Consider the following 52,402-nt stretch of genomic DNA (forward strand, 5'->3'; position numbering starts at 1 on the left):
AGTCGATGGGCAAGGCGGTGAAGAAGCCCTGGATGCCTTGGGGGGCAGACCGCCCACCAAGCGGGGTGGCAAGGCTGGCCGACCTCGGCCTGAAGTGAAGTGGCCCGCGAAGTGATGCTCGATCAACTCCCAGTCCATCAGCCCGGCAAGGCGGATCAGCGGATGCTTCATGTTGAGCTGCTCATCCAAGCGCGGACGGAACATCTCGGCGGTCTGGGCGGTGCGGGTGTGGGGCTTCATGGGCTGCCAAATTTGCAAGAAAGCGCGGGGCCGGTATTTGTTTCCTTGCAAATATCGCACCACACTTCAACCAAAATAGCATTGCAGATCAATGGCTTGCGAGTTGTTCAGGGCGGACTAAGGACGCAGCCCGGGTTCACCTTCGCGCACCTTTTGCAGCATCGCCTGCCACAACTCCCGGCGAATCACCTCCTTGCCCGCCAGCAACTTCTTGGCCGCGATCGCGCAGCGCACGCGGTTGACCAGGCTGTGGCTGCCGTAGACCAGGCTTTGCATGGTCCAGTGGATCTGGCCGATGATGGCCAGGTCATCGAGCCGGCCCTCGGGGTGAACGGGCAAGACCACGAAGGCATGGAAGGGGAAGTTGCAGCGCACCGCGTGCTCGATGCGTTGGCCCAGCGCCCAGCAAATCTGGTTCTGCGGCAGCTTGTCGCCTTGGGCGTTCTTGCCGATGAGCGTCAAAGCTGACTTGATGCGTGCCCCGCTTTGCGACAGCAGGTGCTTGAGGGCAGCGGATGGCATCGCTTGTTTTGCAAGTGCCGCCTTCCGGATCATCTCGCCTCAGCCCTCAGGGAAGGGGGGCTGCCGCCGGCTTGGCCCCCGTGCCCGGCACAGCCGCCCCCGTCACGCTCGCCGCCACCGCATCGGCAGGCCGCAAGCTGGACAGCACCCGTCGGAAGTAGGCCAAGCCCTGATCGAACGGTGGCGGCTGGAGGCCTCTGATGCCAGGGCGCGCAGGCTTGAAGGGCACCATCTCGAAGCGCTGCTTGGACGGGTTCCATTGCCTGGTTGGCTTGGGATACGGCTCCTTGTCCGGCAGCATGGCGGCCATGCGGATGGTCATGGCGGGCATGTCGGGCCGGCCTTGAACGCCCAGCACATCGGCCTGCATTTCGTAGGCGGCGCCCGGGCCGCCGCCGTTAGGGTCCAGCCCACCGTCGTGGTGGTACTCGCGCGCCAGCAGGCGACCGGGTTGGCCGGCGATGGCCACAGGCTCAGGTCCCACGGTTTGCTTGATGCCCATCAGGTTGGCCAACAACAAGATGCCCTCCATGCCCTTGAGCGATTTGATGTCGTCCATGGTCACGTGGTTGGGGTCGGGCAGGTCTTTGATGTCCTTGGGGGCGTTGACGTCGGGCGTCTTCACGCGCACGAAGAACACCAGGCTAGGGTACTTCAGGCTGCGCAGCGGCACCTCGACATCGAAGTCGGGTAGGGGCTGACCCGCTTGTTGGCGGAACAGGCCGAAGGGGGTGCACACGCCAGGCTCGGTGGGTAACTCTTCGGGGGCGCGGGCGCGGTAGAGGTTGGTGCGCAGGTGTTTGTAAAACGCTTGGTGCTCGGCGACGGTGTATTCCTCTTTGGGTTTGTCGCCAGGCAAGCCGCTGTAGAACATGCGGATGCGCTGATCCGCGGAGTCCAAGTAACCGATGTCGAACGTGTCGTACATCCTGAAGGCGTAGGCCTGTGGGTCATTTAAGGGCACTTCGCTGGAGTGCGCTTTGAACTTCTCAAAGTTTGGATCGGTATCCCTATCCTGCCAGCCGATGATGGTCGAATCGAACAGTCTGAATCTGGCCGTGCCTTTGATGGATTGCAGGTCTTTGAGCGTCCCAATGGATGTTTCCTGATATTCGATGTTGTTTACGCGCTGGTTGCCAGACGCTGCCCCAAGAAACTTGTGGTCGAACCCGTAGCCGCTGCGGTGCTCCATGCCCGAGTCAGCCACTTCAATCTTCTCGGGCAAGTCCACAAGGATGGTGCCCAGGCACACACTGCTCCAACCTGACTGCTTTGCGTAAGGGGGCGCCTTGTTGGCGTTGCTTTGGCCGCATGCAGTCATGCTGATCAACAGCAGCGTGGCTAATACCCATCGTGCAGTGGGGCGAAGGTAGGGCGGCGCTTTGATCATCATCCGGTTTGCTCCTGCTTGTCGTTGCGCGATGCTTGCGCATGGTAGGTGCCTTCGGCGGGCACCTGAGTGAGCAGGACCTTGTTCATGTCGGGGTGGTTGTTCTCACCATCGGTCCATTCGATGGGCAAGGCAGTGAAAAATCCCTGAATCCCTTGGGGTGCGGCCTTCGGGGCAGCGGCCTTCCAAAATGCTTCCGAGAAAGGCATTTGACGGGTGTAGCTTTGGATGTTCAGCAAGGTTTCCTCTGACTTCTTGGGGTCTCTGTCCACCATGGGCCAGATTGATGCCTTGCGACCCGGATCGCCTACTTGCTTGTTTCTCGGCACATGCGCAAACGTCCGCTCATACGCCGCCTGATTGGCCTTGGCAATCTGCTGGATGAGCTTGACTGTCTGCGGCGTGGCAGGCTGCTCCATCAAGCCAGCCAGGGCTGAAGCAGGCTTGACCACCGCATTGTCATTGCCCGCCAGGGCCAGGTGCTTGCGCCACAAGTCGGTGCGCAACTGGTGCCCAAACGTGCACACCTTGGTGGCGCAGCCGTGCGTCATCGACTCGCGCAGGGCCGTGTCGTTGACGAACACGGCCAGCTCGCTGTCGCGGTCGCCGTTGAGGCTGCGGTCGTTGATGTTGGCGCTGCCGATCACCACCTCGGCGTCGTCCACGATCAGCAGTTTGCTGTGCACATAAATCTGCTCGGTGCGCAGCTTGCCGCCAACCACCTCGCAGTTGCGCAGGTTCAGCAGCGTGAGGTAAGGCGCCCATTCGGCGGGCGTGACTTTTTCGTACGGGCGCTCACCAGGCTTGCCTTCGCGCACCTTTTGCAGCATCGCCTGCCACAACTCACGGCGAATCACCTCCTTGCCCGCCAGCAACTTCTTGGCCGCTATCGCGCAACGCACACGGTTGACCAGGCTGTGGCTGCCGTAGACCAGGCTTTGCATGGTCCAGTGGATCTGGCCGATGATGGCCAGGTCATCGAGCCGGCCCTCGGGGTGAACGGGCAAGACCACGAAGGCATGGAAGGGGAAGTTGCAGCGCACCGCGTGCTCGATGCGCTGGCCCAGCGCCCAGCAGATCTGGTTCTGCGGCAGCTTATCGCCTTGGGCGTTCTTGCCGATGAGCGTCAAAGCTGACTTGATGCGCGCCCCGCTTTGCGACAGCAGGTGCTTGAGGGCGGCGGATTGCATCGCTTGTTTTGCAAATGCCGCCTTCCGGATCATCTCGCCTCAGCCCTCAGGGAAGGGGGCCTGCCGCCGGCTTGGCCCCCGTGCCCGGCACAGCCACCCCCGTCACGCTCGCCGCCACCGCATCGGCAGGCCGCAAGCTGGACAGCACCAGTCGGAAATAGGCCAAGCCCTGATCGAACGGCGGCGGCTGGATGCCCCGGATGCCGGGGCGCGCAGGCTTGAAGGGCACCATCTCGAAGCGCTGCTTGGACGGGTTCCATTGCCTGGTTGGCTTGGGATAGGGCTCCTTGTCCGGCAGCATCGCGGCCATGCGGATGGTCATGGCGGGCATGTCGGGGCGGCCTTGAACGCCCAATACGTCGGCCTGCATTTCGTAGGCGGCGCCCGGGCCACCGCCGTTGGGGTCCAGCCCACCGTCGTGGTGGTACTCGCGCGCCAGCACGCGGCCGGGTTGGCCGGCGATGGCCACAGGCTCAGGTCCCACGGTTTGCTTGATGCCCATCAGGTTGGCCAACAACAAGATGCCCTCCATGCCCTTGAGCGACTTGATGTCGTCCATGGAGACGTGATTGGGGTCGGGCAGGTCTTTGATGTCCTTGGGGGCGTTGTCGTCGGGTGTCTTCACGCGCACGAAGAACACCAGGCTGGGGTACTTCAGGCTGCGAAGTGGCACCTCGACATCGAAGTCGGGCAGGGGCTGACCCGCTTGCTGGCGGAACAGGCCGAAGGGGGTGCACACGCCGGGTTCGGTGGGAAGCTCTTCGGGGGCGCGGGCGCGGTAGAGGTTGGTGCGCAGGTGTTGGTAAAACGCTTGATGATCAGCGATTGTGACGTCATCTTCGTGCCTGTTGCCTCGCACACCCCCCGAGAACAGCCGGATACGCTGATCAGTCGAATCGAGATAGCCGATGTCGTACGTGCCGTACATCCTGAAGGCGTAGGCCTGTGGGTCATTTAAGGGCACTTCGCTGGAGTGCGCTTTGAACTTCTGAATTTCCTGGTCTGTTCTGCGGCCCGTCCAGCCGATGATGCGCTCATCAATCAGCCTGAAATTGGCTATGCCTTTGATGGATTGAAACTCCTTGAGGGTGGCGGGAGCCGTTTCTTGATATCCAATGTTGCCGACGCGCTGGTTGCCAGTTGCAGCGCCTCTGAGCGTCTCGCCAAGACCATAGCCCGTGTTGTGCCGCACGGGCGACGCGCCCATGTGAACCTCACCCGGCAAATCCACCATGACGGTACCCAGGCACACACTGCTCCAACCTGACTGCTTTGCGTAGGGGGCCGCTTTGTTGGCGTTGCTTTGGCCGCATGCAGTCATGCTGATCAACATCAGCGTGGTCAATGCCCATCGTGCCGTGGGGCGAAGGTAGGGCGGCGCTTTGGTCATCATCCGGGTTGCTCCTGCTTGTCGTTGCGCGATGCTTGCGCATGGTAGGTGCCTTCGGGGGACACCTGGGTGAGCAGGACCTTGTTCATGTCGGGGTGGTTGTTCTCGCCAGCAGTCCAGTCGATGGGCAAGGCCGTGAAGAAGCCCTGGATGCCTTGGGGTGCGGCCTTTGGGGCGGCAGTCTTCCAGAAGGCTTCCGAGAACGGCATTTGACGGGCGTAGCTTTGGATGTTCCTCAAGGTTTCCTTCGCCCGGTCTGGGTCTCTGTCCACCATGGGCCAGATCGACGCTTTGTATTTTGAATTGCCCACCTGCGCATCTCTAGGCACATGCGCAAACGTTTGCTCATACGCCGCCTGATTGGCCGTGGCGATCTGCTGGATGAGCTTGATTGCTTGCGGCGTGGCAGGCTGCTCCATCAGGGCGGCCAGGGCTGAAGCCGGCTTGACCACCGCGTTGCCGTTGCCCGCCAGGGCCAGGTGCTTGCGCCACAGGTCAACCCGCAACTGGTGCCCAAACGTGCACACCTTGGTGGCGCAGCCGTGCGTCATCGAGTCGCGCAGGGCGGTGTCGTTGACGAACACGGCCAGCTCGCTGTCGCGGTCGCCGTTGAGGCTGCGGTCGTTGATGTTGGCGCTGCCGATCACCACCTCGGCGTCGTCCACGATCAGCAGCTTGCTGTGCACGTAGATCTGTTCGGTGCGCAGCTTGCCGCCCACCACCTCGCAGTTGCGCAGGTTCAGCAGCGTGAGGTAGGGCGCCCATTCGGCGGGCGTGACTTTTTCGTACGGGCGCTCACCAGGCTTGCCTTCGCGCACCTTTTCCAGCATCGCCTGCCACAACTCACGGCGAATCACCTCCTTGCCCGCCAGCAACTTCTTGGCCGCGATCGCGCAGCGCACACGGTTGACCAGGCTGTGGCTGCCGTAGACCAGGCTTTGCATGGTCCAGTGGATCTGGCCGATGATGGCCAGGTCATCGAGCCGGCCCTCGGGGTGAACGGGCAAGACCACGAAGGCATGGAAGGGGAAGTTGCAGCGCACCGCGTGCTCGATGCGCTGGCCCAGCGCCCAGCAGATCTGGTTTTGCGGCAGCTTGTCGCCTTGGGCGTTCTTGCCGATGAGCGTCAAGGCTGACTTGATGCGCGCCCCGCTTTGCGACAGCAGGTGCTTGAGGGCGGCGGATTGCTGCTTTTGTGCGTCTTCATCATCTGGCGATGGGTTGATCGACGGCTCCCCAAACCGACTCTGAAAAAACTGACTCTCGATGTAGACAAAGTGCGTGGCGCCCAAGATGAGCCGCACCATCACGTCGTGGATGTCGTGCTGAACGACCTGCGGGGCGGGCAATTGCGGCATGGCTGCGCGTTCTTGTTGTTGCAGCTTCAAGGAGGCGCTGCGCAGCACGCGCACCTTGGCCGTGCCGGGCCCCTTTGCGGTGTAGACCGGCTCTTGGGGCACCAGGCTGTCAGGCACGCGCACCTTGCTGCGCAAATCGGCGTCGCCCGCCAGGTAGCTGTGCTGCAGGCTGTTCCAGCGGCGGATGAAGTTCATGGCCGCGTCATAGACGGCAGGGCCCTCCATGCGCATGTGCACGTCCTGCCAGGGCTGGCGCGGCTGGTCGTCGGCCAGCACGGCTCCGGACAAGGGCATCGATTGCTGACTGGGCTTGAGCAGGTCAGGGTGAGGTGCCTGGTTGAGCCACGCCGCTTTGAGCAAGTTGCTGTACGCGGCCTTCATCAGCTTGGCCACCACTTGCAGCGGCTTTTGAACGTCCGCAGCCGTCAAGGTGCCCTGCTGCAACCTGCGCAGCACCTCTTGCTCGGTCAGCGTCCTGGCCTCGTCAAGCAACTGCCCGATGGTGGGCTTGATCGCTTCCATCGGCTTGGTCAGCCAATCAGGCAGGGGCTCTTGCCACCACGTGTAGAGGCGGTCCACCATTTGGCCAGCCAGACCGTCAGCACTGGCCCGACGGGTGCTCAGCAGCATCTCTTGAAGCGGCGCTGACAACCCGAAGGACAGTGCGCCCTTGAGGGTGGATTGCAGCAACTCCGCCTCGGTCACGAACTGCATCATCTCTGATGGCGTCAACGCGCGCATGGGCGGGATGCCCGGGTTGTATCGCTCTGCGCCTTTGCGCCATTCATGGTTGAGGCTGCTGCGAGCGTCGTCGCGCCGGCCGTAGGCCAGATCCATGCCTCCGATGTAGGCGATTTCGTTGTCGATGACGACTTGCTTTTGGTGGTGGCTGAAGAAGGTTTCTTCGACGCCCGTGAAGTCGTTTTGCAGGCCTGCTGGGCAACAGAACGCCCGCATGGTGTTGCGCCCAGCGTTGAGTTGAAACACGGCCAGCATGGTGCCGAAGTCGCCCGTGTTCAGCGGCATCTTGGGCGACATCCATGGCATCACGTAGATGCGCAAGTCGGGGCTGGCGTCCAGCGCCTGCCTGAGCACGTCTATGAGGCGTTTGCCCGGCACCAGCTCCACATCCCAGTTCACCTGCCAGCCGGCGATGAAGATGCTGCGCTTGGCTGCGGCCATGGCAGCGGCCACATCGGCGAAATAGTCCTGTCCGTTGATGAAGGATTTGGTGTGGTGACCCAGGCGAGACGGCGCAAAGCGCTCGGGGTGGGTGATGTCTTGCTGGTGGGCTGCGGCCTGGCTGGCGCTGACGGTGCGCCACGACTGGCCGGTTTCGTCGATGAAGATGTTGACCTGCCGGTCATCGTGGTGTTTGCAAAATGCGGTCTCGCTCATGGCTCAGCCCTTTGCTCGGGGGTGGATGGGGCTGCTGGAGGGCTGCCCCAGTTCTCGGGCGGCTTGCAAGCGAGCCTGGCGAGCCGATGGGTCATGTGGGCTCGATTCAGGCTGGGGTGCAAAGTCCAGTGCAGCCATGGCGGACAGATCGGGTTGGCTCGGATCGACTGAGGCTTTGCCACCCAATGACTCAGATGACAGGGCCCTCTGGCCTTGCGGGCTGAGCAGCCAGATGTCGTTGGGCCAACGCGAGAGGGCGACGGACAGGCGCTTTTGTTGCATGTCGCTCAAGGCTATCTGGCCTTGGGCATCTGTCTGGCCTTGTGCGATGAGTCGGTCGGACTGGGCGCCGCCGTCGCGCACGATCCGCCAGGGGTTGTTTGCCAACGATCGACCCTCAGCGCCTGGCTCACCCATGAGGTTCAATTGCAACTGCATCTGTCGGGGCGTGATGCTGGACTTGGGCAGGCTGGGCAGTTGCAGCGCCAGGGTGCCTGGCCCGACCATGCTCTTGATGTTGGCCCGGATGGTCAGCTTGCCTGGGCAGACAACCTGCACACCGTCTCCTGCGATGTTGATGGATGCGCCGCCGGACACGCCCATCACCACGCGCTTGGCCGCCTTGATCTGCACTTCGCCGCTGGCCGTCTTGAGCTCCAGCGTCTGCTTGGCCGCGACCTGCGCGGGCCCAGCTTGCGCCTGCAGGTCGATCGGCCCTTGCGCGGCGATCAGCGTGATGCCCTTGCCGGCTGCTTCCGTGCCCGGCTGAATCGCCCCAGCCAGCACACCGATGCCTTGCGCGGTTTGAACGCGCACCTGCCCACCCACGGCCCAGTGGCTGTCTTGCCCGCTGGCGATCTGGCTGGTGTCCTGGCTGCTGAGGTGCAGGTCTTGCCCTGCCGTGATGCCGATGCCGGCCTTGCCCACCAGCGCGATGTTGGGGGCGGCCATGTGGGGCAGCTTGTTGGTTGCTGCGCCGGTGGCCTTGTCTGCCGCATCGGCGATCGCGTTGGGCAGGCTCGTGGTGCTGACGGTGCCCATCAGGCTCTTGGTGAGGGCGGCCGCCGGTGCGAGGGTGTCGTCGAGCGTGCTTTGTTTTGCCGCGCGGCTGCCCGCGGCCGTGGCCACGCCCACTGTCTGGTGGGTGGTGGCCGCCTGGTTGAACGTCTCGGCCAACTGCTGCATCTGGCGCGCGAGCGCGATGCCGGCAGCGTTGTCTCCTGCGGGCTCGGCGGTCTGACCCAAGCCATTGCGCAGGCTGAAGGTGCTGAGCATCACGCCCCGTGCAGCTCGCACACCGCCCCAGGCATCCGATCGCAACTCAAAGCCCAGGCCCCGGAAGCTGCCCCGGTGGTTGTCAGCCTGGTGCAGCAGGTGGCCCATCTGCAGCCAGGTCTGGGCCTGGGTGGTGTGCAGCTGGGTGCGCAGCTGCTCAGGCGTGTCGTCCCACACAAGCTGGTTGTGGCCGCTGCCGCCGAACTCTTTGCTCTTGATGCCGCTCAGCGCGGCTGCGTTGGCCTGGCCTTGCGCGCCGGGCGTGGCCGCTGCACTGGCCGCGCCGTGCCAGGCGGGGCTGTGACCGCCTGCGCCCGAGCCGATCAGGTTGCCCTGCGACGATGGCGTGTGGTCGGTGGACTGCGCCAAGGCATTGAGCGAGGCTTCAGCAGCCCTGCCGCCCGGCGTGGGCGCGATGCCCGACTCGCCCTGGCCGTTGTAGAGCGCGGCCATGACCACGGGGCGGTCGATGTCCCTGCCCAGGAAGGTGACCAGCACCTCTTGCCCGATGCGCGGGATGAACTGGTGGCCCATGCCGGGGCCCGACAGGCGCTGGACCACGCGCAGCCAGCAGCTGTGGTCGCTGGCGCGTCTTTGCGGCGAGTCGATGCTTTGCCAGTGGAAACGCACCTTCACGCGGCCCATCTTGTCGGTGTGCAGCTCGTGGGCACCGCTGGGGTGTTCGCTGCCATCGGGGCCCACGACGATGGCCGTTTGAGGGCCCAGCGCGGTCGGGCGTGGGCGGGGTCGCAGGCCGGTGTCGTCCATGAGCACGGGGCGCCAGGGCACGTCGCGGCGAACGGCCTGGAACTGGCAGGCAAAGCCGGTGCGCTCGGCGTGGGTGTGCAGGGGCTCGGTGTTGAGTTCTTTGTGGATCGAGTTGCCGCCCTCTGGGTCAAATCCGCGTGGGCGCTCGAGCATGGGCCAGCGCGGGCGGGCAAAGCGGCCCTTGGGGTGGGGCAGGCTGGCGTCGATCAGGGCTTGGATGTCTTTGGGCAGGTTGTTGACCCCGACGGCGTGCACCTGGGTGAAGAAGAGCTCGTGGGGCTCGCCTGCGTGGTCTGCAAATCCGGCGGAGGACATCCAACCCACGGTGGACTGCGTGACGCCGGCCCAGGTGCCCGCGCGCAAGGTGCGCACGCTGCCTCGGCCAAACCAGGTCTTGTGGCGCGCTTCGTGGGCTTGCTGCAGCAAGGTGGCCAGGAAGGTGGCCTCGGCGTGGTTGCCGCACACGAAGTCGCCCGTGGGGTCGTAGCTGTGCAGCCAGTCGTTGAGGGTCAAGGCTTCGTCGGGGCCCCACTGGGCGGCGGTGGGCACCTCGGCCACGATGGCCTGGTTGGCCTTGTGGTCCCAGCCTTGCAGCACCAGTTGGGTGGGGCGCAGCTCGCGCCTCGCAGCCAGGGCGATGATGCTGTCTTGCTCCTCCTGGCTGGTGTGGCCATGGAAGCGGATGCCCTGGCCTTGCCGGTTTGCGCCCAGGCTGTGCACGCTGGTCGGGTCTTCGGGCTGCTGGGCGCTTTGCACGAAGAACACCACGCGGTGGCCCATGGGCGCATCGGCGTGTTCTTCCACGCGCCAGGCGATGCCTTCTTCTGTGAGCAGCCGCTGGACGAAATCGAGGTCGCTCTCGCGGTGCTGGACGCAATACGAGCGCTGGCCGCCGTTGCGGGCAAACAGCCCTTGGGCGACGTGTTCCGCCACGCCCGTGTCCCAGTGCCAGGCGGCCAGCTGCGGGTGGTCGGCGAAGACGTCTTCGACGATTTGCACAACGCTGGCGTCCTGCCAAACCCGGCTGCACAGGGCGTGCTCGAGCAGGGCAATCCAGGGCTGCAGCAGCAGGGCCTTGCGGGCAAAGCCGCCGTCGGACTGCAGCGAGCGGGCCTCGGTGACCACGCCGGTGCGCGAGACCTCGCTGCCATCGGACAGGCGCGTGGTCAGCGTGACGGGGCGCGCGTAGAGGTCTTTGAGGGCAACGTGGGTGTCAAGCGTGAGGACGTGGATGCACAGCTCGAAGGGCTGGGAGACGGCTTCGTGCAGCTCGAAGCGCTCGACCATCAAGTCAGCGGGCAAGGGCTGCTCGGCATGCGTGGCCGCCAGCGCGTGCAGCCGGGTGTCTTGCGCCCACGCAGACAGCAGCCCGGCCAGGTCCGACAGGCTTGGCAGATTCATGGTCCCTGATTTGATTGATTTGTGTGGCGGCCAGTCTATGGGTGTTCGGCCAAACGTCTTCACCCCCAGAAGAAGTGACCTTGAAAGTAAACGTAAGGTGCGGGACGGTGCCGAGCGGCCTTTCCCGCGGTTGCAGAAACCCGTGTGAGCGGCCCTTCACATCCGCCGCATACAATCTGAGCCACTTTCGGCCGGTGTGCCGGGCGCCTGGGCATTTCGCCCTGGGGCTCCGGCGCCTCGGCCCTTTGTTCGAGAAGGACCCTGAACCGTGTTGATTTCCGACGCCTACGCCCAAGCCGCCGCCCCCGCTGCCAGCGCCTCTGGTGGCCTGATGAGCATGCTGCCCCTGCTGCTCATGTTCGTCGTGCTGTACTTCGTGATGATCCGCCCGCAAATGAAGCGGCAAAAGGAAGTCAAGGCCATGCTCGAGGCGCTCTCCAAGGGCGATGAAGTGGTCACCCAAGGCGGCTTGATCGGCAAGATCAGCAAGCTGGGCGACACCTACGCGCACATCGAAGTGGCCAATGGCGTCGAGCTGCAGATCCAGCGCGTGGCCATCGTCCAGGTGCTGCCCAAGGGCACCGTCAGCAAGTAAACAAGAAAAAGCGCACCGAAAAAGCGCAGCCGAGGACCGCATGAACCGCTACCCCTGGTGGAAGTACCTGATCATCGCCGTGGCCCTGCTGGTCGGCCTGGTCTACACCCTGCCCAACTTCTTTGGCGAGGCACCGGCGGTGCAGCTCTCCAGCGGCAAGGCCACGATCAAGCTGTCCAGCGATGACGTCGCCCGCGTCGAGACCGTGCTCAAGGAAGCGGGCGTGACGTCCGACTTCGTCGAGCTCGACGGCACCTCGGTGCGCGCGCGCTTCAAGGACACCGACACGCAGATCAAGGCCCGTGATGCCATCGCGCGCGCCTACAACCCCGATGCGTCCGACCCGCGCTACATCGTCGCGCTGAACCTGGTCTCGCGCTCGCCGCACTGGCTGCGCAGCATGGGCGCACACCCGATGTTCCTGGGCCTGGACCTGCGCGGTGGCGTGCACTTCCTGATGCAGGTCGACATGAAGGCCGCGCTGACGCAAAAGGCCGAGAGCATCTCGGGCGACATCCGCACCCTGCTGCGTGACAAGGACATCCGCCACAGCGGCATCCGCCGCGACGGCAACGACGTGACCGTGCGCTTTCGCGATGCGGCCACCCGCGACGCCGCCCGTGGCCTGCTGTCCGACAGCATCCTCGACATGAGCTGGGCCGATGGCACCGACGCCTCGGGCGACGTGACCCTGGTCGGCAAGCTCAAGCCCACGTCCGAGCGTGCCATCCAGGACCAGGCCCTCAAGCAGAACATCACCACCCTGCACAACCGCATCAACGAACTCGGCGTGGCCGAGCCCGTGATCCAGCAGCAGGGCGCCGACCGCATCGTCGTGCAACTGCCCGGTGTGCAGGACACCGCCAAGGCCAAGGACATCATCGGTCGCACCGCCACCCTGGAAGTGCGCATGGTCGACGAAAGCACCGAGGCCCAGGCCGCATTGGCCGGCGGCATGGTGCCGTTCGGCTCCGAGCGCTACCTCGAGCGCAGCGGCGTGCCCGTCATCGTCAAGCGCCAGGTGGTGCTCACGGGTGACAACCTCAATGACGCCCAGTCCGGCTTCGACGAGAACCACGAGCCCGCCGTCCACCTCACGCTGGACTCGCGTGGCGCGCGCATCTTCCGCGATGTCACCCGCGAGAACGTGGGCAAGCGCATGGCCATCATCCTGTTCGAAAAGGGCAAGGGCGAGGTCGTCACCGCTCCCGTCATCCGCGGTGAAATCTCCGGTGGCCGCGTGCAGATCTCCGGTCGCATGAGCCCGGAAGAGTCGGCCGACACCGCGCTGCTGCTGCGCGCAGGCAGCCTGGCCGCGCCGATGGAGATCATCGAAGAGCGCACCGTCGGCCCCAGCCTGGGCGCCGAGAACATCGCCCAGGGCTTCAACTCGCTGGTCTACGGCTTTGCGGCCATCGCCGTCTTCATGGTGATCTATTACATGCTGTTCGGCGTGTTCTCGACCATCGCGCTGTCGGTCAACCTGCTGCTGCTGGTGGCGGTGCTGTCCATGCTGCAAGCCACGCTGACGCTGCCGGGCATCGCGGCCATCGCCCTGACGCTGGGCATGGCGATCGACTCCAACGTGCTGATCAACGAGCGGGTGCGCGAAGAGCTGCGCAACGGCTCGGCGCCGCAAACGGCCATCCACGCCGGTTACGAGAGCGCCTGGGCCACCATCCTGGACTCCAACGTCACCACGCTGATCGCGGGGCTGTCGCTGCTGGCCTTCGGTTCGGGCCCGGTGCGCGGTTTTGCGGTCGTGCACTGCCTGGGCATCCTGACCTCGATGTTCTCGGCCGTGTTCTTCTCGCGCGGGCTGGTCAACCTCTGGTATGGCCGTCAGAAAAAGCTCAAGGGCGTGTCCATCGGGCAGGTCTGGAAGCCCCAGGAATAAGAAGAGGAGAGACGCACCATGGAATTTTTCCGCATCAAGCGCGACATCCCGTTCATGCGGCATGCGCTGGTCTTCAACCTCATCTCGTTTTTGACCTTCGCCGCAGCCGTTTTCTTCCTGGTCACCCGGGGCCTGCACTTCTCCATCGAGTTCACCGGTGGCTCGCTCATCGAGGTGCAGTACGCCCAGGCGGCCAACCTGGCCAAGACCCGCGAGGCGGTCGAAACCCTGAACCTGGGCGAAGTCCAGGTGCAGAACTTCGGCACCTCGCGCGACGTGCTGATCCGCATCCCGCTGCGCGGCGAGATGAAGCAGGGCGAGCTGGTGGGCAAGGTGTTCGGCGCGCTGTGCTCGGCCGAGTCCGGCCAGGTCAGCACGCAGGCCTCCGACAAGGGTGACCGCCAGGTCTGCCTGACGGGTGCCAACGCGGCGGCTGGGAGCACCAGCGCCAGCACCGAGCCCGTGACCCTGCAGCGCTCCGAATTCGTCGGCCCGCAGGTGGGCGACGAACTGGCCCGCGACGGCGCCCTGGCCCTGCTGGTCACCGTGGTCGGCATCATGATCTACTTGGCGATCCGCTTCGAGTGGAAGTTCGCCGTGGCCGGCATCATCGCCAACCTGCACGACGTCATCATCATCCTGGGCTTCTTCGCCTTCTTCCAGTGGGAGTTCTCGCTGTCGGTGCTGGCGGCCATCCTGGCGGTGCTGGGCTACTCGGTCAACGAATCGGTCGTGATCTTCGACCGCATCCGCGAGGCCTTCCGCAAGTTCCGCAAGATGTCGACGCCCGAGATCATCGACCACGCCATCACCTCGACGATGAGCCGCACCATCATCACCCACGGCTCGACCGAGGCGATGGTGCTGGCCATGCTGATCTTCGGCGGCCCCACGCTGCACTACTTTGCCCTGGCGCTGACCATCGGCATCGTCTTCGGCATTTACTCCTCCGTGTTCGTGGCCGCGGCCATCGCGATGTGGCTGGGTGTCAAGCGCGAAGACCTTGTCAAGGCCTCCAAGCCGGACGTCGATCCCAACGATCCGCACGCCGGGGCGGTGGTGTAGAGTCGGGCGATAACCGGAAAACTCATCCAGGCCGGTTGGAGCGCCCCCTCAGGGGTGCCGGCCGGCTTTTTTCATGACATTGGCCTCTCACCGAGCCCTGGCCCAGGGGGCGCGCGTCACGCACCTCGAGGCACTGATCCACGGCGCCCGTGGTCTTGTGCAGGCGTGCCTGGACGGCGCCCGCACGCTGGCCACGCAGTCGGCGGAGCCGGCGCTGCACGCCCGCCGCCGTGACCTGGTGCTGGACCTGCCTCGTGCCGTCAGGGGGTGGCACCAGGCGCTCACCACGCAACTGAGCCAGGCGCTGTCCGATGTGCGCCTCGGACGACCTTTGTCCGTGCGCAGCGCGGGCGCCTCGGGGGCGTCATCCGGGGTGCCGGTGGACATCCCCTTGAGCCTGGTCGAAGACAGCGAAGTCGAGCAGGGGCTGACGGCGTCTCGCCTGGCCCAGGCCATCGCCGACCTGTCGGGGCAGGAGTACACCGACCTCAATGCACGCCTGCAGTCTGTGGGCGGGGCGGTCGATGCCGCCCATGGTCAGCAAGATGTGCTGGCGGCGCCCTGGATCGCCAAGCAGATGCTTGACGCCTGGCTGGCGGCAGAGTTGTCGATGCAGCATTGGCAGACGCTGCAGAACGTGCTGCACCAGGAGGTCTCCAGCTGGGTGCAGGAGGCTTATCACGCGGCCAACGAGGCCTTGCTGGACCAGGGCGTGCGCCCTGAGATCGACTTGCGCCCGTTCATCCGACGGGCGGCGCCGGGGGTCATGCCCAGCAGACCGATGGGGCTGGACACGATCGCCAGCCTGCGTGGCGGTGGTGGCGTGGGCGTGGCTGGCGGCTGGAGCCCGTCTGGCTCCGGTGGCATGGGCGGCCCCAGTGGTTCCGGCGTGCCCATGGGGCCTGTCACGGGCGGCAACAGCGGCTTGCAGCCCCTGGGGCAGGCCTACGACGAGACCCGCATGCTCACGCAGGTGCCAGGCCTGGGGCGCATGGCGGTGCAGTCGCAGGCCTTGCTGGGGCAGCTCAACCAGTTCGTGGCCCGCCACGTGCCAGGCTTCGTGCCCACCAAACCCGATGCGGCCTTGCGGGCCCCCGGGCCGGTGTCGACCTCGCTGGGCCTGGCCATTCGGCAGGTGGGCGAAGCGGTGCGGCGCCGCGCCGAGCCGGTCGATGGCAGCGCGCCGACCACCCCCGAAGCGGCCTTGCGGGACCTTGACCACGACCGCGCCGCGCTCAAGAAGGCCGCCACCAGCCCGTCCGAGCGGGCCACCATCGAGGTCGTGGCCTTGCTGTTCCAGGCCATCCTCATGGAAGAGCGCTTGCCCGCGAGCATCCGCGTCTGGTTCGCCCGCTTGCAGATGCCGGTGCTGCGCGTGGCCGTCAGCGAGCCCGATTTCTTTGCCTCCACCAGCCACCCGGCGCGCCGCCTGATCGACCGCATGGGCTCGTGCGTGATGGGCTTCGTGGCCGGCGCCCAGGAGGGCGAGGACGCCCTGCACCGCGAGATCCGCCGCGTGGTCCAGGTGGTCGAGGCCTACCCGGACACCGGCCGCAAGGTCTTCCAGACCGTGCTGACCGAGTTCGAGCGTTTCCTGGAAACCTATTTCCGCGACGAGCACGCCGCTGGGCGCAAAGGCATCTCGCTGGCCCAGCAGGTCGAGCAGCGCGAGACCTGGGCCATCCAGTTCACGATCGAGCTGCGCAAGATGCTCGAGTCGGTGCCGGTGCACGAGGGCGTGCGCGATTTCCTCTTCCGCGTCTGGGCCGATGTGCTGGCGCACAGCGCGGTGCAGCATGGCCAGGCCAGCGACGCCACCCGGGCGCTCAAGCATGCCGCGGCCGACCTGATCTGGTCGGCCAGCGCCAAAACCTCGCGCGAAGAGCGCGCCGAGGTGCTGCGCCGCCTGCCGCCGCTGCTCAAGACTGTGCGCGAAGGCATGATGCGCGCTGGCCTGCCCAGCGACGCCCAGGACCGCCACATCCAGTCGCTCAACACGGCGCTGGCGGCGGCCTTCTCGGCCCGCTCGGCACCGCTGTCGTCCACCGTGCTTCGCGAGCTGACCCAGCGCCTCGAAGCCCTCGATGAGTTGCTGCCCGACCTCACCGGGGTCGAGCTGGACGTGGACACCCTGCGTGACCTGTCGGGGCACGAAACCGAAGACCTGGAGATCGTGGCCGAAGGAGGCTCGATGCCGACCCCGGCCATGCAGGCCTGGGCTCGCGAGCTGCAGATCGGCGCCTGGTTCAACCTCGACTACCGTGGCCGCCACGAACACGTGCAGCTGGCCTGGCAGGGCCTGCACAAGCAGCTCAGCCTGTTCGTGACCCCGGGCGGCCGTGGCGTGCTGTTCCAACTGCACCGCCTGGGCGCCTTCCTGCAGGCTGGCCTGATGGTGCCGCTGGAAGAAGAGTCTTTGACCACCCGCGCCACGCGCGAGGCCCTGGCCAAGCTCGACGCCGACCCCGCGCGCCTGCTGCAGTGACCCCCGCCAGCAGGGCGGATCCGGCCGTCCGTGACATCTGGGCGGGCTGCGAGAAATAACGCACGAAGGCGCGTTTATTCCTTCCACTTCGTAAAAAGGGCTCTGGCAGCATCTCCGACAAGCTTCTCGGAGTCCCGCATGGCCTTTCGTCGACCGTCCAACACATCATCGCCCTGGGTGGGCCTTGCCCAGGATGGCGCCGTGTTGCTCGCTGTCGAAGTGGCGCATGGCGCCGACCGCCCGTCGGTGCAGTGGGTGGGTCGGGTGGACGCATCCAGCCTGAGCAATGGCCTGCAGGCCCTGAACCGGCAGCGCCGGTTGGGCTCGTCCAAGCTGGTCGGGCTGCTGTCCAACGACGCGGCCCGCCTGGTGGCCATCCCCGCGCCCGATGTGCCCCGCTCCGAATGGGCCGATGCGCTGCGCTGGTCGCTGCGCGATCACGTGGATTTCGAGGTCGATGACGCGCTCATCGACGTGCTGGAGGTGCCCGAAGCCACCCAGTTGCGCCAGAGTCGCCCGACGCTGACCGTGGTGCTGCCGCGCGCGCGCTTCGTGCAGGTGCAAACCGACGTTGATGACGCTGGCTTGCACTGGACAGCGCTGGATGTGCCCGAGACCGCCTTGCGCAACATCAGCGCCCTGGGCGAGGTGGAGGGCAAGGCCCACGCCCTGCTGGCCTTCGGTGAAACCAGTTCTTTGCTGGTCATCACTTACCAGGGCGAGCTGGTCATGGCCCGCCACATCGAGGTGCAGGGCTCGGCGATGGCCAGCTCGAGCGAGTCACGCGAGGGTGCGCTCAGCCGGGCATCGCTGGAGGTGCTGCGCACCATCGACACCTTCGAGCGCATGCACAGCGAGGTCTCGCTGCAAGGCCTGTCGGTGGTCTTGCCCCCGGGCAGCGGCGAAGAAGTCCTGCCCATGCTCTCGGACCTGATCTATGTGCCGGTGCAGGCTTTCCGCTTGAGCGACTGGATCGACCTGTCACCGCTGGGTGATGCCCACCCCTGGGTGAGCAGCGGCGTCAACCTGGCCGACCTGTGCGCTTTGGGCGGCGCTTTGCGGCCCATGGCCGAAGCGGCCGGGCGACAGCAGCTGCGCTTTGTGGATGAAAACGAAGCCGCAGGCTCCGGCGGCCCCTGGAGCGCCCAGATGGGTTTGCGCCTGGCGGGCATCGTCGCGGCGCTGGGCTTGTCGGTGGGCGTGGGTCTGAGCCTGTGGGCCAGCCACGCGACCACGCGGGCCCAGCAGGTCGAGGCCGAGTTGGCTCAACTGCAGCGCTCGGTGACCGAGCCCCAGGCGAGCAACGTCACCCGTGAGCTGGAAGAGTTGCAGCGCAAAGAGGCGGTGCAGACGCAGCTGCGTCAGGTGTTGCAGGGCAACGTGAGCGCCACGTCCATGGGTTACTCGGACCTGTTGATTTCGCTGGGCCGTCAGACCCAGCCGGGCTTGTGGATCACTGGCTTGAAGGTGCGTGGCGATGGCCGCGACCTCGAGCTGCGTGGCCGCATGACCAACCCGGGGCTGTTGCCCGCTTACCTGCGTCGGCTGGAGAAGGAAGACCGGTTCCGCAGCAGGCGCTTTGCGCAGATCGAGGTGCGCGACACGGTGTCGGAAGAGGGGTCTGTCCCTTCTGGCATCACCGAATTCACATTGCGTGGCCGTGAGGCGGCCGAGCGCGTGGCGACCCAGAAGGAGACCCCATGAAGGGCCTCAAACTCCCTGCTCTGTCTTGGCCGAAGCTCTCGCTGCCGGGGCTTGGGCGCTTCGCGGGTGCGACGGCTGGTGCGCGGGCACAAGCCCCCGCAGCCCCTGCTGCCCGTGCGTCGTTGAACATCCCGGGCCTGGACAAATGGGCGCCTCAGGTGCTGTTGCGTTGGCGACAGCTGCGCCGCCAGTTCGATGGGCGTTTGCTCAACGAGCGTCGGCTGTTGATCGGGGCCCTGATCGCCCTGATCGCCTACTTGTGCGACCTGACGTTGATCACGCCGGCGTTCGAGGCCCTGAAGGCCGCACGTCAACGCGAGCAGGTTGCCACCATGGCTCGCGACGCCATGCAGACCGAGCTCAACCGCAAGCGGGTGGAGCTGGCCACGCGGCTCATGGCCGCTCAGAAGGAGCAGGCCGAGTTGCGCAAGCGCCTGGCCGATGGCGAGCAGGAGCTGGCACGCCAGCAGTCGATGATGGCCCCCGCGCGCGAGATGCAGAACCTGCTGGAAGGGCTGCTGGCACAGCAGGGCCAATTGCGGCTCAAGGCGATGCGCACCCAGGCTCCGGTCGAGGTCCAGTTCAATGGCGCGCAGGGTGCTTCGGCCCCTGCGGGTGCCACCCCGGTGCTCTACAGCCATGGCCTGGAGATCAGCGTGTCCGGTCCCTACCTGGACCTGGTGGGCTGGTTGCGCAGCATCGAGCAACTGCCTCGCCGCCTGCTTTGGAGCGGCATGAGCCTGAGCGTGGTCGATGGCGCGCCGCCCACGCTGACGCTGCAGGTGCAGACCTACAGCCCGGACCGCGATCCCTTGGAGATTGCCCCATGAGCCGGCTTTCCTTCTCTTGCCTGAGCGCCGCAGCCATGTTGGCCCTGGGTGGCTGGCTTCACAGCGCCTTCGCACAGACCAACCCGCTGCTGGGCTTGAACGACCCGACCCGCCCGCCCGCCGGCCTGGTCAAGGTCGATCGCGCTGGTGGGGGCGCTGCCCCGGGCGTTGCGGCGGTGGCGCCCGATGCCGCCAGCGCCGCCAGCGCACCTGCGCCAGCGCCCCGCGAGCCCGAACTCGTGTTGCAGCTCGTGCGCACCGACCCGGTCAGCGGCCGAGGCGTGGCCCTCATCAACGACCGTTTGCTCGAGCCTGGCTCGCGCATCGAAGGCTGGACGCTGGTGGCGGTCAATTCGAACGAAGCTTTCTTGCAAGGCCCGCGTGGCCGCCTGCGCCTGAGCCTCACAGGCGCCCAGGTGATCGAACGGAACCCGAAGTCGGCGCAGTCCCGCCGGGGACGAAAGGAATGAACATGATCCGTACCTGCATCCTGGTGATGGTCAGTGGTGCCCTGGTCTGCCCGACGGCCGGCGCCAACTCCTCCATCCACCCTTGGCACCGAGGCAAGCCTTCGCTGAAAGACGCACCGTCGATGCGCGTGGCGCCCGAGGCGCTGGCCGACATCGATTGGGACCGGCTGCCGCCCACGGGCGCTGGTCCGGCGTCTGTTGAAGCGGGCTCGCGCATGACCCTGACCCTCGCGTCGCTGGGCCCCGCACACGCCGAGGCGCGTCACGTCGCACAGGCTTCGGCCACGGTGAGCCCCCCCGTGGCGGCCCCAGCCCCTGTGCAGGCCAGGCCCGTGCCGCAGGCGGCTCAGCCAGTCGCCCCCGCCAGCCCTGTCAGCCCTTTCGCCGCGCCGGCCATTGCCCCGCTGGCTGCGCCGATGGCCGCGCCGGTTTACGCGGCCCCGGCTGCCTCGCCCGCCCGAGGCTTCGAGCCCCGCTTTGACCTGTCGGTGCACAACGCGCCTGCCGCGCAGGTCTTCCTGCAGCTGGGGGTGAACACGCCTTACAACATCCTGGTCTCGCCCGAGATCGCGGGCAACGTCACCTTGTCGCTCAAGCAGACCACGGTGCCCGAGGCCCTGGAGACGCTGCGCGAGCTCTTCGGCTATGACTTCCGCATGGCATCGGGCAACCGCGTCTTCGTCTACCCGAACACGGTGCAGACCCGGCTGTACAAGATCAACTACCTGCCAGGCCGCCGTGTGGGCGCCTCCGACCTGCGCGTGAGCTCCAGCTCGATCGGCCAGGCATCGGGGGGCAGCGGCACCAGCACGGGCACTGGCTCTACCTCTACTTCGGGTTCGGGCTCGACGGTCACGCGCGGGCAGGACACCTCTTCGGTGCGCATGACCTCGGACACCGACTTCTGGCGCGAGGTGCAGGAGGCCCTGAACAACCTGGTCGGCAAGGAGGCGGGCCGCAACGTCACGCTCAACCCTGGCGCTGGCGTGATCGTCGTGCGCGCCACCCCGGGTGAGCTGCGCCAGGTGGCCGATTACCTGCGCGCCATCCAGCTGACGATCGAGCGTCAGGTGATGCTTGAAGCCAAGATCGTCGAGATCAGGCTGAGCAAGGGCTCGGAGACGGGCGTGAACTGGACGGCCTTCCGTGGCATCAACAGTGGCTCGACCAAGGTCGGTGGCATCGGCATGGCGCCGGGTGTGACGCTGACCAACACCGGCTCGCTCAAGGACAGCAACCTCACGGTGACGCCGGGCGTGTCCGCCGCGGCCGAAGCATTGGGCAAGGGCTTTTATGGCCTGGCCTTCCAGTCGGCCAACTTCGCGGCCCTGCTGTCCTTCCTGGAAACGCAGGGTGACGTGAAGGTGCTGTCCAGCCCGCGCATCGCCACGCTCAACAACCAGAAGGCCGTGCTCAAGGTGGGCAGCGACGAGCTGTTCGTCACCGGCGTGTCGACCACGCAGACCAGCACCGGCAGCACCACCACCAGCTCGCCAACCTTGTCGCTGCAGCCCTTCTTCAGCGGCATTTCGCTGGACGTGACGCCGCAGATCGACGACACCGGCACGGTGATGCTGCACGTGCACCCGGCCATCAGCTCGGTGGCCGAGAAGGAGAAGGTCATCGACCTGGGTGAGATGGGCTCTTACCGCCTGCCCCTGGCCGCCAGCTCCATCAACGAGACCGACAGCATCGTGCGGGTGCGCGACGGCCAGATCGTCGCCATCGGCGGCCTGATGCAGCAGAACTCGATCAACGACCGCAGCGGTGTGCCCGGCTTGAGCGGCATCCCCGGTGTGGGCGGCCTGTTCCGCTATCAGTCCAACAGCGAGACCAAGCACGAGCTGGTCATCCTGATCAAACCCACCGTGATCAGCGAAGACGGCCAAGGCTGGCCTTCGGCGGACTCGGCCCTGGCTCGCTTCAACGAAGCGCAGCAGAACTGACCGCCCCTCGGAGAGAGCACCATGTCCCGCCCACAGCGCTTTCGACTCGGTGACCTGCTGGTGCAGGACGCCCTGATCTCCACCGAACAGCTCGAGCAGGCGCTGGCCGAGCAACGCAGCAGCGGCCGCAAACTGGGCCAGGTGCTCATCGACCACGGCTGGATCACCGAAGCACAGATCGCCAAGGCGGTGGCGCGTCAGCTGCGTGCCCCCTACATCGACCTGGTGCATTTCCCGATCCGTCCGGAGCTGGCTCAAACGCTGCCCGAGGCCCACGCACGCCGCCTGCACGCCATCGTGCTGGAAGACACCCCTTCGGGCCTGATGGTGGGCATGGCCGACCCGACCGACATCTATGCCTACGACGAGATCGCGCGTCTGCTCAAGCGCAACGTCGACATGGCCGTGGTGACCGACAGCCACTTGCAAGCCGCACTCGATCGCGTCTACCACTCCAAGCAGGAGATCGAGGGCCTGGCCCGCGAGCTGACCACCGAGCTGGCCAGCCTGGAGACCGACCTGGGTGACCTGCTGGGCATGGACACCACCAGCAACGAGGACGCCCCGGTGGTGCGCCTGCTGTACTCGGTATTCGAGCAGGCGCTGCGCCTGCGCGCCTCCGACATCCACATCGAGCCGCAGGAAAAGCAGCTGCGCATCCGCTTTCGCATCGACGGTGTGCTGCACGTGCAGACCGAGGCCGACGCCAAGATCGCGTCGGCCGTGGCCTTGCGCCTGAAGCTCATGTCGGGCCTGGACATCTCGGAAAAGCGCCTGCCGCAAGACGGCCGCTTCGCTGTGCGCCTCAAAGACGGCAACGTCGACGTGCGGATCTCGACCCTGCCTTCGCAGCACGGCGAGTCGGTGGTGATGCGTTTGCTCAGCCAGAGCGCGGGCATGCTCGACCTCGACCGCCTGAAGCTGCCCCCCGCCATGCGCGACGCCTTCTACCGCGCCATCGACAAGCCCAGCGGCCTGATCCTGGTGACCGGCCCCACCGGCTCGGGCAAGACGACGACGCTGTATGGCGCGCTGAATGCGCTCAACAGCACCGAGCGCAAGATCATCACCGTCGAAGACCCGGTCGAGTACCGCCTGCCAGGCCTGAACCAGGTGCAGGTGATGGAGAAGATCGAGCTGACCTTCGAGAAGGTGCTGCGCTCGGCCCTGCGGCAAGACCCGGACGTCATCCTCGTGGGCGAAATGCGCGACCGCGAGACCGCCGAGATCGGCATGCGCGCGGCCATGACAGGGCACTTGGTGCTCTCGACCCTGCACACCAACGACTCGATCTCCACGCCCGCGCGGCTCATGGACATGGGCGTGCCCGCCTGGATGGTGGCCATGTCGCTGCAGATGGTGGTGGCCCAGCGCCTGGTGCGCACCATCTGCGCCAACTGCTCTGCGCCCCACACGCCCACCGACCAGGAGGTGGCGATGCTGCACCGCCTGGCTGGCCCCGATGCCGACCTCAGCCGCCTGCGCAAAGGCAAGGGCTGCCCGGAATGCAGCCAGACCGGCTTCAGGGGGCGCACCGGCGTCTACGAGTTCCTGGAGATGACGCTGCCGCTGATCGACGCCATCACCGCCCCGCAAGCGGGCCTGTTCACGCAGAAAGCGCGCGAGCAGATGGCCGGACAGACCTTGCGGCGCGACGCCGTGCGCCTGGTCATGGAAGGCCTGACCACGGTGGACGAGGCCATGCGCGTGAGCGCAGAAATCGACGCCTGAGGACCGCATGAGCCGCTTCCACTACACCGCTCGCGGACCCCACGGCCCTGTGCAAGGCGTGCAGGAGGCCGCCTCGGCCGCTGCCGTCGCCGACGAGCTGCGCATGAAGGGCTGGGTCCCCCTGACCATCAAGGCCGATGCGCCGACGGCGGCCAAGGGCGTGTCGGCCCCTGTGGCCCAGCCCGCCTGGATGGCGCCCAAGGTGCAGCCGCAGGATGTGATGCTCTTCAGCAAGCAGCTGTTCACGCTGATCAAGGCGGGTGTGCCGCTGCTGCGTGCGCTCAATGGCCTGCAGGAAACGGCCATCAACCCCACGTTCAAGACCGTGGTGGGCGATTTGCGCCGCAGCCTGGAGGCGGGCGTGGACCTGTCCGGCGCCATGGCCCAGCACCCCAAGGTGTTCGACAACTTCTATGTGTCGATGGTGCGCGTGGGCGAGGCCTCGGGCCAGCTCGAAGAGGTGTTCAAGCGCCTGGCCGATCACCTGCAGTTCGAGGCCGCCATGCGCCAGCAGGTCAAGTCGGCCATGCGTTACCCGAGTTTCGTGATCATGGCCATGGCCGGCGCCATCGGCGTCATCAACGTGATGGTGATCCCGTCTTTTGCCGGCGTGTTCAAGAGCATGGGGGCCGAGCTGCCCATCCTCACCAAGCTGTTGGTGGGCACCTCCAACTTCACGCTGGACAACGGCGGCACCCTGGTCGGTGTGGCAATCGGCTTGTTCCTGTTGTGGCGCCACTGGAAGAAGAGCCCGCAAGGGCGGCCCATCTGGGACCGCATGGTGCTGAACTTCCCGCTGGTGGGCCCCATCGTGACCAAGGCGGCGCTGTCGCGCTTTGCGCGCGCCTTCTCGCTGTCGCTGCGCAGCGGCGTGCCCATGGAGCGCGCGCTGCTGGGCGTGGCCCAGACGGCCGACAACGCCCACCTGGCCGCGGCCATCGAATCAATGAAAGACCGCGTCATGCGCGGCGAGTCTTTGGCGTCTTCTGCGGCCAGCACGGGCGTGTTCACGCCCATGGCGGTGCAGATGATCGCCATCGGTGAGGAGACCGGCATGCTCGATGACCTGCTCGACGAAGTGGGCGAGATGTACAACAACGACGTGCAGTACGCGCTCAAGACGCTGTCTCAGCAGATCGAGCCGATCCTGGTCGTGTTCATGGGGGGGCTGGTGCTCGTGCTGGCCCTGGGTGTTTTTCTTCCGATGTGGAATTTGGGGCAGGTCACCCTCAAGCATTGAGGACAACTGCCGAAACAGCACGTGAACGTGCAACTTTTACCGCCGGTCAGCAGGGCATCCGGCGTCCTTCGCAGAAAGAGGTCATCATGAAATCGTCGATCCGTTCCATTTCTCGCCGCGCCCAGGCCGGCTTCACGATGATCGAGCTGATCGTCGTCATCGTGATCCTGGGCATCCTGGCCGCCACGGCCCTGCCCAAGTTCATCGACCTGCGCTCCGATGCGTCCAAGTCGGCGCTCGAAGGCGTGGCGGGCAACCTGAGCAGCGCCATGTCCATCAACTACGCTGCCTGTGCCGCGTCGAACCAGACTGAAGTCGCTGGCAAGTGCCTGAAGATCGCCGATTGCATCAATGGCGCCAATTTGCTCCAAGGCATCACCGGCAACACGACGGGCTCCTTCACCTTGGCCAACAGCACCTACAGCATCACCAGCGCTGCAACGACCACGAATGGCACTTCGTACACGTGCCAGGTGAGCACCACCTCGGGCGGCTCCACGATCAGCACGAACTTCATGGCGATCGGCGCTGCCAACTGATGGGTGCAGCACTGGGTGAGGCAGCGCGCCGTCCTGTTGCAGTTTGACCGGAGCCGAGCGATGCGCACCCTTGAGCGAGGCTTCACCATGATCGAGCTGATCGTGGTGATCGTGATCCTGGGCATCCTGGCGGCCACCGCCTTGCCCAAGTTCATCGACCTGCGCTCGGACGCGTTGAGCAGCTCGGCCAACGGCATGGCCGGCAGCCTCACCAGCGCGATGTCGGTGAACTACGCTGGCTGCTCGGCCACGTCCCACAACATCACGGGGGCCAATGCCGACAAGTGCAGGCAAGTGAGCGACTGCACCGATGGCGCCGCCCTGCTGCAAGGCGTCACGGCCAACCCGTTCACTCAGGCGGGCACGACCTTCACCATCACCGCCACGAACCTCGGCACCAACGGCTCGACCGCCTCTTGCGAGCTGACGGTGTCGAGGTCCGGGGTGAGCGCTGTGGCGCACTTCACGGGCATCGCCGCCGGCAATTGAGCGCCTTGTGCGTGACTTTGTGCACCCCTTGGGCGGTGGCATGCGCTGACAGGCTCAAGTCCGAAAATGCACGGGCCGAAAATGTGACAAACCGCTTCCACGATGTCGCAGTCGGAGTCACCCATGCCCCACTTCCCCCGGTTTCGCTCCTGCCGTGCCTGGCTTGCCGCCTCGCTGCTGGCTTGCGCTTTCCCGGCGGTGGCCGGCCTGTCCGTTTACACCAGCTGGAACACGCTGCCTCCGGTGAGCGCGGCCAACCAGCGCACCGTTGATTTCGGCAGCACCACCTTGTCTGGCGAAGGCGCCAGGCTGTCTAGCAGTTCCAGCGCTTACTCCTGTCCCAAGTTCCTGGGTTTGTGCTTGCTGGGCTACGCATCGGGCGCAACGAGCCTGACCTCCACCGTGACCGGTCTGCTGGGTTTCAGCGGCAACTCGATGGGCTTGACCTCGGGCCTCAATGCACTGGGCAGTGCCTCGGCCCAGCAGACGGTCAACTTCGCCAACCCGACGCCCTACGTGGGCTTCTTGTGGACGGCACAGTTTTCGGCTGAGAACACCCAGTTCATCAACCTCACGCTGGAAGACAACAGCGTGGTCACGCTGAAGAACTGTCGCGAGAGCTGGAACCCGCAGTGCGTGGGCGCCTACGTCTCGCAGAATTGGCTGGCCGATGTCTACAACTTCCTGCTGGGCTGGGTGATTGGCGACATCGTCACCCAGTACCCGCTGTACGTGATGTACCAGCCCAGTGATGGCAAGAAGATCAAGTCGATGCAGTTCGTCACCTACGAGTGCAACTTCTGCGGCTTTTTGTCTGCAGACACCTCGCAGTCGATGAACATCGACTACCTGACCTACGTGGACGCGGCCGTGGTGCCCCACCACCTGCGCGTGAGTGCCAACTCGAACGCCAAGGCCGCCAACGAAGACGTGGCCTACACCGTCACCGCCTGCGGCAACGCCGATTGCAGCCTGCCCTACACCACGGGCGTGACCGGCACGCTGACCTTCTCCGGCGCCTCGCCTTCGACCACGAGCATGGGCTTTTCCATCCCCGCTGGCCCCACCAACAGCACCACGGTGACCATGCAGTACACGGGCTCGGGCACCGGCACGGTGGCCATGTCGGCCCACACGCCCACCCCCAGCAACACGCCCAAGGTGTTTTGCGGCATGGGCGCCACGCCCACCAGCGGCGGCACGTGCGCGATCACGGTCACACCGCCCGTGCACCACTACCGGGTCACGACGCCGGATGCCAGCGGCCTGACCTGCGAGACGGTGACCTACACCATCAAGGCCTGCTCCAACGACACCTGCTCGACGGTGCTGACCACGGGCGCCACAGGCACTTTGGTGCTCTCGGGCGCCACCCCGGTCAACAGCGCGGGCTTCACCACCAACGCATCGGGCATCGCCACCGTGACGGTGCGCACCACCACGCCAGGTGGCGTGGTTGCCAGCCTCTCGGGCGCCTCGCCAACGGCTCAGAATGCCTTGCGCTGCGGCATGGGTGAGAGCCCTGCGGCAGGCAAAAGCTGCACCTACACCGCCGATCAGAGCAAGTTCAAGTTCGACGTGCCGCACCACGTGGGCGGCACCGCCCAGACCGTGGTGGTCAACGCCCTGCGATCGGTTGAAAACGGTGCGCGCTGCGCCGCCGCTTTCGCGACCACCGAAAAGAGCGTGGCCTTCACCTGCACATCGGCCAGCCACAGCGGCCTGACGGGCTCCGTTGCCCTGCAGGGCAATGGCACTGGCGCGGCCATGGGCAGCTGCAACGGCTCGGCCCTCTCGCACACGTTGAAGTTCGACAGCAATGGCCAGGCCTCGATCAACCTGAGCTACGCCGAAGCGGGTGAAACCAACATCACCGCCAGCTACAGCGGTGCGGGCGCCGAAGCCGGTCTGAGCATGAGCGGCAGCGACAGCTTCATCACCGTGCCCAAGACCTTGTCAATGGTGGCGAGCGGGCCCTACGTGGCCGGCAACGCTGGCGTGAGCTCGCCAGCCACCCTGACCGTCACCGCCCTGAACCAGAACGACCAGGTGATGACCGCCTTCGGCAACGAGGCCAGCAACCCGGCTCGCATCACGGTGAGCAAGACCGGGCAATCGCCCACGGGCACCGATGCCAACGTGGTCGACCCGGTCATCGCGATGAACAACATGGCCTCCGGCGTGGCCACGGGCAGCTTGCGCTGGGTCGAGGTCGGCACCTTGAATCTGGCTGCGGCGCTCAACGCGGGCTCGGTCTACAACAACGCGGGCATCGCGGTCGGTGGCAGCGTCTCGTCGGTCGGGCCTTTCGTGCCGCATCACTTCGATGTGGAGGTGACCCAGGGCTGCGCGGCTTCGGGCAAGTCGGCCTTCACTTACAGCGGTCAGCCTTTCACGACCAAGGTGACGGCGCGCAACGCCGATGGTGGCACCACTGTCAACCACGACGGGCGCAGCAGCATGTCTGCGTACTTCGCCAAGGCGGCCACGCTGTCGGGTGCGTCGTCGACCGGATCGGCAGGCAGCCTCACAGGCACGGCCATCGCCGCGTCCGACTTCGCCAAGGGCGTGGCCACGGTGACCCCCACCTACGCCTTCACCACCAAGGCCACGGCCCCGGCCAGCATCACCCTGAGCGCGGCAGAGAACTCGCCTGGCACCGTGAACTCGACGGCCGGCAGCAGCGGCGTGGCGCAGGTGCGCAGCGGTCGGCTCTTCCTGTCCAACGCCTTCGGCTCGGGCCGCACCGCCTTGAAGGTGCCCGCACAGCTGCAGTACTGGAGTGGCAAGGCCTGGGTGCTCAATGGCGACGACAGCTGCAGCGTGGTCCCCAACGACGCCGTGATCCTGGCGCGTTACCTCGACAGCAAAGGCGCCTCGACGTCCGCCTGGGGCAACGTGAGCGCCACTGGCTTCACCGCCAGCTCCGGCCAGGGCAACATCACCCTGTCGGCGCCCACTGGCGGCGCCACCGGCAGCATCGACCTGGCCGTCAACCTGGGCGACACCACCACCGACGCGTCCTGCCTGAGCGCGCACCCCAGTGGTGGCAAGGCCCAGCGAACCTGGTTGCGCGGCCCCCATGGCGCGTGCTCGGGTGCCGGGCCATTCGACCCCTCCGCACGGGCCTCCATCGGCGTGTTCGCGCCGGAGACCTCGAGGGTGATGCACTCGCAGGACATGTACTGAGCCGCCAAAGGCCAGCCTTCACAGCGTGAAATCTGGCCGGCAAACGCCCCTTTGAAACAGCGATACCGCCCAAGGGGGCTGGGCAGAATCAGCACAAAGGGCCGTCCGCCAGTCGGGCCGCCCGCCTTGTCACCTGCCTGTTCGCCTGCCTGTCCGCCTGCTCCGATGCCCTGTCTCAGAGACACCCCTGCTGCCCGTGGCGTCAGCCAACGTGGCTTCACGATGAACGAGCTGATCATGGTGCTCGTCATCGGCGGGGTGCTCGCGGCCTTTGCCGTGCCCAAGCTCATCAGCTTCATGGGTGTGCGCGATGACGCCTGGCGCGACGCGCTGGCCGGCTCCATGCGCATGGCCCAGAAGTTTGCCGTCGGCCACCGCCGCCTGGTCTGCGCCACGGTCAACAACACATCGGTGACCTTGCGCATCGCCAGCGTCAACCCAGCCACCAGTTGCGACACCGACCTGCCAGGCCCAAGTGGTGGCACCGAGTTCGCGACGGCCAGCAACAGCCAGGCCACGACGGTGGTCAGCGCCGGGAGCTCGCCTGCCGTCGTCCTGTACTTCCAGCCCGACGGCCGGGTCACCACCGATGGCGCCGGCGCCAACGCGGTGGACTGGACCATCACGCCCACGGCCGCTGCGCCCATCAGCATCCTCGGGGAGACCGGCCATGTCGAGTGAGCGCCGCTCCCTCCCCGTGGCGCGTGGCTTCACCTTGCTGGAGACCATCGTCGCCATCGTGGTCATCAGCGTGGGCATGGCAGGCGTGCTGTCGGTGTTCAACGTCAACGTGCGCAACAGCGCCGACCCGGTGGTGCGCAAGCAGCTCATGGCCGTGGCCGAAGAGATGCTCGAAGAGATCGCGCTGCGGCGCTACAGCGGCCCGACCAAGGAGTCGGACGCCGCTTGTGGTCGCAGCACCTTCGACGACGTGTCCGACTACCACCTCTACCCCGTCAACCGAAAGGTCTGCAACGTCGAGGGCGTTGCGATCGCGGCCCTGGCTGCCTACACGCTCGACGTCACCGTCACCGATGTCACGCTCGAAGGCGTGCCGGCCAAGCGCATCCAGGTCAAGGTGGCGCGCGGCAACGACGAGGTCACCCTGGTCACCTGGCGGACCGAGTTCGCCCCACCCACGCCATGAACGCCCACCGCCGGGCCGCCGGTTTCACCCTGATCGAGCTGATCGTCGTGCTGGTGCTGATGACCATCATCGGCGGCACGGTGGCGGTGTTCGTGCGCCCCGCCATCGACGCCTACGCCGACACCCGCAACCGCGTCACTCAGGGCGACATGAGCGACACCGCCTTGCGCCGCATGGTGCGCGACATCCGCGTGGCCGTGCCCAACTCCCTGCGCACACCCAGCGAAGCGTGTTTCGAGCTGGTGCCTTCGGTGGCGGGCGGGCGCTACCGCATGGGGCCGAACACGGCCAACGACGCCTGGTGGGTCAACACCTCGCAGGCCACCACCGGGTTTGACGTGCTGTCGACGCTGTCGCGGCAGCCTGCCGTGGGTGACTTCGTCGTCATCAACAACCAGAACGGCAACGATGTCTACGCAGGCAGCAACCGCTCGGCGATCAGCGCGGTGACCACGCCTTCGGCCACCCAGGGCAAGCTCAGGCTGAGCATCGCCTCGCTGCAGGTGTCCCCGGGTTACGACGGCGGGCGCTTCCAGGTGGTCAGCCAGAACGAACAAGCGGTGTTCTACATCTGCGAAGGCGCCGGCCTGAGCGCCGATGGGCGCACGGGCACTGGCGTGCTGTGGCGCCTCAAGCGCGATTTCAGCAGCACCTACCCGACCGCCTGTCCCAGCGGCAGCGGCAAGGTGCTGGCGCGCAACGTCAGCAGCTGCCGCTTCGTGTACGACCCCAACAAGGGCGCCACGCAGCAAAGCGGCTTCGTCTACCTGGAGCTGGGCATCACCCGCAACGGCGAGACGGCCACGCTCTCGCACGGCGCACACGTGCTCAACGTGCCATGAGGAAGTCAAGCATGCGCTCCCTGCACTTGCGCCATCGGGCCAGGCCTCAGCGAGGCGTGGGCGTGGTGGCCGCCATGTTCGTGCTCGTCGTGCTCAGCGTGCTGGGCGCGGCCATTGCTCGCCTGGGCTGGACCCAGCAGATCAGCTCTGCCCAAGACATGGAAGGCGCCAGGGCGCAGCGTGCGGCCAACTCGGGTGCCGAATGGGGCCTGTACCAGGCCCTGCGAGGCAGCTGGACCAGCTGCAACGGTGCCACGCAGACGTTGACCGCCATGAAAGCCGACCTGGGCATGATCGTCACCGTCACCTGCAACCACGACAGCTATGTCGAGGGGCAGACTGGCGCGGGCGACCCACCGGTCTTCTCCGACCGCACCATCAAGGTCTACCGCATCGATGCCGTGGCCTGCAACGCGGCGGCAAGCTGCCCGGACGCCACGCGCGTTGGCTCGGTGGGCTACATCGAACGCCGCCGGCAGGTCCAGGCTTCCGATCAGTGAGCGGGCTCAGCTGGGCGTGATGGGCGAGGCGAGCGGGGCCGGTGGCTGACTGATCTGCTCGACGGGGCGCATGGCCCGGGCGTGGGCTTCGAGCATGTCGGCGAAGGCCGCTGCCGGCATGGGCCGACCCAGGTGGTAGCCCTGCACCTCGTCGCAGCCGTGGTCGCGCAGGAACTGCGCTTGCGCTTCCGTCTCCACCCCTTCGGCCACGATGCCCACCTCCAGGCGGTGACCCATGGCGATGAGCGCGGCCACCAGCCGGCTGTCGCCCTGGCTTTGCGGCACCGAGCTCAGGAAGCTGCGGTCGAGCTTGAAGCGGTCCACCGGCAGCTCGCGCAGGTAGGCGAAGGACGAGTAGCCCACGCCGAAGTCGTCGATGGCGATGCCCACGCCCAGCGCGCGCAACTGCGCCAGCACGTCGGCCGCGCGCAGCGACTCGCGCACCACGATGCTCTCGGTGATCTCCAGCTCCAGCGCGGTCGGCGGCAGACCGGTGTCGCGCAGCGCGCGTGAGACGGTCTCGATCAAATCGGGCCGGTCGAGCTGCAGGGCCGACAGGTTCACCGCGATGCGCAGCGGCCAGCCGCTGAACTCGCGCCAACGCTGGGCGGTTTCGCAGGCCTGGCGCAGCACCCATTCGCCCATGGGCACGATCAGGCCTGTCTCCTCGGCCAGCGGGATGAACTCCGACGGCGGCACCAGGCGGCCGTTGTGCTCCCAGCGCAGCAAGGCTTCGGCGCCCGTGATGTGACCGCTGCGGCAGTCGAACTGGGGCTGGAAGTGCAGGCGCAGTTCCTGGCGCTCCAGCGCGTGGTACAGGTCGTTTTCCAGCACCAGGGTGTCGACGCTGGGTGCGTCCATCTGGTCGCTGTAGACCTGCACGCGGTTGCGCCCCTTGTTCTTGGCCTGGTACATGGCCAGGTCGGCGTGGCGCATCAGCGTGATGGCATCGGTGCCATGCGCGGGGTACAGCGCCAGGCCGATGCTGGGCGTCACACGCAGCTCGTGCGGGCCGATGCGGATGGGCTCGACAAACAGTTCCAGCAACTTGGCCGCCACGCGCTCGCCATCGGCGGCTTCGGCCAGGCTGGTCAGCAGGATCACGAATTCGTCGCCACCCAGGCGGGCCACGATGTCGGAGGTGCGCATGGCTTCGCGCAGGCGCCGGCCCACCTCGATGATCACGCTGTCGCCGATGTGGTGGCCCAGCGTGTCGTTGATCTTCTTGAAGCGGTCCAGGTCCAGGAACATCATGCCCATGGTGCGCTGCTCGCGTTCGGCCGACACCAGGCTCATGCGCAGCTGCTCTTGCAGCATGTTGCGGTTGGGCAGGGCCGTCAGCGCGTCGTGCATGGCCATGTGCTGCACCTGGTCCTCGGCCTCGCGGCGCGAGGTCACGTCGTAGGCCATGGCCACGTAGCCGGTCAGCGAGCTGAACTCGTTGCTGATCTCGGTGACCAGCAGCTCTGCCACCAGCGGTGAGCCGTCCTTGCGGTGCAGCACCCACTCGGTGGGCACGCTTGACGTCGCCCGCGCCAGGTGGCGCAGCACCTCGGTGGGCGTGATCTGCTCGCCCAGCCGCATCGACAGCAGCGTGGCGCGCTCGCGCAGTTGCTCTTCGTCGAAGAAGTGCTGGGCCGAGCAGCGGCCCACCAGTTCGTTGGCCTTGAAGCCGAGCAGGCGCTCGCCCGCCGGGTTGACGGTCTGGATCACGCCCTGCAGGTTCAACACGAAGATCGCGTAAGGCGCGTTGTGCACGATCACGCGCCGCATTTCATCGACTTCGTTGAGCTGTTTGTGGGCCTCGACGATGGCGCGTTCCGCCGCTTGCTGCGCACTGAGGTCGCGCACGATGCCGATGTATTGCTTGGCCCCGTCGTGCTCCATGCAGCTGATGGCCAGGTCCAGCGGGAAGGACTGGCCGTTGGCGCGCTGCCCCTCGGTGCGCCGCCCCAGGCCGGCCATGCCCACCGGCTGGCTTTGCAGGAAGGACTCGACGCCATGACGCCACTGAGCCTCGTTGGCGCCAGGCAGCAGCAGCCCCAGGTGCTGTCCGAGCATGGCCGATTCGGAGTGCCCGAAGATGCGGCAGACCGCCTGGTTGACGCTGAGGATGTTGCCCGTCGGGCTGACGGTGAGGATGCCGTCGATGGTGTGGTCCACCACCGAGCGCAAGCGGGCTTCGCTGCCGCGTGCGGACTGGCTCAGGTGATCGGCCATGGCGGCTGCGCGGGCGTGCCGGGTGGCGGCGGCCTGCAGCAACGCAAACAACGCGCCGCTGCCCAGCAGGCCACCGATCAGCAGGGCCAGCAGAAAGGGCTGGCTCAATGCCGCCACGGGCTCGCGGGTGTACGTCAGCGTCCAGTGCCGGCTGCCCACGGTCAGGCTGGCGCTGCGCTGATCGCTTCGCTCGGCGCCCTGCGCTGGCTTGAAGGCCGGCGCTGCTTCGGCTCGCGCGCTGTCGAACAGTTCGGAGTGCTCGGTGGCCAGGGTGTCGTCGATGCGCAGGTGCAGGTCGGACCAGTCCTGGCCAGCCTGGGCCACCAGGTCGGAGATGCGGATCACACCACTGACCACGCCGTTGAACGCCGCGCGCCGCTCGGACTCGGAGCCCACCGGGGCACCGTGGCGGTACAGGGGCAAGCGAACCAGCATGGCCAGGGGCTCTTTGCCCCCCTGGATCAGCCGGATCGGTGGGGACACCTGCGGGCGGCCGCTGTCGCGGGCGTCTTCCATGACCCGGCGGCGCACCGGCTCGAAAGCCATGTCGTAGCCAAAGGCCGCCTGGTTGCCGGCCATGGGCAGGTTGTAGGTCACCGGCACGTAGTAGGCGCGCTCGCCTTCCGGCACGACGCGGTAGTCGGGGTGGCGCTGGCGCATCCGGCGCAAGAAGGCATCGCGCTCGGCCAGCGTGACGAGCGGAGCGTATTGAACCGCCAGCAAGGCCGGGTACTCCTGGGCCACCTGCAGGGCGTGGTGGTGCGCCTCGAAGGTGGCCAGGTCCACCTGACCGTTGACGCGGAACATGGCTTGAAAGCTGATCAGCACGTCCATGTGGTGATCCACCACCTGCATCAGGTGATGGGTGTAGGCGCGGGTGCGCCCCTCGAACGCGAGGTCGGCTTCCGTCTGGATGCGCTGTCCGGCGTTCATCCAGCTCCAAAGGCTCAGCAACACCCCCGCCAGCAAGACCAGCCATGAAGCCTGTTTCAGGCGCGTGGAGTCTCGGCGGGTTTCTTGGACATCAGACAGCATCCGGTTCCTTGTTGGGCGCACGCAGGGGCATTCGCCAAGCGGCGCATGTCGGGCTATCGGCTGCTGCCGTGGCGCGCTTGATGCCCCGCATCGGGGGGCTGACCCTTGTGCCAGGCAGAACAGGCCCGCCGCGTGGACTGCGTCACGGATCGTCAACGCCGCCATCGGCCTGATGGGGGGTGATTGTGTGGAAAAGGTCCGGTGCGCCTCGGTAAATACGCATTTCGTGAAACGCGCGCCGGTATATCCTGGGTTTGACGTGACCAAGTTGTTGAGGTCACCCAGTGCGACGAGAGGGCGGCTGAATGGCTGGAGTTTCCTGGGGTTCGCGCACCCGCCGCCCGGGTGCGTGGGCCTGGCAAAAGCGAGTCGGGGCGATGCTCTGGCTGTGTTGGCCCCTGGCGACCCAGGCGGCCGCCTACCTGTTCCCGGACAACCTGCCCGCTGGGTGCAGCGGCAGCGCTGGCGCGTACACCTGCGGCGCGGTCACGCTGTCCGCAGGGGACACGCTCAACGCGGTGGTCTCGCCCACCACCATCTCGTTCACCTCGCTGAACGTGGGCAGCGCCAGCATCAACGCCGCAGGCTCGGCCGCCAACCTCACGCTCAACGTCAGCGGCATGCTGTCGGCTTCGGCCGGGGCGGTGGTCAAGGCCAACGTCAACGCGGGCAGCGTCTCCAGCAGCGGGGCGGTCAGCTACGGTGGCCACCTGGCCACCACCACCGGTGCGGTCACGCTGGGCGCAGGCACCACGGTCACCGGCGCCTTGAGCACCACCACGGGCGCCATCACCTTGCTCACCGGCACCTCCACCACGTACACGACGGTGGGCAGCGTCTCATCGGGCGGCACGGTCACCCTCAATGCCTACAACGGCGTCAATGGCGACCTCGTGGGCTACCTGGTCTCTGCTGCTGGCCACAACAACTTTGGCGGCTCGATCACCTCCACGACGACCTATGTGAGCCTGGGCGGCCACGCCACCGTGGGCGGAAGCATCTACGCACAGACCTACGTCGACACGGGTGGCTACAGCAGTGTCGGAGGCAACATCACTTCCGCGACGTCCTACATCGACACCGGTGCGGCCACTTCGGTTGGCGGCTCGTTGGCGGCGCTCGGCACTTACGTCGACATCCATGGCAGCGCCACCGTCGGGGGCTCCATCAAGGCCGCGTCCTACGTCAGCATGACCACCAACAGCAGCGTGGGTGGCAACATCACGGCGCAAAGCACGGTCTACATGGGCTCGGGCAGCACCGCAGGCAAGTGCGTTCGCTCCCAGGGATCGGGCTCCATCACGGTCCCCTCGGCCACGGCGGTGGGGGGGCGCCTGCTGCGGCGTCGGCAGCACCTGCGGCAACACCTGCGTGGTGGGGTCACCCAAGCCCGCAGCCTGCGCTTGGCCGTCTAGCGGCCTGGTGGCCGAGTACCTGTTTGAAGAGACCAGCTACAACGGCACGCACGGCGAGGTCAAAGACACCTCGGGCAGCAAGCGACACGGCACGATGCTCGGTGGCGTGGCCTCCACGGCCAGCGGCCGTGTTTGCCGTGGCATGGAGGTGCCGCGGAACACGTCCGCCACCGTGCAGGCTTTCGACACGGGCATCGACGTCAACACCATCGGCAGCATCGGCACCATCTCGTTTTGGTACAAGTCGATCGCCACCGGCACCGAGCACCGCATGCTGTTCGACGCCACCGAGTCGGCCTCGGGCAAGTTCTACCTCTACCGCGATGACTCGGGCAGCGGTGTGGACCTCAATGCCCACATCACCGACAGCGGCGGCACCGTGCGCGATGTCGACAAGCTCAACACCGTCACCGACGGCGCTTGGGCGCACATCGTGGTGACGTGGCAGTTCAAGTCGGGTGGCGGTCCCATGAAGCTCTACGTCGATGGCAACTTGCAGGACTCGCAAACCTACTCATCCACCGCCATCAACAACGCCATCGGCCGGCTCGTCTTCGGTGACAACCGCAGCGCCTCGTCGGTGGAGCTCAATTCAGCGTATGGCACGATCGACCAGGTCCGCATCTACGACGCGGAACTGACCGCCTCCGAGGTCTCGGCGCTTTACGCCGAATCCACCACCTGCACCGCCGCCACCTTGCACCACGTCGAGGTGACGATGAACAGCGCATCGGGCGTGACCTGCAAGGCCGAAGACGTGACCATCAAGGCCTGCGCCAACGCGGCCTGCTCGACACCCTACACCGGCGGGCTCAATGGCACGGTGAGCTTCACCGGCACGCCCACGGTCACGGGCACCAAAACCTTTGCCATCGCCTCGGGCAGCAGCACCGCCACGGTGTCGGTGCAGGTCACCACGCCGGGATCGGTCACGCTGGGCCTGAGCGGCCTGTCCAGCGCGCCCTCTGCGGGCAGTGCGCCTTACTGTGGCTTGGGCACGGCTGCCGCAGCGGGCGGCAGTTGCGTGTTCACCTCAGCCGACACGGGCTTGCTCTTCGACGTGCCGCACCACGTTGCCGGCGACACCCAGTCGGTCACCGTCAGCGCGGTGCGCAAGGCGGACAACAGCCTGATGTGCACCCCGGCATTTGCCAGCGTCAGCAAGGCCATCCAGTTCAGCTGCTCGCACGGCAACCCCAGCACGGGCTTCGTGCCGGTGAGGGTGGCGGGCACCGCGCTCAACGCGGGCAACAACGCCGCCGCAGCTTGCGATGGCACGAGCCGCAGCGTCTCGCTGACGTTCAACGCCAGTGGCGCGGCCACCACCAGCTTTGACTACGCCGACGCGGGCCAGGTGAACCTGAGCGCGTCCTACTCGTCGAGCTCGGGCAGCGATGCGGGCCTGAGCATGACCGGATCGGACACCTTCGTTGCCGCGCCAGCCGGCTTCGCTTTCAGCAACGTGACGGCGGGGCCCATCAAGGCGGGCGCGAGTTTCTCCGCCACCGTGACGGCCCTGAACCGCGCCAACGTGGCCACGCCCAACTTCGGGCGCGAGACCGTGCCTGCCGCGCCCACCCTGGTGTTCACCAAGCGCCAGCCCACCGGTGGCGGCAGCCAATCGGGCACTTTTTCGGGCAGCCTGGGCGGCTTCAGTGGTGGCGCGGCACAGGCCCATGCCTTGAGCTGGAGCGAGGTGGGTAACGGCGACCTGTCGGTCAGCTGGAGCGACCACCTGGGTTCGGGCATCGGTGTCAGCGGCACCACGGGCAGTGGTGCGGTGGGCAACGTCGGCCCCTTCATTGCCTCTCACTTCACGGTGACCGCCACGCAGGCCTGCACCACCGGCGCGGCCTTCACCTACAGCGGCGAGCCTTTCAGCATGACGGTGACGGCGCGCAACCTCGCGGGTGATGTCACCCGCAACCACGACGGCACCGGCAGCATGTCGCCCAGCTTTGCCAAAACCACCACCTTGAGCGCGGTCGCCAACGGCGGCCTGGGCGCCTTGGCGGTCACCAGCCTGGCACCTTCGGCCTTTGCGGCGGGGGAGGCCACTTTCAACACCCAGAGCTTCACCTACACCAACAAGCTCACGGCACCGGCCTCGGTGGTGCTGCGCGCAGTTGACAGCGACGGCGTCACCTCCGAGAACAAGACCGAGCAGGGCCCCAATGTGCGCAGCGGTCGGCTCCAGGTCTCCAACGCCTTCGGGTCGGGGCGAGACCCCTTGCGGGTGCCCGTGACGACCCAGTACTGGTCAGGCAAGGCCTGGGTGGTCAACGACGCCGACGGCTGCACTTCGCTGCCTGCGGCGTCGGTGGTGCGTGCTCGTTACCTGGACAGCAAGGGTGTGCTCACCAGCGCCTGGACGAGCACCGTTTCGGCTGGTGTCACCTTGGTCAACGGCCAAGGTGGCTTCGTGTTGTCGGCTCCGACCAGCAGCGGCACCGGCTCGCTGGACCTGAGCGTGAACCTGGGCACCACGACCACCGACCAGTCCTGCTTGAGCGCTCACCCCGCCAGCGTGGGGGCGCAGCGCCCCTGGCTGCGTTCGCTCAACGGCAGTTGCGCTGCCACTTACGACCGCGACCCTTCTGCCCGGGCCACCTTCGGCGTCTTCGCACCCGAGACCCAGCGGGTCATCCACACGCGCGATCTGTTCTGAATTCAGCCCCCTCGGGCCATCGCCATCAGGCGCGCGATGCGCTCTTCGGTGGCGGGGTGGGTCGAGAACAGGCCGCGCAGGCCACCGCCCGACAACGGGTTCATGATCATCATCTGCGCCGTTTCGGGGTGGGCTTCGGCCGGGCCCAGGGGGATGCCCTGTGCATAGCGGTGGATCTTGTCGAGCGCGCTGGCCAGGGCCTGCGGGTCGCCTGAAATTTCGGCGCCACCGCGGTCGGCTTCGAACTCGCGCGCACGGCTGATGGCCATCTGGATCAGGCTGGCGGCCAGCGGGGCCAGGATGGCCACGGCGATGCCGGCGATCGGGTTGGCAGGTCGGCCCTCCGAGTCACGGCCGCCGAAGAAGGCCGCGAAGTTCGCCAGCATCGAGATCGCACCGGCCATGGTGGCGCTGATGGTGCTGATGAGGATGTCCCGGTGCTTGACGTGGGCCAGCTCGTGCGCCATCACGCCACGCAGCTCGCGCTCGCTGAGCACGTTGAGGATGCCGGTGGTCGCGGCCACGGCGGCGTTCTCGGGGTTGCGGCCAGTGGCGAACGCGTTGGGTGCTGCCTCGTCGATCAGGTAGACCTTGGGCATGGGCATTTGCGCGCGCTGGGCCAGCTCGCGCACCATGCCGTAAAAGCGCGGCGCCGAGGTCTCGTCCACCTCGCGGGCGTTGTACATCTTCAGCACCATCTTGTCGGAGAACCAGTAGCTGAAGAAGTTCATGCCCACGGCCACGACCAGCGCCAGCATCATGCCGGCCTTGCCCCCGAGCATGCTGCCGATGGCCATGAAGAGGGCGGTGATCGCCGCCATCAGGATGGCGGTTTTCATCATGTTGAACATGGTTTCGGGCCTCCTGACCCGTCAGGCGAATGAAGACGCCACCTCATGGTGGCAGGACACACATGCGGATGCTGCCGCAGGCTTTCAAGCCAATGAAGCGGGCAGGGTGCAGCTTTGCAGAAATTCACGCGCAGCCACCCGTTTGCCGCCCGGGCGTTGCAAGGTGTGCAAGGCCAGGGCCTGCTCGCCGCAGGCCACCACCAGGGTGTCGCCCTGGCCATGCAGCACCTCGCCGGGCGCGCCGCTGGCCGGCACCACGCTGGCGCGCCACAGCTTGACCACCTCGGGGCCTTTTTCGGTGGGCAGCGTGAAGGTGCAGCCCGGGAAGGGGTCGAAGGCGCGCACTCGGCGCTCGATCACGGCTGCTGGCTGAGACCAGTCGATCGCGGCCTCGGCCTTCTCGATCTTGTGGGCGTAGTTCACGCCCTCCGAAGGCTGCGGTGTGCGCACCAGGCTGCCCGCCTGGGACAGTGCCTCGACGATGAGCCGGCCGCCCAGCGCAGCCAGGCGGTCGTGCAGCACGGCGGTGGTGTCGTCGGCGCGAATCGGTTCGGCGCCGATCAGCAGCATGTCGCCCGTGTCCAGCCCGGCGTCCATCTGCATGATGGTGATGCCGGTTTGCGCATCACCGGCTTCGATGGAGCGGTGGATGGGCGCGGCCCCGCGCCAGCGCGGCAGCAGCGAGCCGTGGATGTTCAGGCAGCCCAGGCGCGGCAGGTCCAGCGTCCACTGCGGCAGGATCAGGCCATAGGCGGCCACCACCATCACGTCGGGCTGCGCGGCCAGCAGGGCGTCGCGTGCGGCGGCGGCCTCATCCGGGTACTTGCCATCGAGCCTCAGGCTGTGCGGCTGCGCCACGGGCAAGCCGTGTTGGAGCGCGACCTGCTTGACCGCCGAGGCCTGTAGCTTCATGCCGCGCCCGGCGGGGCGATCGGGCTGGGTCAGCACCAGGGGCACGGTGTGCCCCGCCGCCAGGATGGCGTCGAGCGCCACGGCGGCGAATTCGGGCGTGCCGGCGAAGGCCACGCGCAGCGGGGTGGTGGTCATCGGCGTGGCGTCATTCGTCGTCGCGGGCGCGCTTGACCAGCTTGGTCTTGATGCGGTTGCGCTTGAGCGGCGAGAGGTATTCCACGAACACCTTGCCCAGCAGGTGGTCGAGCTCGTGCTGCACGCACACGGCCAGCAGCTCGTCGCCTTCGAATTCGTAGGACTGGCCGTCGCGGTTGAGCGCGCGCACCTTCACGCGGGCGTGGCGGTCGACCTTGTCGTAGATGGTGGGCACCGACAGGCAGCCTTCTTCCCAGACGATCATCTCCTCGCTGGCCCAGGTGATCTCGGGGTTGATGAGCACGCGCGGCTCGTTGCGCTCTTCGCTGGTGTCGATGACGACCACGCGCACGTGGCGGTCGACCTGCGTGGCGGCCAGGCCCACGCCCTTGGCGTCGTACATGGTTTCCAGCATGTCGTCGACCAGCTGTTTGATGGTGTCGTCGACCTCGGCCACGGGCTTGGCAACCGTGTGCAGGCGTGGATCGGGGTAGCGGAGGATGGGCAGCAGGGCCATGAAAAAGGGTTCGTCCAGAGGAGGGAAGGCCCGGAGGCCGCCCGATGGGGGTTGTGGGAGCAGCGCAACGAGGGCGTCGCCGAAGGGCGCGCCACCCGGGGTAACACGGCGCAATTTCCATTGCGACCGTGCGACTTTTGCGGGCAGAATCCTTCGATCCAGGGGTGGATTTTGCCGAATCCCGAGCCCCACTGTCCACGTCAAGGCCGAATTCAAGGCTGTCCATGGAGGCTGTTTCGATGTCCCAGCGTTCGCTGTCCCCGCGTTTGTCCATTCGCCGCGAGACGTTCGCACCGCTGGCTGCGGCCACCGCCCTGTGCTTTGGCGTGTTGGCCAACACCGTTTCGGCCGAGCCCAATTTCCCGATCACGGCCAAGCAGAAGGCCACCGCGCAGCAGGTCTCCGAAGCCGGCGTGCCGCTGTCCGAGCTCTCGCCCAACGCCCCCGACAGCCACACCGTCAAGCGCGGAGACACCCTCTGGGGCATCTCGGGCCTGTTCCTGAAGTCGCCCTGGCGCTGGCCGGAGCTGTGGGGCATGAACCTGCAGCAGATCCGCAACCCCCACCTCATCTTCCCGGGGCAGGTGCTGTACCTGGACAAGAGCAACGGCCGCGCGCGCCTGCGCCTGGGCCAGCCCGTCAGCGGCGACGCCAAGCTCTCGCCGCGCGTGCGCGAAGGCAGCCTCAACGACGCCATCGCCACGGTGCCCATCCACCTGCTCGAGCCATTCTTCAACGAAGCCGTCATCTTCGAGTCTTCCGATGAGCTGCTGACCGCGCCGCGCGTGGTCGCCACCCAGGAAGGCCGCGTCATGCTGGGCCGGGGCGAGACCGCCTACGTGCGTGGCAACCTGGACGGTCGCCGCGACTGGCGCCTGTTCCGCCAGCCCAAGCCGCTGCGCGATCCGAGCACCCGCGAAGTCCTCGGCTATGAGGCCGCCTACGTCGGCACCATGACGCTGACCCGCGAAGGCGCCGAAGGCACCGGTGCCGACGGCAAGTCCCTGGTCATCCCGTCCACCTTCACCGTCACCAGCATCCGCCAGGAAGCCGGCACGGGCGATCGCCTGGCCCCGGTGCCCCCGCGCGATTTCGACAACATCGCGCCGCACGCCCCGAAAGACCCGGTGGGTGGCCAGATCGTGTCCATCTACGGCGAGTCGCTGACCGCTGGCCAGAACCAGATCGTGGCGCTCAACCGTGGCAGCCGTGACGGCCTGGACCGTGGCACCGTGCTGGCCCTGTGGCGCGACGGTGCCACCGTGCGAGACACCACCACCGACACCAAGGAGCTCATCAAGCTGCCCGATGAGCGCCACGGCCTGCTGTTCGTCTTCCGGGTGTTCGACCGCATGTCCTACGCGCTGATCCTGAACGTGCAGGAGCCGGTCAAGGCGGGTGATCGCTTCACCCAGCCCTGATCCAGGCCTGGTCACGCACCTGTCCCGGGTGCGGCGCTTGAAGTTGGAGGCCGCCCCGGTGTCCGCCCGGACACCGCCGGGCGCTTTTTTTTGAGCCTCCGACTTGTCTTTCTCTCCTGATGAACTGGGCGCCTGGTTGCGCCTGCTGCTGGTGCCTGGCCTGGGGCCGGCATCTGCCCGTCGCCTGCTGGCGGCGTTTGGCTCGCCCCAGGCGGTGTTTGCCGCCTCCCCCGATGCGGTGCGCGCGGTGTTGCCCCGATTTGCCCCTGCCGCCCTGCAGGCCGACTCGGGCTGGCAGGCCGAGCTTGAGCGCACCTGGATGTGGCTGCAAGGCGGTCAAGAAGGCATCGACCGTGCCGTGCTGACCTTGGCCGACAAGGCCTACCCCACGCCCTTGCTCGATGCGGTCGACCCGCCGCTGGTGCTCTTTGCCGAGGGCGACCTGAGCCGCTGGCAGCGACCCGCGGTGGCGATCGTGGGCAGCCGCAACCCGACTCAGCAAGGCGTCGAGAACGCCCACGCATTTGCACGCGCGCTCAGCGAAGCCGGGGTGGTCGTGGTGTCGGGCCTGGCCCGTGGGGTCGATGCGGCCGCGCACGATGGCGCGTTGCAACCGCTCGAAGCAAGTGAGCCGACTCCCGGTGTTCAAGGGGCCGGGGGGACCATCGCCGTGCTGGGCACCGGGTTCAACGAGGTCTACCCCAAAGGCCACAAGCCCCTGGCCCGCCGCGTCGCCCGCAATGGCCTGGTGCTGTCGGAGTTCCCCTTGAACACCCCGCCGCTGGCCGCCAACTTTCCTCGCCGCAACCGCATCGTGGCGGCCCTCTCGCGCGGCACGCTGGTGGTCGAGGCGGCCGTGCAATCGGGCTCGCTCATCACGGCGCGGCTGGCCAACGAGATGGGGCGTGAGGTGCTGGCCATCCCAGGCTCCATCCATTCTCCGCAAGCCAAGGGTTGCCATGCGCTGATCAAGCAGGGCGCCAAGCTGGTCGAGACCGCGCAGGACGTGCTCGAAGAATTGCGGCTGGGCGCGCCCTCGCCGATCGGACCCGAGCCGGCGACCTCGCACATCGAGGCCTCTGGCGACGGTGCTGACGCCGAAGACCCGGTCTTGCGCGCCATGGGCCACGACCCGGTGGGCCAGGATGCGCTGTCGGCGCGCACAGGCCTGGGGCCGGCCGAGCTGGGCGCGCGCTTGCTCGAGCTCGAGCTGATGGGGCAGGTGGCGCGCTTGCCCGGGGCCTTGTTCCAGCGCCTGGCGCGGGCCTGAATGCGCCCTGGGCCCGAGGGGGTGCGGGTCGGTGGTACAACCGCTGGGTGACCACGCTGAAGAACCTGGGCCTTGCGCCCTATGAAAACACCATGCGTGCGATGCAGGACTTCACCGAGCAGCGCACCGACGACACCCCTGACGAGATCTGGGTCTGCCAGCACCCGCCGGTGTTCACGCAGGGCCTGGCCGGCAAGGCCGAGCACGTGCTGCTCAACCCTCCGGGGCCGGGCCACATCCCCGTGGTGCAGACCAACCGCGGCGGGCAGGTGACCTACCACGGCCCCGGTCAGGTGGTGGCCTACCCGCTGCTGGATCTCAGGCGGCGTGGCTACTTCGTCAAGGAGTACGTCTACCGCGTGGAGCAGGCCGTGCTGCGCACCCTGCAGGACCTGGGCGTGACCGGCCATCGCGTGGCGGGCGCCCCCGGCATCTACGTGCGGCTGGACGACCCGTTTGCGCACGCCGCGCTCACCGGCCCGGTCGACCCCGCCGACCCGTTCCGGGGCCTGGGCAAGGTCGCGGCCATCGGCATCAAGGTGACGCGCCACTGCAGCTACCACGGTGTGGCGCTGAACGTGGACATGGACCTGTCGCCCTACGGCCGCATCAACCCCTGCGGCTACAACGGCCTCAAGACGGTGGACCTGGCCAGCCTGGGCGTGCACGTGGGCTGGGACGAGGCCGCCGCGCGTTTCGTGCAGCACCTGGACGCGCAGCTGGCGCCTTGAGCGTGGGGCACTGCGGCCCGCCACATGGCGGCCCGCTGGCCGATGGGCTACAGTTTCGGGATATGTCCGAGCCCACCACGCCCCCCTCGACCCCGGCCGCGCCACAAGCGCCAGCCACCGGGTCGTCCGCCGCTTCCGCACCCGTGAGCGCATCGCCTGCCGCCGCATCCCCCTCCGCCTACGACCCTTCCGCCAAGCAGAAGGCCCAGGCCAAGACCGCGCGCATCCCCATCAAGATCGTGCCGGCTGGCGAGGTGCTGAAAAAACCCGAGTGGATCCGCGTCAAGGCCGGCTCGCCCAGCACCCGCTTCTACGAGATCAAGAACATCCTGCGCGAGCACAAGCTGCACACGGTGTGCGAAGAGGCCTCGTGCCCCAACATCGGTGAGTGCTTCGGCCACGGCACGGCCACGTTCATGATCATGGGCGACAAGTGCACGCGCCGCTGCCCCTTCTGCGACGTGGGCCATGGCCGTCCCGACCCGTTGGACGTCAACGAGCCGGCCAACCTGGCCAAGACGATCGCGGCGCTCAAACTCAAGTACGTGGTCATCACCTCGGTCGACCGCGATGACCTGCGCGACGGTGGCGCCGGCCACTTCGTGGAGTGCATCAAGCAAGTCCGCGAGCAATCGCCGGCCACGCGCATCGAGATCCTGGTGCCCGACTTCCGTGGCCGCGACGAGCGCGCTTTGGAAATCCTCAAGGCCGCACCGCCCGACGTGATGAACCACAACCTGGAAACCGCGCCGCGCCTGTACAAGGAAGCGCGCCCGGGCTCCGACTACCAGTTCAGCCTGAACCTGCTCAAGAAGTTCAAGGCCCTGCACCCCGACGTGCCGACCAAGAGCGGCATCATGGTCGGCCTGGGCGAGACCGATGAAGAGGTTTACCAGGTCATGCGCGACATGCGCGAGCACGGCATCGACATGATCACCATCGGCCAGTACCTGGCGCCGTCGGGGCACCACCTGCCGGTGCGCCGCTACGTGCACCCGGACACCTTCAAGGCGTTCGAAGAAGAGGCCAAGCGCATGGGCTTCACGCACGCGGCGGTGGGGGCGATGGTGCGATCGAGCTACCACGCCGATCAGCAGGCCGCGCAAGCCGGGGTGCGCTGAGGTCGCCATGCGGCGCTGGCTGGTCACATTCTCCCTGCTCCTGGCTTCCTGGCAGGTGTTGGGGGCTGTGCGCCTGAGCGAGCCCTGTTGCGATGACCCGTGCGACGCCGTCATGGCCTGTGTGCCGGTTGCTTGCACGGCGTGTGCAGGATGTGCCGGCAGTGCGCTGAGTGCAACCGACCTGCGAATGCTCCCGGTGATGCCTGAAGAAGACCGCCCCCAGCGCCTTGGGTGGCGACAGGCACCGGAGCCGGTCGGCGACATCTGGAAGCCACCTCGGAAGATGGATCGCTTCACCTGATTCGATTTCCCCATCTTTCAAAGGAACTTTCAACATGAAGAACTTGCTGATCAAGGCCGGCGCCGGCCTGGGCCTCATGGGGCTGACCGCCGTGGTCTGGGCCACCGAGGCCTGTTGTGGTGACCTGGCCTGTTGCCTGAACTGAAGCGGCCTGACCGCTGAGTAAAGAGGGCCGCTGGGCACGCCTGGCGGCCCTTTTGCGTGGGCAGCGTCCAGGCTTTCGTCGTGCGTCCTCCGAGCTTGCGTTGTTCACCGGATTGGACACGGTGGCGCCCGTGTGCGGCTTCATCGCTGCGGCTGATTCCGTGTGGGAACGAGGGTTTTTGCCCCATTTCCACCAGTGGGAATGATAATTATTCTCGACTTCGGTCAAGAACTACAAATCATCCGGCGCTGGGGAGCGCAATCGTGCCCATCAACACACCCCGTGTCGCGCTCAGCGACGTTTTCATCGAACATCGACCACAACTTCGCAACATCGCACGGCGCATCGTCGGCACGCCAGAGTTGGCTGACGACATCACTCAGGAGGCATTCCTGAGGCTGGCCGATGGGGCAGGAATTCGGGACATCGAGAAACCGTTCTGCTATTGCTGCCAGGTGGTGCGCAACCTGGCCCTGGACCATTGCCGCCGTCAGTCGGTGGAGGCCACCTACCGCGTCTACACAGACGATGGTGAGTTGCCGCAGGTCTCGGGAGGAACCATGGCCGAGCAGGGTCTGGACGAAAGGCGTGTTCTGCGCGCCATCGACAAGGTGCTGTCCGACTTGCCGGCGCGCACCCGCAAAGTCTTTGAGATGTACAGGTTGAGCGGGTTGACGCAGAGAGAAATCGGCAAGGAGCTGGGCTGCTCAGCCACGCTGGTCAACTTCATGCTCAAGGATGCGGCCAATGCCATCGCGGGCTGTCGAGATCTTCTGGAGTTTTGACCGCTGAGGGGTGTGCGCCGCCGCGTCAACGCAGAGCTGAGTTGCGTGCACTTTGATACGATCCTGATGCTCGGATGCGAAGTCGAAGGGTCGACCGCGCACCGTGGTGCTGGATGCCGCGATGAAAGAAGACTCCTTGCCTGCACCCGTTGACGATCCCCTTTGGGGGATGGCTTGGTCTTGGTTGATGCGCCAGCATGAGCGCGCCACCTTTGATGCGGTGGCTCATGAGGACCTGATGCAGTGGCTCGCGTCCTCCCCTGAGCACAGGCGGGTGTACGAGCGGGCCAGTCGCCTCTGGCTGCTAAGCGGCCTCGTGCCGCCTGCAAACGACATCGGTCAGCCGCCGAGTGACGGGCCCGATTGAGCGGGTGGTAAACAAAGATCCTGGTGCTTCGTCATGAATGGCTGAAGCTTCCGCCAGCTGCGGCTGGTGTGGAAGCGATGTCTGCCACATCGAGCGAGGATCAACATGTCGACCAGCTGCTTTGACCGAGAGGACGAGACCTTTGTCGTGCTCGTCAACCACGAGGAGCAGTACTCCATCTGGCCCCATTGGAAGGCCGTGCCAGGCGGCTGGCGCCGCGTGGAGGGCATCTCGGGGAGCAAGCAGACGGTGTGCGCCTGGATCGACCAGGCCTGGACCGACATGCGGCCACGGTCGTTGCGCCAATGGATGGATGCCCAGTCTCGTGATGCGAGCGCACAGGCCTGAACGCGGCGGCCATGAATGGGGCTCAAATCGATCTGCTGGCGCTGCCATGCGCGGGCGGCAGCGCCAACATGTACCACCGCTGGCGGCATCTGCTGCCTTCGTGGGTCCGGGTGGTGCCGGTGGAGTTGCCCGGCCGGGGCGCGCGCATGAGCGAGCCATTCGCCACGGACATCGATCAACTGGTTGAGCGCTTGTGCATTGAGCATGCGCAATCCCTGCGTGGTCGTCATGCGCTGTTCGGGCACAGCATGGGCGCCTTGCTTGCGCATCGCATGGCGCTCTGGCAAAGGGACGCAGGCGGATCGCTGCCTCGCGCCTTGTTCGTCTCAGCCAGCCCTTCGCCTTGGTGTCGCCATGTGCGCAAAAGCGTCCAGCTGACAAGCGATGCCGATTTGACGGACGAACTGCGTCGCCAGGGTGGCACGGCCGAAGAAGTGCTGAACAACGCGGAGTTGCGACAGATGGTGGTCGAAACATTTCGGGCCGATCAGGCCCTGTGCGCAAGCCATCGCCACCTGGTGCGACCGCCCCTGCCCATCCCCATCCATGTCCTCGGGGGGCGAGATGACGCCCTGGCCGCTTCCGAGCAGGCGGACTGGCGGCGCGAGACCAGCGACGCCGCCTCGGTGTACTGGTTCGATGGCGGACATTTCTTCATTCGTCAGCATGAGGTCGCCGTTGCCGCGCTGATCGTCAAGGAACTGCTGCGGCAGCTCCCCGATGCCGCGCGTGCCGAGGGCGCCTCCACCTTGGTTGAGGAAAAACATGCATGAACTGCTGACTGGCCTTGAACGCCGCGCGCCGATCGGATCGGTGCTGCCCACCCTTTTTACGCCACAGGTGGTGGGTGAGCGTTTGATGGACGCTTGGCCCAGGCTTTCCCCGTTGATCGAAACTGCGCTGGCCCATGTCGGTGGCGTGTTGCTGCGCGGCTTTGATGTCGCTTCTGTCGAGGCGTTTCGGGCATTCGCGGCCGCTTTCGGGCATCCACTGCTGAGCTACGAATTCGGCTCCACACCGCGCACGGATGTAGGCGGTGGTGTCTACACGTCCACCGAGTACCCAGCGCACCAGTCCATCCCGCTGCACAACGAGCAGGCCTACACGCGTGAGTGGCCGATGAGGATCTGGTTCCATTGCGTGACGGCGTCGCCAGAGGGTGGCGAGACGCCCATCGCAGACAGCCGTGCCATCTATCGGAGGATGCCCGATCACATCTTGCGCCGCTTCGAGCCGGGGGTGCGCTACGTGCGCAACTACGGTGAATTCGATGTGCCGTGGGAGAGGGTGTTCAACACCGAGCGCCGTGCCGAGGTCGAGGCCTACTGCCGGCGCAACGGCATCCAATTCGAATGGGACAGCGATGGTGGCTTGCGCACCGAGCAGCTTTGCCAGGCGGTGGAGAAGCACCCCGTGACGGGCGAGATGGTCTGGTTCAACCAGGCGCACCTCTTTCACTCGTCCAACCTTCCTGCAGAAGTGCGTGACTCGCTTGTGGAGTTGTTGGGAGAGGACCACCTTCCCCGTGACACGCGCTTTGCCGATGGCTCTCCCATGCCCGATGCGCTGCTCGACGAGGTGCGCGCCGTGCTGGATGCCGAGACCGTGAGCTTCCGATGGGAGGCCGGTGACGTGCTGATGCTGGACAACATGCTCGTTGCCCACGCGCGCTCGCCATTCAAGGGGCCTCGCAAGGTGGTGGTCGCGATGGCGCAACCACACGGCAACCTGGTCCGTGTTGACTGACCTTTGATCCATCAATCCTTTCAGATGCCAGCGTGCTCGCATGACGGGCCGACGCAGGAGAACCCGCATGACCCGCATCGCACCCTCAGAGCGCTCAAGCCACCCGCGCAACTTCGTTGAGCACATGCTCGGCCTGGCGCAGGAACGGCCACAGGAGACGGCTTTGATCATCGTGCGAGAGCACGACGGACGGCCCATTGACATCCCCATCACCTACCAGGCGCTGGACCAGCGGGTGCGCGCGTTGGCGGCCACGCTGCAGGCTCGCTTTCACCAGGGTGATCGCGTCCTGCTGCTGCTGGACAACGATGATCACTATGTCGTGGGATTCCTGGCGTGCCTGTTTGCCGGGTTGATCGCCGTTCCGGTGTTCCCGCCTGAATCGGCACGGCCGCAACACCTGGACCGACTGAGCGGCATCGCGCAGGATGCTCACGCCTCTTGCGTGCTGGCCACGGGCGCCATGCTGGAGAGGCTGGGGGCAGCGATGGTCAGCTTTGCTGGTTGTCAGGCGATCGCCGTCGATGGCATCGATGTGGGGCAGGCGGATGCATGGCGGCCGCACGTGCCGTCGGATGACGACATCGCCTTCTTGCAGTACACATCGGGCTCGACCTCTGCACCCAAGGGCGTCATGGTCGGCCACGGGCACCTGCTGGCCAATGAGCGCGCCATTGAAGAAGGCTTGGGCATGGTGCAAGGGGACGTCCTCGTGTCCTGGCTGCCGCTCTACCACGACATGGGTTTGATCGGGGCCTTGCTGCAAGCATTGCACCGTGGCATTCCCATTGCCCTGATGACCCCGTCGTTCTTCCTTGAGAAGCCTGTGCGCTGGCTGGAGGCGATCTCGAGGCTGCGGGGCACGGTCAGTGGCGGGCCCGACTTCGCATATCGGCTTTGTGTCGATCGGGTCGGCGAAGCTCAGCGCGCGGGGCTCGACCTGTCTGGCTGGAGGCTGGCGTTCTCGGGTGCGGAGCCCGTGAGGCAAGAGACCTTGCGGGACTTCGCCTCGCATTTCGAGTCCGCCGGGTTCGACGTGCGGGCGATCTACCCTTGTTATGGCCTTGCGGAGGCCACGTTGTTTGTCACGGGTGGCCGGCGTGGGCAGGGCATGACGGCACACGCCTGGCATGCGCTGGCCCTGACACAGGGCAGGGCGCAAAAAGCCGAAGTCGGAACCATGCTGGTGGCCTGCGGCGAGGCGGCCTCAGGCCACGCCATCGACATCGTCGATCCGCAAACGTTGGCTGCCTTGCCTGATGGCCAGGTTGGCGAGGTGTGGGCCAGCGGCCCGAGCGTCACAGGCGGCTACTGGCGACGCCCGGTGGAGACGGCGCAGAGCTTCGTGATGCGGGGCGATGGCCGCTGGTTGCGAACAGGCGACATGGGGTTCGTTTCCGAGGGGCAGCTCTTCATCACAGGGCGCATCAAGGATCTCATCATCCTGCGTGGCCAGAACGTCTACCCGCAAGACATCGAACGTGCCATCGAGTTGGACGTGGAGGCCATCCGCAAGGGACGCATCGCAGCCTTCTCTGTCCACATGGCGGACGGGCATGAGGGCGTCGGCGTGGCGGTGGAGGTTTCGTTGGGCATGCGCAAGCTGGTGCCCGCGCAGGCGCTGGTCGAGGCCTTGAATGTCGTGGTGGCGGGGGTGTGCCGGCAGCCTGCCTCGGTGATCCTGTTGCTCAATCCCGGCGCGTTGCCCAAAACCTCCAGCGGCAAACTGCAGCGTGGCGCTTGCCGTGATGGCTGGATCGGTCGAACCCTGGGCGCCTACGCCATCTGGGAACAAGGCCGGTTCGTGCTGAACGGTCAGAGCGAGGAAAAGCTGGCGATGCCAGCGGCAGTGATCGCAGATCCCGGCGACCAGGTGGCGCACCTGCTGGCGAACTGGTGGTCTTCGCAGCTCAAGCTGAGCAGCCCGCCCGCCCCCGACTCGCACTTCTTTGCCGCCGGTGGCGATTCTCTGCGCGCCGCTCAACTGGCTGCGCGCATCGCCGACCAGTGGGGCCTGGTGTTCCCGTCCCGGTTGGTGTTCGAGCACGCCCGCTTCGGTGAACTGCTGTCGGTGGTGCGCCAGGCGATGGCCGCCGACGTCAACCAGGGACGTGCTCGGCATGTCGCGATCCCGTCCATCACGGCATCCCAACGTGGCGGCCCGCTCCCCTTGTCTCATGCGCAGGAGCGCCAGTGGTTCCTGTGGCAGCTGGATCCGCTCAGCAGTGCGTACAACATCGGTTTCGCATTGCACATGGAGGGTGAACTTCATGCGCAGGCCTTGAGGCAGGCAATCGACGACACCATCGGATCGCACGAGGCTTTGCGAACGGTGTTCCGGGCCAGCGAAAGCGGCACGCCTGAGCAGTGGATTGGCTTGCCGGGTGCGGTCGATTTGCCCCTCATCGACCTGAGTGCGGCGGGCGGGGATGAGACTGCACTGGAAGTGGCCCTGCGGGATGTGGTCGATCGTCCATTTGACCTCTCCAAAGGGCCGCTGCTTCGCGTGGCCTTGGTGCGGCAAGGCCCAGTGCGGCATGTGTTGTCGGTGGTCATGCACCACATCGTCTCTGATGGCGCATCGATGCAGATTTTCATCGACGAGCTGGCGCGCCGCTACGTTGCCTTGTTGAGCGGGCAGCCTTGGGTCGATCGGCCCAGCGCCCTTCAACATGCCGACCATTCGGTGTGGCAAAGGCATTGGCTGGAGTCAGGGGAGGCTGTTCGGCAGCTGGCGTGGTGGAGAGGGGCGCTGGGCGATCATCACCCGGTGCTGCAACTGCCTGCGGACCATGCGCGCAGCGCTGCTGTGG

Annotated in this window: 39 protein-coding genes and 1 pseudogene; 29 read left to right on the forward strand and 11 right to left on the reverse strand. The window is 66.4% G+C overall.

The window, feature by feature from the left end:
* Positions 1-45 precede the first annotated feature (45 nt).
* The 7 genes and pseudogenes from ABG80_RS21300 to ABG80_RS06650 form a co-directional block, all read right to left on the reverse strand.
* Positions 46-240: pseudogene (locus ABG80_RS21300) on the reverse strand (IS5/IS1182 family transposase); the annotation flags it as partial.
* Positions 241-357: 117 nt separating this feature from the next.
* Positions 358-762: a phospholipase D-like domain-containing protein gene (locus ABG80_RS06625; RefSeq protein ID WP_058086961.1), complete on the reverse strand. Its 405-nt coding sequence runs from the start codon at positions 760-762 to the stop codon at positions 358-360.
* A 46-nt stretch (positions 763-808) separates the two neighbouring features.
* Positions 809-2,083, reverse strand: a complete 1,275-nt coding sequence (locus ABG80_RS06630; protein WP_058086962.1) for a hypothetical protein — start codon at positions 2,081-2,083, stop codon at positions 809-811.
* Between the two features lie 68 nt (positions 2,084-2,151).
* A complete protein-coding gene (locus ABG80_RS23915) occupies positions 2,152-3,342 on the reverse strand; it encodes a phospholipase D-like domain-containing protein (protein ID WP_058086963.1) in 1,191 nt (396 codons plus the stop codon).
* Between the two features lie 46 nt (positions 3,343-3,388).
* Positions 3,389-4,549, reverse strand: a complete 1,161-nt coding sequence (locus ABG80_RS23410) for a hypothetical protein (RefSeq protein WP_152987498.1) — start codon at positions 4,547-4,549, stop codon at positions 3,389-3,391.
* A 182-nt stretch (positions 4,550-4,731) separates the two neighbouring features.
* On the reverse strand, positions 4,732-7,488 hold the full coding sequence (locus ABG80_RS23920; protein ID WP_058086965.1) for a phospholipase D-like domain-containing protein: 2,757 nt from the start codon (positions 7,486-7,488) through the stop codon (positions 4,732-4,734).
* A 3-nt stretch (positions 7,489-7,491) separates the two neighbouring features.
* A complete protein-coding gene (locus ABG80_RS06650; protein WP_058086966.1) occupies positions 7,492-10,932 on the reverse strand; it encodes a type VI secretion system Vgr family protein in 3,441 nt (1,146 codons plus the stop codon).
* Positions 10,933-11,200: 268 nt separating this feature from the next.
* Between ABG80_RS06650 and yajC the strand changes: the two genes are divergently transcribed.
* The 17 genes from yajC (at position 11,201) to ABG80_RS06735 (ending at position 31,601) form a co-directional block, all read left to right on the forward strand.
* The gene (gene yajC / locus ABG80_RS06655) at positions 11,201-11,527 is read left to right on the forward strand and encodes a preprotein translocase subunit YajC (protein WP_058086967.1); all 327 of its coding nucleotides are present in this window, start codon (positions 11,201-11,203) and stop codon (positions 11,525-11,527) included.
* 40 nt (positions 11,528-11,567) lie between these two features.
* A complete protein-coding gene (gene secD / locus ABG80_RS06660) occupies positions 11,568-13,424 on the forward strand; it encodes a protein translocase subunit SecD (RefSeq protein ID WP_058086968.1) in 1,857 nt (618 codons plus the stop codon).
* An 18-nt stretch (positions 13,425-13,442) separates the two neighbouring features.
* Entirely contained in the window at positions 13,443-14,489 is a 1,047-nt protein-coding gene (gene secF / locus ABG80_RS06665; protein WP_058086969.1) for a protein translocase subunit SecF, read from the forward strand.
* 73 nt (positions 14,490-14,562) lie between these two features.
* Positions 14,563-16,974, forward strand: a complete 2,412-nt coding sequence (locus ABG80_RS06670; protein ID WP_058086970.1) for a DUF1631 family protein — start codon at positions 14,563-14,565, stop codon at positions 16,972-16,974.
* A 138-nt stretch (positions 16,975-17,112) separates the two neighbouring features.
* Positions 17,113-18,678 (forward strand): PilN domain-containing protein, encoded by a 1,566-nt coding sequence (locus tag ABG80_RS06675; RefSeq protein WP_058086971.1) that lies wholly within the window; start codon positions 17,113-17,115, stop codon positions 18,676-18,678.
* Positions 18,675-19,508 (forward strand): coiled-coil domain-containing protein, encoded by an 834-nt coding sequence (locus tag ABG80_RS06680; RefSeq protein WP_152987499.1) that lies wholly within the window; start codon positions 18,675-18,677, stop codon positions 19,506-19,508. The genes ABG80_RS06675 and ABG80_RS06680 overlap by 4 nt, the downstream gene beginning before the upstream one ends.
* On the forward strand, positions 19,505-19,978 hold the full coding sequence (locus ABG80_RS06685) for a hypothetical protein (RefSeq protein WP_152987500.1): 474 nt from the start codon (positions 19,505-19,507) through the stop codon (positions 19,976-19,978). Before ABG80_RS06680 ends, ABG80_RS06685 begins: the two co-directional genes overlap by 4 nt.
* Complete coding sequence (mshL, locus tag ABG80_RS06690; protein ID WP_235513764.1) at positions 19,975-21,924, forward strand: pilus (MSHA type) biogenesis protein MshL; 1,950 nt, start codon at positions 19,975-19,977, stop codon at positions 21,922-21,924. Before ABG80_RS06685 ends, mshL begins: the two co-directional genes overlap by 4 nt.
* Before the next feature lie 21 nt (positions 21,925-21,945).
* Positions 21,946-23,655, forward strand: coding sequence for a GspE/PulE family protein (locus ABG80_RS06695; RefSeq protein ID WP_058086975.1), 1,710 nt, complete (start codon positions 21,946-21,948; stop codon positions 23,653-23,655).
* A 7-nt stretch (positions 23,656-23,662) separates the two neighbouring features.
* Positions 23,663-24,895, forward strand: coding sequence for a type II secretion system F family protein (locus ABG80_RS06700; RefSeq protein WP_058086976.1), 1,233 nt, complete (start codon positions 23,663-23,665; stop codon positions 24,893-24,895).
* A gap of 86 nt (positions 24,896-24,981) precedes the next feature.
* Positions 24,982-25,434, forward strand: a complete 453-nt coding sequence (locus ABG80_RS23730; protein ID WP_058086977.1) for a type II secretion system protein — start codon at positions 24,982-24,984, stop codon at positions 25,432-25,434.
* 60 nt (positions 25,435-25,494) lie between these two features.
* Entirely contained in the window at positions 25,495-25,923 is a 429-nt protein-coding gene (locus tag ABG80_RS23925) for a pilin (protein ID WP_058086978.1), read from the forward strand.
* Positions 25,924-26,046: 123 nt separating this feature from the next.
* The gene (locus tag ABG80_RS06715) at positions 26,047-29,112 is read left to right on the forward strand and encodes a DUF6701 domain-containing protein (protein WP_152987501.1); all 3,066 of its coding nucleotides are present in this window, start codon (positions 26,047-26,049) and stop codon (positions 29,110-29,112) included.
* A 165-nt stretch (positions 29,113-29,277) separates the two neighbouring features.
* Positions 29,278-29,793: a pilus assembly FimT family protein gene (locus tag ABG80_RS06720; protein WP_058086980.1), complete on the forward strand. Its 516-nt coding sequence runs from the start codon at positions 29,278-29,280 to the stop codon at positions 29,791-29,793.
* Positions 29,783-30,259: a type IV pilus modification PilV family protein gene (locus ABG80_RS06725; RefSeq protein WP_058086981.1), complete on the forward strand. Its 477-nt coding sequence runs from the start codon at positions 29,783-29,785 to the stop codon at positions 30,257-30,259. The genes ABG80_RS06720 and ABG80_RS06725 overlap by 11 nt, the downstream gene beginning before the upstream one ends.
* Complete coding sequence (locus ABG80_RS06730) at positions 30,256-31,101, forward strand: prepilin-type N-terminal cleavage/methylation domain-containing protein (protein ID WP_058086982.1); 846 nt, start codon at positions 30,256-30,258, stop codon at positions 31,099-31,101. The genes ABG80_RS06725 and ABG80_RS06730 overlap by 4 nt, the downstream gene beginning before the upstream one ends.
* A gap of 11 nt (positions 31,102-31,112) precedes the next feature.
* Positions 31,113-31,601, forward strand: a complete 489-nt coding sequence (locus ABG80_RS06735) for a hypothetical protein (RefSeq protein WP_058086983.1) — start codon at positions 31,113-31,115, stop codon at positions 31,599-31,601.
* A gap of 6 nt (positions 31,602-31,607) precedes the next feature.
* On the opposite strand, the gene ABG80_RS06740 is transcribed toward ABG80_RS06735, so the two are convergent.
* The gene (locus ABG80_RS06740) at positions 31,608-34,856 is read right to left on the reverse strand and encodes an EAL domain-containing protein (RefSeq protein ID WP_058086984.1); all 3,249 of its coding nucleotides are present in this window, start codon (positions 34,854-34,856) and stop codon (positions 31,608-31,610) included.
* Positions 34,857-35,161: 305 nt separating this feature from the next.
* Between ABG80_RS06740 and ABG80_RS06745 the strand changes: the two genes are divergently transcribed.
* Together ABG80_RS06745 and ABG80_RS06750 are read left to right on the forward strand one after the other, a co-directional pair.
* Positions 35,162-36,271, forward strand: a complete 1,110-nt coding sequence (locus ABG80_RS06745) for a hypothetical protein (RefSeq protein ID WP_152987502.1) — start codon at positions 35,162-35,164, stop codon at positions 36,269-36,271.
* A 7-nt stretch (positions 36,272-36,278) separates the two neighbouring features.
* On the forward strand, positions 36,279-38,939 hold the full coding sequence (locus tag ABG80_RS06750; RefSeq protein WP_058086986.1) for a LamG domain-containing protein: 2,661 nt from the start codon (positions 36,279-36,281) through the stop codon (positions 38,937-38,939).
* A gap of 2 nt (positions 38,940-38,941) precedes the next feature.
* Here the strand turns inward: ABG80_RS06750 and htpX are convergent, their stop codons facing one another.
* The 3 genes from htpX to def form a co-directional block, all read right to left on the reverse strand.
* A complete protein-coding gene (gene htpX, locus ABG80_RS06755; protein ID WP_058086987.1) occupies positions 38,942-39,790 on the reverse strand; it encodes a zinc metalloprotease HtpX in 849 nt (282 codons plus the stop codon).
* 84 nt (positions 39,791-39,874) lie between these two features.
* Positions 39,875-40,822 (reverse strand): methionyl-tRNA formyltransferase, encoded by a 948-nt coding sequence (gene fmt / locus ABG80_RS06760; RefSeq protein ID WP_058087003.1) that lies wholly within the window; start codon positions 40,820-40,822, stop codon positions 39,875-39,877.
* A 25-nt stretch (positions 40,823-40,847) separates the two neighbouring features.
* Entirely contained in the window at positions 40,848-41,354 is a 507-nt protein-coding gene (def, locus tag ABG80_RS06765) for a peptide deformylase (RefSeq protein WP_058086988.1), read from the reverse strand.
* A 239-nt stretch (positions 41,355-41,593) separates the two neighbouring features.
* On the opposite strand from def, the gene ABG80_RS06770 reads away from it, so the two are divergent.
* From ABG80_RS06770 to ABG80_RS06820, 10 genes are all read left to right on the forward strand, one after another.
* Positions 41,594-42,775: a LysM peptidoglycan-binding domain-containing protein gene (locus ABG80_RS06770; RefSeq protein WP_058087004.1), complete on the forward strand. Its 1,182-nt coding sequence runs from the start codon at positions 41,594-41,596 to the stop codon at positions 42,773-42,775.
* Positions 42,776-42,878: 103 nt separating this feature from the next.
* Entirely contained in the window at positions 42,879-44,045 is a 1,167-nt protein-coding gene (gene dprA, locus ABG80_RS06775) for a DNA-processing protein DprA (RefSeq protein WP_058086989.1), read from the forward strand.
* A gap of 47 nt (positions 44,046-44,092) precedes the next feature.
* On the forward strand, positions 44,093-44,776 hold the full coding sequence (gene lipB / locus ABG80_RS06780; protein ID WP_268760944.1) for a lipoyl(octanoyl) transferase LipB: 684 nt from the start codon (positions 44,093-44,095) through the stop codon (positions 44,774-44,776).
* 62 nt (positions 44,777-44,838) lie between these two features.
* Entirely contained in the window at positions 44,839-45,897 is a 1,059-nt protein-coding gene (gene lipA / locus ABG80_RS06785) for a lipoyl synthase (RefSeq protein ID WP_083505887.1), read from the forward strand.
* 709 nt (positions 45,898-46,606) lie between these two features.
* A complete protein-coding gene (locus ABG80_RS06795) occupies positions 46,607-47,128 on the forward strand; it encodes a sigma-70 family RNA polymerase sigma factor (protein ID WP_058086991.1) in 522 nt (173 codons plus the stop codon).
* Between the two features lie 121 nt (positions 47,129-47,249).
* Positions 47,250-47,495 carry a FecR/PupR family sigma factor regulator gene (locus ABG80_RS06800; RefSeq protein WP_058086992.1) on the forward strand — a complete coding sequence of 82 codons (246 nt, stop codon included), beginning with the start codon at positions 47,250-47,252 and terminating at the stop codon, positions 47,493-47,495.
* Positions 47,496-47,600: 105 nt separating this feature from the next.
* Positions 47,601-47,843 carry an MbtH family protein gene (locus ABG80_RS06805; protein WP_058086993.1) on the forward strand — a complete coding sequence of 81 codons (243 nt, stop codon included), beginning with the start codon at positions 47,601-47,603 and terminating at the stop codon, positions 47,841-47,843.
* An 11-nt stretch (positions 47,844-47,854) separates the two neighbouring features.
* Complete coding sequence (locus ABG80_RS06810) at positions 47,855-48,616, forward strand: thioesterase II family protein (RefSeq protein ID WP_058086994.1); 762 nt, start codon at positions 47,855-47,857, stop codon at positions 48,614-48,616.
* Positions 48,609-49,589, forward strand: coding sequence for a TauD/TfdA family dioxygenase (locus ABG80_RS06815; RefSeq protein ID WP_058086995.1), 981 nt, complete (start codon positions 48,609-48,611; stop codon positions 49,587-49,589). Before ABG80_RS06810 ends, ABG80_RS06815 begins: the two co-directional genes overlap by 8 nt.
* Before the next feature lie 67 nt (positions 49,590-49,656).
* A partial coding sequence (locus ABG80_RS06820; protein ID WP_160322472.1) for an AMP-binding protein occupies positions 49,657-52,402 on the forward strand: 2,746 nt, incomplete at its 3' end.

Source organism: Aquabacterium parvum (genome assembly GCF_001447195.1).
In the GTDB taxonomy this organism is placed as follows: domain Bacteria; phylum Pseudomonadota; class Gammaproteobacteria; order Burkholderiales; family Burkholderiaceae_C; genus Aquabacterium; species Aquabacterium parvum.

Coding starts and splice junctions, on each gene's coding strand:
- ABG80_RS06625 (WP_058086961.1), bottom strand. CDS start 762: ATGCCATCCGCTGCCCTCAAGCACCTGCTGTCGCAAAGCGGGGCACGC.
- ABG80_RS06630 (WP_058086962.1), bottom strand. CDS start 2,083: ATGACTGCATGCGGCCAAAGCAACGCCAACAAGGCGCCCCCTTACGCA.
- ABG80_RS23915 (WP_058086963.1), bottom strand. CDS start 3,342: ATGCAATCCGCCGCCCTCAAGCACCTGCTGTCGCAAAGCGGGGCGCGC.
- ABG80_RS23410 (WP_152987498.1), bottom strand. CDS start 4,549: ATGGGCGCGTCGCCCGTGCGGCACAACACGGGCTATGGTCTTGGCGAG.
- ABG80_RS23920 (WP_058086965.1), bottom strand. CDS start 7,488: ATGAGCGAGACCGCATTTTGCAAACACCACGATGACCGGCAGGTCAAC.
- ABG80_RS06650 (WP_058086966.1), bottom strand. CDS start 10,932: ATGAATCTGCCAAGCCTGTCGGACCTGGCCGGGCTGCTGTCTGCGTGG.
- secD (WP_058086968.1), top strand. CDS start 11,568: ATGAACCGCTACCCCTGGTGGAAGTACCTGATCATCGCCGTGGCCCTG.
- secF (WP_058086969.1), top strand. CDS start 13,443: ATGGAATTTTTCCGCATCAAGCGCGACATCCCGTTCATGCGGCATGCG.
- ABG80_RS06670 (WP_058086970.1), top strand. CDS start 14,563: ATGACATTGGCCTCTCACCGAGCCCTGGCCCAGGGGGCGCGCGTCACG.
- ABG80_RS06675 (WP_058086971.1), top strand. CDS start 17,113: ATGGCCTTTCGTCGACCGTCCAACACATCATCGCCCTGGGTGGGCCTT.
- ABG80_RS06680 (WP_152987499.1), top strand. CDS start 18,675: ATGAAGGGCCTCAAACTCCCTGCTCTGTCTTGGCCGAAGCTCTCGCTG.
- ABG80_RS06685 (WP_152987500.1), top strand. CDS start 19,505: ATGAGCCGGCTTTCCTTCTCTTGCCTGAGCGCCGCAGCCATGTTGGCC.
- mshL (WP_235513764.1), top strand. CDS start 19,975: ATGAACATGATCCGTACCTGCATCCTGGTGATGGTCAGTGGTGCCCTG.
- ABG80_RS06695 (WP_058086975.1), top strand. CDS start 21,946: ATGTCCCGCCCACAGCGCTTTCGACTCGGTGACCTGCTGGTGCAGGAC.
- ABG80_RS06700 (WP_058086976.1), top strand. CDS start 23,663: ATGAGCCGCTTCCACTACACCGCTCGCGGACCCCACGGCCCTGTGCAA.
- ABG80_RS23730 (WP_058086977.1), top strand. CDS start 24,982: ATGAAATCGTCGATCCGTTCCATTTCTCGCCGCGCCCAGGCCGGCTTC.
- ABG80_RS23925 (WP_058086978.1), top strand. CDS start 25,495: ATGCGCACCCTTGAGCGAGGCTTCACCATGATCGAGCTGATCGTGGTG.
- ABG80_RS06715 (WP_152987501.1), top strand. CDS start 26,047: ATGCCCCACTTCCCCCGGTTTCGCTCCTGCCGTGCCTGGCTTGCCGCC.
- ABG80_RS06720 (WP_058086980.1), top strand. CDS start 29,278: ATGCCCTGTCTCAGAGACACCCCTGCTGCCCGTGGCGTCAGCCAACGT.
- ABG80_RS06725 (WP_058086981.1), top strand. CDS start 29,783: ATGTCGAGTGAGCGCCGCTCCCTCCCCGTGGCGCGTGGCTTCACCTTG.
- ABG80_RS06730 (WP_058086982.1), top strand. CDS start 30,256: ATGAACGCCCACCGCCGGGCCGCCGGTTTCACCCTGATCGAGCTGATC.
- ABG80_RS06735 (WP_058086983.1), top strand. CDS start 31,113: ATGCGCTCCCTGCACTTGCGCCATCGGGCCAGGCCTCAGCGAGGCGTG.
- ABG80_RS06740 (WP_058086984.1), bottom strand. CDS start 34,856: ATGCTGTCTGATGTCCAAGAAACCCGCCGAGACTCCACGCGCCTGAAA.
- ABG80_RS06745 (WP_152987502.1), top strand. CDS start 35,162: ATGGCTGGAGTTTCCTGGGGTTCGCGCACCCGCCGCCCGGGTGCGTGG.
- htpX (WP_058086987.1), bottom strand. CDS start 39,790: ATGTTCAACATGATGAAAACCGCCATCCTGATGGCGGCGATCACCGCC.
- def (WP_058086988.1), bottom strand. CDS start 41,354: ATGGCCCTGCTGCCCATCCTCCGCTACCCCGATCCACGCCTGCACACG.
- ABG80_RS06770 (WP_058087004.1), top strand. CDS start 41,594: ATGTCCCAGCGTTCGCTGTCCCCGCGTTTGTCCATTCGCCGCGAGACG.
- lipA (WP_083505887.1), top strand. CDS start 44,839: ATGTCCGAGCCCACCACGCCCCCCTCGACCCCGGCCGCGCCACAAGCG.
- ABG80_RS06800 (WP_058086992.1), top strand. CDS start 47,250: ATGAAAGAAGACTCCTTGCCTGCACCCGTTGACGATCCCCTTTGGGGG.
- ABG80_RS06805 (WP_058086993.1), top strand. CDS start 47,601: ATGTCGACCAGCTGCTTTGACCGAGAGGACGAGACCTTTGTCGTGCTC.
- ABG80_RS06810 (WP_058086994.1), top strand. CDS start 47,855: ATGAATGGGGCTCAAATCGATCTGCTGGCGCTGCCATGCGCGGGCGGC.
- ABG80_RS06815 (WP_058086995.1), top strand. CDS start 48,609: ATGCATGAACTGCTGACTGGCCTTGAACGCCGCGCGCCGATCGGATCG.